This window comes from Atopomonas hussainii, assembly GCF_900109735.1.
Lineage (GTDB): Bacteria > Pseudomonadota > Gammaproteobacteria > Pseudomonadales > Pseudomonadaceae > Atopomonas > Atopomonas hussainii.
Genome location: NZ_FOAS01000012.1, coordinates 1 through 56838 on the forward strand (window position 1 = coordinate 1; position 56838 = coordinate 56838).

Annotated in this window: 51 protein-coding genes and 2 tRNA genes (1 of these 53 only partly in view); 29 read left to right on the top strand and 24 right to left on the bottom strand. The window is 60.1% G+C overall.

The features are described 5' to 3' along the window. On the top strand, positions 1–223 hold a 223-nt coding region (locus tag BMX80_RS12400), incomplete at its 5' end, for a transposase (protein ID WP_139214120.1). 122 nt (positions 224–345) lie between these two features. Here the strand turns inward: BMX80_RS12400 and BMX80_RS12405 are convergent. Next, positions 346–705 carry a hypothetical protein gene (locus BMX80_RS12405; protein WP_139214122.1) on the bottom strand — a complete coding sequence of 120 codons (360 nt, stop codon included), beginning with the start codon at positions 703–705 and terminating at the stop codon, positions 346–348. A gap of 65 nt (positions 706–770) precedes the next feature. Further along, positions 771–1196, bottom strand: coding sequence for a MerR family transcriptional regulator (locus BMX80_RS12410; RefSeq protein WP_074868971.1), 426 nt, complete (start codon positions 1194–1196; stop codon positions 771–773). A gap of 143 nt (positions 1197–1339) precedes the next feature. On the opposite strand from BMX80_RS12410, the gene BMX80_RS12415 reads away from it, so the two are divergent. The 11 genes from BMX80_RS12415 (at position 1340) to BMX80_RS12465 (ending at position 14312) form a co-directional block, all read left to right on the top strand. Further along, the gene (locus BMX80_RS12415; RefSeq protein ID WP_074868973.1) at positions 1340–1849 is read left to right on the top strand and encodes a (2Fe-2S)-binding protein; all 510 of its coding nucleotides are present in this window, start codon (positions 1340–1342) and stop codon (positions 1847–1849) included. Further along, positions 1846–4047 carry a xanthine dehydrogenase family protein molybdopterin-binding subunit gene (locus tag BMX80_RS12420; RefSeq protein WP_074868976.1) on the top strand — a complete coding sequence of 734 codons (2202 nt, stop codon included), beginning with the start codon at positions 1846–1848 and terminating at the stop codon, positions 4045–4047. The genes BMX80_RS12415 and BMX80_RS12420 overlap by 4 nt, the downstream gene beginning before the upstream one ends. A gap of 2 nt (positions 4048–4049) precedes the next feature. After that, positions 4050–5054, top strand: a complete 1005-nt coding sequence (locus BMX80_RS12425) for an XdhC family protein (RefSeq protein ID WP_074868979.1) — start codon at positions 4050–4052, stop codon at positions 5052–5054. After that, positions 5054–5656, top strand: a complete 603-nt coding sequence (locus BMX80_RS12430) for a nucleotidyltransferase family protein (protein WP_074868980.1) — start codon at positions 5054–5056, stop codon at positions 5654–5656. The genes BMX80_RS12425 and BMX80_RS12430 overlap by 1 nt, the downstream gene beginning before the upstream one ends. 153 nt (positions 5657–5809) lie before the next feature. After that, positions 5810–8143 (top strand): M48 family metallopeptidase, encoded by a 2334-nt coding sequence (locus BMX80_RS12435; protein WP_083394325.1) that lies wholly within the window; start codon positions 5810–5812, stop codon positions 8141–8143. A gap of 449 nt (positions 8144–8592) precedes the next feature. After that, positions 8593–10602 carry an FAD-dependent oxidoreductase gene (locus BMX80_RS12440; protein WP_074868987.1) on the top strand — a complete coding sequence of 670 codons (2010 nt, stop codon included), beginning with the start codon at positions 8593–8595 and terminating at the stop codon, positions 10600–10602. Positions 10603–10611: 9 nt separating this feature from the next. Then, positions 10612–11985 (top strand): cytochrome c3 family protein, encoded by a 1374-nt coding sequence (locus BMX80_RS12445; RefSeq protein ID WP_074868990.1) that lies wholly within the window; start codon positions 10612–10614, stop codon positions 11983–11985. A 30-nt stretch (positions 11986–12015) separates the two neighbouring features. Then, the gene (locus BMX80_RS12450) at positions 12016–12585 is read left to right on the top strand and encodes a Tll0287-like domain-containing protein (RefSeq protein WP_074868993.1); all 570 of its coding nucleotides are present in this window, start codon (positions 12016–12018) and stop codon (positions 12583–12585) included. A gap of 10 nt (positions 12586–12595) precedes the next feature. Then, positions 12596–12934: a c-type cytochrome gene (locus tag BMX80_RS12455; RefSeq protein WP_074868996.1), complete on the top strand. Its 339-nt coding sequence runs from the start codon at positions 12596–12598 to the stop codon at positions 12932–12934. Between the two features lie 34 nt (positions 12935–12968). Next, positions 12969–13334, top strand: a complete 366-nt coding sequence (locus BMX80_RS12460) for a group I truncated hemoglobin (RefSeq protein ID WP_074868997.1) — start codon at positions 12969–12971, stop codon at positions 13332–13334. Positions 13335–13337: 3 nt separating this feature from the next. Further along, the gene (locus BMX80_RS12465; RefSeq protein ID WP_074869000.1) at positions 13338–14312 is read left to right on the top strand and encodes an FAD-binding oxidoreductase; all 975 of its coding nucleotides are present in this window, start codon (positions 13338–13340) and stop codon (positions 14310–14312) included. Here the strand turns inward: BMX80_RS12465 and BMX80_RS12470 are convergent. Continuing rightward, positions 14309–15121 (bottom strand): penicillin-binding transpeptidase domain-containing protein, encoded by an 813-nt coding sequence (locus BMX80_RS12470; protein ID WP_074869003.1) that lies wholly within the window; start codon positions 15119–15121, stop codon positions 14309–14311. The genes BMX80_RS12465 and BMX80_RS12470 overlap by 4 nt on opposite strands. A gap of 102 nt (positions 15122–15223) precedes the next feature. Between BMX80_RS12470 and BMX80_RS12475 the strand changes: the two genes are divergently transcribed. The 6 genes from BMX80_RS12475 (at position 15224) to BMX80_RS12500 (ending at position 22472) form a co-directional block, all read left to right on the top strand. Next, entirely contained in the window at positions 15224–16537 is a 1314-nt protein-coding gene (locus tag BMX80_RS12475) for a DEAD/DEAH box helicase (protein ID WP_074869006.1), read from the top strand. Positions 16538–16613: 76 nt separating this feature from the next. Next, a complete protein-coding gene (locus BMX80_RS12480; RefSeq protein ID WP_074869009.1) occupies positions 16614–17261 on the top strand; it encodes a ParA family protein in 648 nt (215 codons plus the stop codon). A gap of 171 nt (positions 17262–17432) precedes the next feature. Then, positions 17433–20546, top strand: a complete 3114-nt coding sequence (gene pulA / locus BMX80_RS12485) for a pullulanase-type alpha-1,6-glucosidase (RefSeq protein ID WP_074869012.1) — start codon at positions 17433–17435, stop codon at positions 20544–20546. Positions 20547–20761: 215 nt separating this feature from the next. Further along, entirely contained in the window at positions 20762–21433 is a 672-nt protein-coding gene (locus BMX80_RS12490) for a CsgG/HfaB family protein (RefSeq protein WP_071872984.1), read from the top strand. Positions 21434–21453: 20 nt separating this feature from the next. Then, a complete protein-coding gene (locus BMX80_RS12495; RefSeq protein ID WP_074869016.1) occupies positions 21454–21801 on the top strand; it encodes a DUF4810 domain-containing protein in 348 nt (115 codons plus the stop codon). Positions 21802–21806: 5 nt separating this feature from the next. Beyond that, a complete protein-coding gene (locus tag BMX80_RS12500) occupies positions 21807–22472 on the top strand; it encodes a DUF799 domain-containing protein (RefSeq protein WP_071872982.1) in 666 nt (221 codons plus the stop codon). A gap of 77 nt (positions 22473–22549) precedes the next feature. Here BMX80_RS12500 and rlmB read toward each other — a convergent pair whose 3' ends face one another. Further along, positions 22550–23296, bottom strand: a complete 747-nt coding sequence (gene rlmB / locus BMX80_RS12505) for a 23S rRNA (guanosine(2251)-2'-O)-methyltransferase RlmB (RefSeq protein ID WP_071872981.1) — start codon at positions 23294–23296, stop codon at positions 22550–22552. Positions 23297–23298: 2 nt separating this feature from the next. Then, positions 23299–25926, bottom strand: a complete 2628-nt coding sequence (gene rnr, locus BMX80_RS12510; RefSeq protein ID WP_074869261.1) for a ribonuclease R — start codon at positions 25924–25926, stop codon at positions 23299–23301. Between the two features lie 181 nt (positions 25927–26107). Between rnr and BMX80_RS12515 the strand changes: the two genes are divergently transcribed. After that, positions 26108–26194 (top strand) — tRNA-Leu (locus tag BMX80_RS12515). Between the two features lie 82 nt (positions 26195–26276). Further along, a tRNA-Leu gene (locus BMX80_RS12520) sits at positions 26277–26363 on the top strand. Between the two features lie 133 nt (positions 26364–26496). Here BMX80_RS12520 and BMX80_RS12525 read toward each other — a convergent pair. From BMX80_RS12525 to BMX80_RS12580, 12 genes are all read right to left on the bottom strand, one after another. Next, the gene (locus BMX80_RS12525; RefSeq protein WP_071872980.1) at positions 26497–27789 is read right to left on the bottom strand and encodes an adenylosuccinate synthase; all 1293 of its coding nucleotides are present in this window, start codon (positions 27787–27789) and stop codon (positions 26497–26499) included. A gap of 46 nt (positions 27790–27835) precedes the next feature. After that, complete coding sequence (locus tag BMX80_RS12530; protein ID WP_074869019.1) at positions 27836–29023, bottom strand: ATP phosphoribosyltransferase regulatory subunit; 1188 nt, start codon at positions 29021–29023, stop codon at positions 27836–27838. A gap of 25 nt (positions 29024–29048) precedes the next feature. Continuing rightward, complete coding sequence (locus BMX80_RS12535) at positions 29049–29237, bottom strand: DUF2065 domain-containing protein (protein WP_074869021.1); 189 nt, start codon at positions 29235–29237, stop codon at positions 29049–29051. A gap of 115 nt (positions 29238–29352) precedes the next feature. Next, the gene (hflC, locus tag BMX80_RS12540) at positions 29353–30222 is read right to left on the bottom strand and encodes a protease modulator HflC (protein ID WP_074869025.1); all 870 of its coding nucleotides are present in this window, start codon (positions 30220–30222) and stop codon (positions 29353–29355) included. After that, on the bottom strand, positions 30222–31418 hold the full coding sequence (gene hflK, locus BMX80_RS12545) for an FtsH protease activity modulator HflK (RefSeq protein ID WP_074869029.1): 1197 nt from the start codon (positions 31416–31418) through the stop codon (positions 30222–30224). Before hflK ends, hflC begins: the two co-directional genes overlap by 1 nt. A 95-nt stretch (positions 31419–31513) precedes the next feature. Continuing rightward, entirely contained in the window at positions 31514–32812 is a 1299-nt protein-coding gene (gene hflX, locus BMX80_RS12550) for a ribosome rescue GTPase HflX (protein WP_074869032.1), read from the bottom strand. A gap of 14 nt (positions 32813–32826) precedes the next feature. Next, entirely contained in the window at positions 32827–33075 is a 249-nt protein-coding gene (gene hfq, locus BMX80_RS12555) for an RNA chaperone Hfq (RefSeq protein ID WP_071872974.1), read from the bottom strand. 104 nt (positions 33076–33179) lie between these two features. After that, positions 33180–34124, bottom strand: a complete 945-nt coding sequence (gene miaA / locus BMX80_RS12560) for a tRNA (adenosine(37)-N6)-dimethylallyltransferase MiaA (protein WP_074869034.1) — start codon at positions 34122–34124, stop codon at positions 33180–33182. Positions 34125–34126: 2 nt separating this feature from the next. Beyond that, positions 34127–36013: a DNA mismatch repair endonuclease MutL gene (mutL, locus tag BMX80_RS12565; protein ID WP_074869039.1), complete on the bottom strand. Its 1887-nt coding sequence runs from the start codon at positions 36011–36013 to the stop codon at positions 34127–34129. A gap of 1 nt (position 36014) precedes the next feature. After that, entirely contained in the window at positions 36015–37448 is a 1434-nt protein-coding gene (locus tag BMX80_RS12570; RefSeq protein WP_074869041.1) for an N-acetylmuramoyl-L-alanine amidase, read from the bottom strand. 25 nt (positions 37449–37473) lie between these two features. Beyond that, positions 37474–37944, bottom strand: coding sequence for a tRNA (adenosine(37)-N6)-threonylcarbamoyltransferase complex ATPase subunit type 1 TsaE (gene tsaE / locus BMX80_RS12575; RefSeq protein WP_074869044.1), 471 nt, complete (start codon positions 37942–37944; stop codon positions 37474–37476). Beyond that, positions 37932–39425, bottom strand: a complete 1494-nt coding sequence (locus BMX80_RS12580) for a bifunctional ADP-dependent NAD(P)H-hydrate dehydratase/NAD(P)H-hydrate epimerase (RefSeq protein ID WP_074869047.1) — start codon at positions 39423–39425, stop codon at positions 37932–37934. Before BMX80_RS12580 ends, tsaE begins: the two co-directional genes overlap by 13 nt. A 60-nt stretch (positions 39426–39485) precedes the next feature. On the opposite strand from BMX80_RS12580, the gene queG reads away from it, so the two are divergent. Next, entirely contained in the window at positions 39486–40559 is a 1074-nt protein-coding gene (queG, locus tag BMX80_RS12585; RefSeq protein ID WP_074869050.1) for a tRNA epoxyqueuosine(34) reductase QueG, read from the top strand. A 141-nt stretch (positions 40560–40700) separates the two neighbouring features. On the opposite strand, the gene orn is transcribed toward queG, so the two are convergent. Next, positions 40701–41243, bottom strand: a complete 543-nt coding sequence (gene orn, locus BMX80_RS12590; protein WP_071872967.1) for an oligoribonuclease — start codon at positions 41241–41243, stop codon at positions 40701–40703. 136 nt (positions 41244–41379) lie between these two features. On the opposite strand from orn, the gene rsgA reads away from it, so the two are divergent. Beyond that, positions 41380–42399, top strand: coding sequence for a small ribosomal subunit biogenesis GTPase RsgA (gene rsgA, locus BMX80_RS12595; protein WP_074869053.1), 1020 nt, complete (start codon positions 41380–41382; stop codon positions 42397–42399). Here the strand turns inward: rsgA and motB are convergent. Together motB and motA are read right to left on the bottom strand one after the other, a co-directional pair. After that, positions 42393–43424, bottom strand: a complete 1032-nt coding sequence (motB, locus tag BMX80_RS12600; protein ID WP_083394323.1) for a flagellar motor protein MotB — start codon at positions 43422–43424, stop codon at positions 42393–42395. The genes rsgA and motB overlap by 7 nt on opposite strands. A gap of 10 nt (positions 43425–43434) precedes the next feature. Further along, a complete protein-coding gene (gene motA, locus BMX80_RS12605) occupies positions 43435–44286 on the bottom strand; it encodes a flagellar motor stator protein MotA (RefSeq protein ID WP_074869055.1) in 852 nt (283 codons plus the stop codon). Between the two features lie 112 nt (positions 44287–44398). Between motA and BMX80_RS12610 the strand changes: the two genes are divergently transcribed. From BMX80_RS12610 to asd, 3 genes are all read left to right on the top strand, one after another. Further along, positions 44399–46009: an HDOD domain-containing protein gene (locus BMX80_RS12610; protein WP_074869057.1), complete on the top strand. Its 1611-nt coding sequence runs from the start codon at positions 44399–44401 to the stop codon at positions 46007–46009. A 100-nt stretch (positions 46010–46109) separates the two neighbouring features. Next, a complete protein-coding gene (locus BMX80_RS12615) occupies positions 46110–46925 on the top strand; it encodes a rhodanese-like domain-containing protein (protein ID WP_074869059.1) in 816 nt (271 codons plus the stop codon). 7 nt (positions 46926–46932) lie between these two features. Then, positions 46933–47799 carry an archaetidylserine decarboxylase gene (asd, locus tag BMX80_RS12620; RefSeq protein WP_074869061.1) on the top strand — a complete coding sequence of 289 codons (867 nt, stop codon included), beginning with the start codon at positions 46933–46935 and terminating at the stop codon, positions 47797–47799. Between the two features lie 65 nt (positions 47800–47864). On the opposite strand, the gene BMX80_RS12625 is transcribed toward asd, so the two are convergent. Both BMX80_RS12625 and epmA read right to left on the bottom strand, forming a co-directional pair. Next, entirely contained in the window at positions 47865–48713 is an 849-nt protein-coding gene (locus BMX80_RS12625; protein ID WP_074869064.1) for a hypothetical protein, read from the bottom strand. Positions 48714–48860: 147 nt separating this feature from the next. Then, a complete protein-coding gene (gene epmA / locus BMX80_RS12630) occupies positions 48861–49817 on the bottom strand; it encodes an EF-P lysine aminoacylase EpmA (RefSeq protein ID WP_074869066.1) in 957 nt (318 codons plus the stop codon). 54 nt (positions 49818–49871) lie between these two features. On the opposite strand from epmA, the gene BMX80_RS12635 reads away from it, so the two are divergent. After that, positions 49872–50192 (top strand): DUF2834 domain-containing protein, encoded by a 321-nt coding sequence (locus BMX80_RS12635; protein WP_074869069.1) that lies wholly within the window; start codon positions 49872–49874, stop codon positions 50190–50192. A 43-nt stretch (positions 50193–50235) separates the two neighbouring features. On the opposite strand, the gene efp is transcribed toward BMX80_RS12635, so the two are convergent. Further along, entirely contained in the window at positions 50236–50802 is a 567-nt protein-coding gene (gene efp / locus BMX80_RS12640) for an elongation factor P (RefSeq protein ID WP_074869072.1), read from the bottom strand. 137 nt (positions 50803–50939) lie between these two features. Between efp and epmB the strand changes: the two genes are divergently transcribed. The 3 genes from epmB (at position 50940) to BMX80_RS12655 (ending at position 56035) form a co-directional block, all read left to right on the top strand. Continuing rightward, on the top strand, positions 50940–51950 hold the full coding sequence (gene epmB / locus BMX80_RS12645; protein ID WP_074869075.1) for an EF-P beta-lysylation protein EpmB: 1011 nt from the start codon (positions 50940–50942) through the stop codon (positions 51948–51950). A 161-nt stretch (positions 51951–52111) separates the two neighbouring features. Beyond that, positions 52112–53899, top strand: a complete 1788-nt coding sequence (locus tag BMX80_RS12650; protein WP_074869077.1) for a hypothetical protein — start codon at positions 52112–52114, stop codon at positions 53897–53899. Positions 53900–53956: 57 nt separating this feature from the next. Further along, a complete protein-coding gene (locus BMX80_RS12655) occupies positions 53957–56035 on the top strand; it encodes an EAL domain-containing response regulator (RefSeq protein WP_074869079.1) in 2079 nt (692 codons plus the stop codon). Between the two features lie 270 nt (positions 56036–56305). Here BMX80_RS12655 and serB read toward each other — a convergent pair whose 3' ends face one another. Beyond that, positions 56306–56838, bottom strand: the 3' end of a protein-coding gene (serB, locus tag BMX80_RS12660; RefSeq protein ID WP_074869081.1) for a phosphoserine phosphatase SerB. Its footprint extends 679 nt past the window's final position; 533 of the gene's 1212 nt are visible here — the last part of the coding sequence; its start codon lies off the right edge, out of view; its stop codon occupies positions 56306–56308.

Consider the following 56838-nt stretch of genomic DNA (forward strand, 5'->3'; position numbering starts at 1 on the left):
AGAAGGCCAGTTGCAAGAGCAAATAGAACGCCTGAAAGCCAAAGTGCGCGCCAAAGTCGAGCATCCCTTTCACGTGGTTAAAAATCTGTTTCATTACCGCAAAACGCGCTATCGCGGTCTGACGAAAAACACGGCGCAGCTGTTCAGCCTGTTTGGCTTCGCGAATTTGCTGCTATCCAAGCGACATTTGATGCGTGCTCACGGGATAAATCCGTCTTGCTGACGGGAAATGGCCTCTACGGAGGCTGCGCTAACGCCAAAAGGCGCTAGTCATGCGGGGAATCGAGCTGGTTTTCTGATTTTGCGCTGCGAATCGGCACTGGTGCTGGTGTGAGGCTTAATAAATCAGCGTTTCCCTAAAGAATCACTTTCCTCATAATCATCTGGCTTATTGTAGTCATACTCAACATTGAATCTCCCGTCAGGATAAAGAGTAAAGAAAACTCCCCAAATACGACTCCCATCTTTTTCAAGGAGATCATCACGGAGATAAATAGCAGCATCCAGCCCCTCCCAGAGAGCGCTAGGATTTCTTTCAAATCCGCCTTTCTCTTCCCTTCCCCCATTATATATAAACCATTGAGAACCAGACGCCATCTTTTGAAAGATTTGCATATGACAACCAGCACACTCCCACTGCCGCCCATCAATAAAACCTAAAACATATGCAGCCAACCGACAATAAGCCTCTTCAACCGTATTCATCACACCATCACTGCTCAAACCAAAAAGGAACTAGCCCACAACAAAAAAGGGGACCGATTTATTCCCTAACCCCCAACCACCCCTTCTTCCCGCCCCACCTGCTCATGCAGCGCCAAACAATTCGCCACTTCCACCAGCTCGCCACGCTTTAACCGTTCGATTTTATTCAGCAGATAACGCTCGACCTCTTGCGCTTGCCGCACGCGGTCGCGCACATCACTTAAGCGATCTTCGAGCATGGCCAGTTGTTCGGGCAGGCCGAGGCCGCCGGCGTAGTAGCGGCGCGTTTGTTCGGCGATTTCGTTAAGGGTGAAGCCGATGTATTTGGCCAAGCGGATCAGCTCAATGCGCTCTAGGTTGTCGCGACTGAAGTCTTTATAGCGGCGGCTGCCGGCTTGGCGTTCGGTACTGAGCAGCAGACCCAATTGGTCGTAATGCCGGATGGTGTCTTTGGTGGTGCCAGTGGCTTTGGCCAGTTCACTGATTAGCATGCGGGCTCCATTGTGCCGAACGGGGCTTGACTGTTGGGTTAACCCAACAGGTTAGAGTGGCCTAGACTGGAGTAATTATTCTAATTGCGCCAGCCCCAGTCGCCGTTACCGGGGCTAGGCCAACAACCTAAGAGGCACAGGCCGTGATTAGCTTTCAACTCAATGGGCAGCGCGTAGACGCCGATGTGCCCGCCGATATGCCGCTGCTGTGGGTGGTGCGCGACCATTTCAAGCTCAAGGGCAGCAAATTTGGCTGCGGCATGGGCCTGTGCGGCGCGTGCAGCATGTTGGTGGACGGGCAATCGACGCGCACCTGCATTTTGCCGGTGGCGGCGGTGGCTAATCGCGCGGTGACCACCATTGAAGGGCTTGCCGATAAAGACAGCCAGCAGCTATCTACCCTGCAACAGGCATGGGTGGCGCACAGCGTGCCGCAGTGCGGTTATTGCCAATCGGGCCAGCTGATTAGCGCCACGGCGCTGTTAAACAGCAACCCCGCCCCTTCGGATGCGGATATCGACAACGCCATGCAGGGCAATCTGTGCCGCTGCGGCACGTATCCGCGCATTAAGCAGGCGATTAAAGCCGCCGCAGAGCAAACAGCCGCCGCCGTGCATACCTTCGACCCACGCCAAGCGGAGGCCAAAGCATGAGCCAGACTAACCAAGCGCGCCGCCTGTTTTTAAAGCAGCTCGGCATTGTGGGCGGCGGTTTAATTGTTGGCCTGCCGCTGTCGGCCTCGGTCAACGCCAACAGCACCACCAATGCCGCCTTGCAGCCCAATGCGTTTATTCACTTAAGCCAAAGCGGTGAGGTGAGTTTTTATCTGCCGCGCAGCGAGATGGGCCAAGGCACTTACCACGGCCTAACCACCCTGATTGGCGAGGAGCTGGACATCGACCCAGCGCGCATTCGCGTGCATCACGCCACCGCCGACACGGCGTTTAACAACCCCGAGTACGACCAGCAAATCACCGGCGGCAGCACCAGCATGAAGGGCAGCTACCTGCCGCTGCGCCAAGCCGCCGCCGATGCCCGTGCGCTGCTGTTATTAGCCGCCGTGCAGCAGCTGGGCGTGCCGCGCGAGCAACTGCGCACCGACAACGGCTATGTGCTGCATGGCGAGCAGAAAACGCCCTACGCCGAGCTGGTCGCCGTGGCTGCGCAGCTAGAAACACCCCAAGATGTCGCCCTGAAAGAGCCCAGCGAATTTAAATACATCGGCAAGCAGCGCCCGCGTTTGGATGGCCACGCTAAAGCCACCGGCACCGCCGAGTTTGGTTTAGATATCGACTTCCCCGGCTTGCAGCGTGCCGTGCTGGTGCGCTGCCCGGTGGCTGGCGGCACAGTGAACAGAGTGGACGACAGCGCCGCGCGCGGTATGCCTGGCGTCACCCATGTGGTGAGCATTCATAACGGCGTGGCCGTGGTGGCCGAGCACTACTATCAAGCCAAACTGGCCGCCGCCAAGTTGGTGATCGACTGGCAGCTGCCGGAGAAACTCAGCCAGTTTTCTTCCGCTGAAGGCCAAGCGCAGTTCGCCCAAGCATTGGATGCGGACAAATCCCACGAAGCCTTTAAGCAAGGCGATGGCAGCAAGGCACTGAACCCCGCCAGCCGTGTGCTGCGCGCCGATTACTGGGCACCCTACCTTGCCCACGCCACCATGGAGCCAATGAACTGCACGGTAAAAATCGCCGACGGCGAGATGGACGTTTGGGTCGGCAGCCAATCGCCGGGCCTCGCGCAGGGCTTGGCGGCGTTTTATAGCGGCATCAGCAAGAGCAAAATCCGCATCCACAGCACCTTCTTAGGCGGCGGTTTTGGTCGCCGTACCGCGTCGGACTACGTTGGCGAAGCCGTGGCCATCGCCAAGGCCAGCGGCGTGCCAGTGCAACTGATCTGGAGCCGCGAAGACGACACCCGCCACGACCTTTACCGCCCTGCCGCCATGGCGCGCTTTGCCATCGGCCTAACCGACGACGGGCGCATCGACACCTGGCAGGTGCGCCGCGCCGGCCCCAACATCATGGCCTACACCGTGGACGAAGCGCTGGACGCCATGGCCCCGGGCTTTTTGCCCAACGGCATGGTCAATTGGATGAGCAAGGCCGGCTACGGCCTGTATGACGGCTGGAGCCTCGACCACTCCAGCGTCGAAGGCCTGTATGAAGACTACGACGCCAGCCACAAAGCCGTAGAGCACGTGACCGTCGACCCCGGCCTGCCGTGCGGTTTCTGGCGTAGCGTGGGGCACAGCTTTAGCGGCTTCTTTAAAGAGTCGATGATTGATGAAGTAGCCGTGGCCACCGAGCAAGACCCGGTCGCCTACCGTTTGCAGCACTTAAGCGGCAATCCGCGCTTAGCCAACGCGCTGAAAGTCGCCGCCGAAAAAGCCGGCTGGCCGAAGGCGGGCAACAGTGAGCGCCGCTTGGGCGTGGCGGCGCATAACTCCTTCGCCAGCTCAGTAGCGCAGGTGGCCGAGGTGTCGCTAGAGAACGGCGCCATCCGCGTACACAAGGTGGTCTGCGTGGTGGACTGCGGCCGCGTGGTGAACCCCGATGTAGTCAAAGCGCAGATGGAAAGCGGCATCCTCTTCGGCCTTACCGCAGCGCTGCACGGCGAAATCACCTTAAAAGACGGCGTGGTGCAGCAAAGTAATTTCCACGACTACCCCGTGCTGCGCATGCCGCAAACGCCGGAGATTGACGTGCACATCATCGATAGCAACGAGCCGCCCACCGGCGTTGGCGAACCCGGCACCCCGCCGATTGCCGCTGCGGTAGCCAACGCGCTGTTTGCCCTCACCGGCCAGCGCCTGCGCAGCCTGCCGCTGAAACTGGCGAGCTAACCATGCACGACTCGCAACTCACGGTACTGCAAGGCAGCCTGCGCTGCTTGCAGCAAGGCCATGCGATCACCCTGGTCAGCGTGGCGGCCACGTGGGGCACCTCGCCCCGCCAGGTCGGCTCGCTGCTGGCGGTGAGCAGCGACGGGCAATTCTTTGGCAGTGTCTCCGGCGGCTGCGTAGAAGAGGACCTGATCGAGCGCCTAGTGCAGCAACCGGTGCACGCGCCGCAGCTGATTCGCTATGGCGAAACCGCCACCGAGCGGCACCGCTTTGGCCTGCCGTGCGGCGGCGTGCTGCAGTTGGTGGCCGAGCCGTTGAATGACATCAGCGAAGTGCAAGCGCTGATCGGCGAACTAGAGCAGCGCCGCGCGGTGCTCAGGCAGACCTGCCTAACCAGCGGCGCCAGCGAGCGCCACGCCTATCGCGGCCAAGTGGCGCCTAAGCTGAGCAGCCAACACTGGTGCAACGTGTTTGGCCCGGTGTGGCACTTAGTGATTGTCGGCGCTGGCGAAACGGGGCGTTATCTGGCCGAGATGGCCGGCGCGCTGGGCTTTGCCGTAACAGTAAGCGACCCGCGCCCGGACTACCGCAGCAACTGGCCGCTCACCCATCTGCCGCTGACCGAAGGCTACCCGGATGATGTGATTGCCGGGCTGAACATCGACCCACGCACCGCGATTGTCACCGTGGCGCACGACCCGCGCGTGGACGACATGGCCCTGCTGCAAGCGCTAAAAAGCCCGGCATTTTATGTTGGCGCGCTGGGCAGTCACGCCAACAACCAAGCGCGCCGCCAACGCTTGCAAGAGCACTTAGGCTTTAGCGCCGCCGAAGTGGCGCGCTTGGCCGGCCCGGTGGGTTTACCGCTAGGCAGCAAGACCCCGGCCGAGATCGCGCTGGCGATCATGGCCGAGATTGTCGCGCTGAAAAACGGCATCGACTTACGCGCGCAGCTGGCCCCAGCCGAGCCAGCCGCGAGCCCTGTGTGCAGCCTGGCCGCCGGTTAATGACGCCCGATAACCCAGTGATCGGCCTGCTATTAGCCGCAGGGCAAGGCAGCCGTTTTGGCGGCGATAAACTGTTGCAGCCGCTGGCCGATGGCACGCCCATTGGCCTTCAGGCCGCGCGCCAGCTGGCTGCGCAGGTGGATGAACTGCTCTGCGTAGTGCGCCCGAATGATCACGCCCTTCAGGCGCTGTTGAGCGCAGAAGGCTTCACTGTGCTGCCGAACCCCGAGCACTTAACCGGCCTTAGCAGCAGTCTAAAAGCTGGCGTAGCCGCACGGCCCAACGCGGCGTATTGGCTGGTCGGGCTGGGCGATATGCCGTTTATTCAGCCCGCCACCTACTCCTCTATACGTGCCGCGCTCAACCAGCAACTCAAGCAACCCACCCACACCCAGCGCCTGCTACGCACCCGCTTAAACCAGCACACCCACGGCCATCCCTGCGCCCTGCCGCAACGCTACCGCGCCGAGCTAATGGCCCTCAGCGGCGATAGCGGCGCGGCCAAACTGTTTAAACAGGCTAAGTCCTGCGACGTGCAACTGCTCGACACCGACGACAGCGGCGTGCTGCGGGATATCGACGTACCGGCCGACCTGCACTAAGCAACACTGCTCTACTACCGCGCAAGCTGCGCCGTATCACTCTTGCCTTAATGCCCGCTGCCGCGCCGACTGAGGCCAATTTACCTAAGGCGGAAAAGGCTTATAAAATTCGCCAGCGTTCAAGCACAACAAGACACAAACATGGAGGTTTTTGTGGACATATCCACTGTCTATCCCGCTGGCCCTGCGCAAGTACCCGACAATCTCACCCGCCCCAACGCAAGCTACAAACGCCACGTTTGGCTCGCCATGCTGGGCTTAACGTTTTTTATGCTGGCCTACTTCGCGCTCTTGGGCTGCTTTGCATGGATCACCTGGGCCAGCGCCAGCGCCTTGCACGAAGGCCGCGACGACGTGATTCGCAGCATCGTGATTCTGCCCTGTGCGGCCATTCTTACCCTATTTATGGCCAAGTCACTGTTTGCCGTTAAACGGGCTGGCAACACCGACGGGATGGAAGTGACCGAGCAAGAGCAACCCGCACTGTTCAGCCTTATTTATCGGCTTGCTGATGAAATCGGCGCACCACGCCCGCATCGCGTATTTCTGACCCCCGATGTCAACGCGGCCGTGTCTTACGACCTCTCGCTGCTTAACTTGTTCTTCCCCTCGAAAAAGAACCTCATCATCGGCCTTGGCCTAGTAAACGTGCTGTCGTTGGGCGAAATGAAAGCCGTGCTGGCCCACGAGTTTGGCCACTTTGCGCAGCGCTCCATGATGGTGGGTCGCTGGGTATATATCGCCCATCAAATCATCGGCCACATGGTTGCCACGCGTGACTGGCTAGATAAGTTGGTCAAGTTTATCGGCTCCATTGACCTGCGTATCGCGTGGTTTGGCTGGCTGCTAAGCATCGTTATTTGGTCGATTCGTGCCGTGGTTGACACGCTCTTTTCGCTGGTGGTGATGGCCGAGCGGGCACTTAGCCGCGAAATGGAATTTAACGCCGACCTAGTAGCGGTATCTGTGACCGGCTCAGACGCTTTGGTTAACGCCCTGCATAAACTGCAAGCCGCCGACCACGCTTGGCAAACCGCACTCAACGTGGCCGAGCGCGAAAGCCGCAATGGCCAACGCATTGCCGATTTGTTTAGTGCTCAGCGCGTTGCCATGGAAGCCATGCGCCATGTGCTCGACGACCAAAGCTACGGCGCCACGCCGCTAGCCCCCACAGACACTAACCCGGCCGAGCACCGCGTGTTTTCCGAGCAAAGCGCCCGTCCACCGCAAATGTGGGCAACTCACCCAGCCAACCGCGACCGTGAAGACAATGCCAAGCGCATTTATGTCGCCGCGCCGATTGAAGAACGCTCGGCGTGGACACTGTTCAACGAACCGGCGCAGGTTAGAAGCAGCATTTCGCAAAGCTTTTACAACGCCGAAAAGCGTGACGAGATGGAGGTCATTGCCGCCAAAGACGCGGTTATGAAGCGTTTCGCCTTTGCCTCATTGGCGCCTAAATACCTCGGCAACTACCTCGGTCGCGCCCCCTTACGTAATTTCAGCTCAATGGATGAATTGCTCAGCTGTGGCGAGATCGCTGCAACCCCGCAAGCCTCCATTGCGCAGCTCTACCCCTCATCGCTAAAAGACCTGCTCAAACAAGAACGCGACCTTGATATTGAAATCGCCACCCTCGAAGGGCTGCGCAGTGGCCAGTTAAAACCCTCTGGAGGCGTTATTCGCCATCGCGGAGAAGAGCTTAAAAAAGAGCAAATCCCTACCGCCATCAGCGAACTAAAAGTAGAGCGCAGCACGCTTGCCGAACAACTCAAGCAACATGACGCCAGCTGCCGCCGCGCCTATCTACAAGCGGCCGAACAACTCGACCAAGGCTGGTATAGCTACCTGCTCAGCTTAAACAAACTGCTGCATTGCACGAGCCACCTCGCGGCAGTGGCACATAACGAGCAAGCCTTGCTAACCAACACCTGGCTGGTGATTACCGCCGATAAGCAAATTGGCTTTTTCGAGAAGCGCCGCATGATTCGTGTGGCCAAACAGGTAGAAGCGGTACTCCGCGAAGTGGCCAGCACGCTACAAACGCTGCGCCCCACCGCCAGCACCCTAGAGAAGCTGGGCATTGATCGCTGGAAGGAACAAATTCCACAGTTCAATTTGCTCAATGTCAGCGAAAAGAATTGGGCCGATTGGTGCCCCGCAGCCAGCCAAGAGATCAGCAATATCGCTGGCTTACTCGACTACATCAGTGATGTCACGTTGGAAGAAATCATTGAAGCCGAGCAGACACTGCATCACGCCATTATCGATGCAGACGTGCTGCTTACCGACGCACCGGCAAGCGCCAGCACGCCAGAAGACTACTTAACGCTACTACCGGGCAACGAGCACGTTCTGCAACAGAAGCTCGACCTCTGGAACCGCTTTCAATTAGCCCAAGGGTTGCTGCCTACCTTGTCCCGTCTTCTGATTGCAGGCGGCATCGTTGGCGGCACTATTTTGTTTGGGCTGTTGTACAAGCCGTAATACAGCTGCGGCTAGACAACTGAGCTAATTTTGAGCCAGCCGTTCATACGGCAACGGCTGGCATCTTTTAGCTAGCAACCAGGCAGCTATTTAGCCGCCCATTGCGCCCCGATTTTGCGCACACAGGCTCATTTGCCTCGCTAAAAAGCCCCATCGCCGTTCATCCGCAGCGCTTTAAGCACCCGCCAAAAACACCGCAAAACGCCGATAACCTTCTGCTTTATAAGGCCTTTTAACAGGCTGGCACACAACCTGCTGAAACCACAGTGCTCGCTCACAGGCGCCATACAGCTCTGATCATGGATGTGACAGAGGCGGCGGCGACTGTGAGCGGGCGCGGGTCACAGCTCACGGACGAGCTGAAGCCTTTCTGGGGGAGCCTTGCTGCTAATCGCCAGAGGCGACGCAGCACTGCACCGAACCGATAGCCTTACGCAGGACGGAGCAGCATGCACGCAGTCAGCACCGATGCACTCGCACACAACGCCATGGCCAATAGCGCCAGCGCACCACCGGACGCTCTGGGCCGGGTGTTGGTGATTGGCGGCGGGCCGGTCGGCATGCGCTTTGTCGATGAGCTGCTTAAGCGCCGCCCGTTAGCGCAGGTCGAGGTGTTCAGCAACGAGCCGCATCGCCCGTATAACCGCGTACAGCTTTCCAACTTACTGGCTGGGCAGACTTCGCCCGAGGCACTGGACTTACCCCTGCCCGACCCCGCCCAGCACCCACACTTTCGCCTGCACTCAGCCACCATCATCGCCATCGACCCGCTGACCAAGCGCCTCGAAGACAGCTGCGGGGAGAAATACCGCTTTGACCATCTGGTGATCGCCACCGGCGCACGTGCTCACGTACCGAATATTCCCGGCGTGCAGCTGCCCGGCGTATTTACCTTTCGGCGCATGCACGACGCGCAGTTGCTCGCCTCGCGCACCACGCGCAGTCGGCATTTGGTGGTGGTCGGCGGTGGCGTATTGGGCATTGAAGCGGCCAAGGCGATGGCCCGCTTGCACACTAAGGTCACGCTGATTCAACAAGCGCCGCACCTGATGAATCGCCAGCTGGATGCCACCGCCGCGCACCTTCTGGAGCAACAACTGCGCGCCCAAGGGGTGGATATTCTGCTCCACGCTGGGGTGCGCGAAGTGCTTGGCGAGGCGCGTGTGACGGGCGTGCGCACCTTAGATGGCGCGCAGATCGCCTGTGACAGCGTGCTGCTGTGCACCGGCATCAAACCGAATATCGAGCTGGCGTATCAGGCGCGCCTGCGCGTTGGTACGGGGATCCGCGTGAATGATGCGCTGCAGACCTCGCACCCGGATATCTACGCGATTGGTGAGTGCTGCGAGCATCGCGGGCAAACCTACGGCTTAGCCGCGCCGGGCCTAGAGCAAGCGGCCGTGCTGGCCGAAAGCCTTGCCGGCGGCGGCGCGCGCTATCAGGGCTCGACCACCGTAAGCCGCCTGAAAGTGGTTAACGAGCAAGTGGTTAGCCTCGGCGAAGTGGTCGATTTGCCGTTTCGCCCGCGGCAAAGCCAGCTGCGTTTTCTGCGCCGCAAACAAAAAAGTTACCGCACCTTAGTGTTACTGCGCGGGCGCATTATCGGCGCCGCTGGGCTGGGCGAGTGGCCAGAATTTGCGCGCATCCAAGAAGCCTTCCAAACCCAGCGGCGTGTGTGGCCGTGGCAATGGCTGCTGTTTTTCCTCTGTGGCCGCTTATGGCTGCGCAGCGGCGCCGACGATGTGCGCCAGTGGCCCGCCAGTGCGGTGGTCTGCCAGTGCAATCAGGTCGCATTGCACACCCTGCGCCAAGCACAGCGGCAAGGCTGTAACGATGTCGCCAGCCTCAGTCAGAGCACTCGCGCCGGCACGGTATGCGGCTCATGTCGGCCACTCATGGCCCAGCTGGTGGGGCAAAGCGCCAGCGAGAAAACCTATGGTTGGCCGCTGCTGCTCGGCGCCAGCCTGCTCGGCTTGCTGGTCGCCGCGCTGCTGGTGTGGCTACCGGCGGCCAGCTTGGCCGACAGCGTGCAGCAACAAGGCTGGTTCGAAAAAATCTGGAACGACAAAGACTACAAGCAAGTCAGCGGCTTCAGCCTGCTCGGCGTGGTCGCCGTGGGCCTCTTGATGTCGCTGCGCAAGCGCCTGAGCTGGGCGTGGCTGGGCGGTTTTAAGCACTGGCGCATCGTACACGGGCTGCTCGGTGCTGGCGGCGCGGCGCTGTTGATGCTGCACACCGGCTTTCACTTAGGCGAGAACCTTAACCGCTGGCTGATGCTGTGCTTTCTCGCGGTGTTGGTGCTGGGCAGCGCCGCCGGCTTAGCCAGCGCCCTCAGCCACCGACTAAGCCCCGCGCTGGCGCGGCGCCTACAGCAGCAAGGTAACTGGCTGCATGTGCTGGTCGCGTGGCCGCTGCCGGTGCTGCTCGCGGTGCACATCCTCACTGTGTATTACTTCTAAGGGGACGGCATGAAGCAGTGGTTATGGGGCATTTGGGCGCTGATCACGCTGGGGCTGGGCGGCTATTACGGACACACCTTGCTGTTGGCCGAAAATAAAAGCGCCCTACTGATTGGCCAAGCCACCCACGGCCATTACCAGATTGAGCTGGCCTGTAGCAGCTGCCATACCAGTGCCTTTGGCGGTGGCGAGGTGCTGCAAAACGCTTGTGTGGATTGCCATGGCGACGAGCTAAAAGCCGCACACGATTCGCACCCACGGAAGAAATTCACCGACCCGCGCAACGCCGATCTGCTGCAAATCATCGACGCCCGTCAGTGCGTGAGCTGCCATAACGAGCATCAACGCGAGCAAACCCACGCCATGGGCGTCACCCTGCCGGATGACTACTGCTACCACTGTCATAAAGAAGTCGGGCAAAACCGCGCCAGCCATAAAGACTTGCCGTTCGACTCGTGCGCCAGCGCCGGTTGCCACAACTACCACGACAACCGCGCGCTGTATGAAGACTTCTTAGTCGCCAATGCCCAAGGTGACTGGCTGAAGGCACTCAACCAACTGGCCGAGCCCAACCGCAGCGCACGCAACGCGCAAAAACACTGGCCACCGCTGAGCAACCAAGCCAACGCGCAGGCCAGCGCCGAGCAACAAGCCCACGCGCAAATCACCGCCGACTGGGCGCTGAGCGCACACGCCCAAGCGCAAGTCAGCTGCGTGGGCTGCCATAACGACGGCCAAGGGCAGTGGCTGGCCAAGCCGGCGCTGGCGCAATGCCAAAGCTGCCACCAAGACGAAAGCGCCGAGTTCTTACAAAGCAAACACGGCATGCGCTTAGCCGCTGGGTTAACCCCCATGACCCCAGCACACAGCGACGCGCTGGCCTTTCACGAGCAAGCGCAGCACAGCGAGCAAAGCTGCAACAGCTGTCACCAGCCGCACCGCCAAGACACCCGCCACGCTGCCGCCAGTGCGTGCCTCGCCTGTCATAACGATGAACACAGCGCCAATTACTGGGCCTCGCCGCACGGCCAAATCACCCAGCAGGCACTGGATGGCCAACGCCCATGGAGCGAAGCTGTGACCTGCGCCACCTGCCACTTACCGCGCGTGGTCACCAACAAGCAAGGCGTGACCAGCAACGCCGCCGAGCTGGCCGAGGCCAACGCCAGCGGTAAAAACACCGCGCAGGTTGCCGTGCTGCACAACCAAAACATCACCCTGCGCCCTAACGAAAAAATGCTCCGCCCGGTGTGCATGAGCTGCCACAGCTTGCCCTTTGCCATTGACGCGCTGGCCGATGAAGCGCTGCTGAACAACAACTTCAGCGGCCCACCGGCCGTGCATGTGCCCTCGGTGGATTGGGCCGTCGAGCGCGCCAAGTAACCGTTTTCCTTCAACCAAGAGGTCGTCACCATGAAAAAAGCACTGCTTACCTTGGCTATCACTGCCAGCGTTGTGAGTCTGAGCGGTTGTAACGAGCCAGCCGCGCAAGGCATCGAACCGAAGATCTTCACCGACTCGCTGTTTGCGGTGATGAACGCCGACCGCACTAACTACACCAAGTTGGTGGTCAAGCGCTTAGGCCCCGATGGCGCCAACGTGATCAAGCCGCATGAAAACTGGCAGGACTTCGACAACGGCACCCTGCTGCCGGCGCAGATGTTCCGCGCAGGCTCCGAGGCGGTGGCCGAAGTGACCAGCGACTTCACTTACTCGCTGCAGTCCATCTGGCCGATCAATAGCCAGAACGCGCCGAAAACCCCGATGGAAAAAGAAGGCTTAGAGTTCATCGCCGCTAACCCCGGGCAGAACTTCTACGGTGAAGAAACCTTGGGCGATAAAAGCTACTTCACCGCCGTGTACCCGGATGTCGCCGTCTCCGACGCCTGCACCAGCTGCCACAACCAGCACAAAGACTCGCCGCGCACCGACTTTAAGCTCGGCGACATCATGGGCGGTGTGGTGATTCGCGTACCGCGTTAAGGAGGCCGCCATGCACAGCCTGTCACGCCTTACCTTAGCCGCTGCTTTACTCACCTTAGCCGGCTGCGAAAGCGCCGAAGAAGTCGCTCAGCGTGAGCGCCTCGCCGAGGGGCAAACGCTGTATGAGCAGAACTGCCGGGTGTGCCATGCCGCAGGCATCAACGGCGCACCGATTGTCGGCAACGCCAAGATGTGGGGCCCGCGCGCCCAACAAGGCGTCGATGTGCTGGTGCAACACGCCATCGAAGGCTACGGGCTGATGCCCGCCAAAGGCGGCAAAACCCACTTAAGCGACGCGCAGATTCGCTTAGTGGTGGAGTTTTATCTGGCGCAATTACCCAACGAATAGACCCACGTGATTAGTTGAATAAGAGGAAAACCTCATGAGTATTTTCGAAAAAATCGGCGGTGAAGCCGCCGTTAATGCGGCGGTGGATGTGTTCTACCGCAACGTGCTGATGGACGAACGCATCAGCCACTTCTTCGACAGCATCGACATGGCCTCGCAACACCAAAAGCAAAAGGCCTTTATGACCATGGCCTTTGGCGGCCCCAACCACTACACCGGCGCCGACATGCGCAAAGCCCATGCGCATATGAAGCTCACCGAAGAGCACTTTACTGCCGTGGCGGAAAACCTCATTGCCGCGCTCAAAGAGCTGAATGTGGCGCAGGAGCACATCGACGAGATCATCGCCGTGTGTCTGAGCGTAAAAGACGATGTGCTCAACGTGCCGCCGGCGGCCTAAGCGATGACCGCGATAGTCTTCGCCGGGCAAAGCTATGCTCTGGCAGACGGTGAATCCGTGCTCGACGCGCTGCTGCGCGCCGGGCACGCCATTCCCCACGGTTGCCGCGCCGGAGTGTGTCAGGCCTGCTTGCTGCAAAGCGACGAGGCCCCGCCAGCTAACACGCAGCGCGGTTTAAGCAGCGCGCAAAAAAGCCTTAACTACTTTTTAAGCTGCCAATGCCAGCCGCCTGCATCGCTTAGCGCGCAAGCGGTGGATCAAGCCGGGCAACGCGTTAGCGGCGTGGTGCGGGAAAAGTCATGGCTTAATCAACGTGTGCTGCGTTTACGCATCGAAGCGCCACTCGACTTTAAGGCTGGGCAATACGTCACCCTCTGGCAGTCCGCGCAACTGGCGCGCAGCTATTCGCTAGCCGGCAGCCCCAACCCACAAAACCTGCTGGAGCTGCACATTCGCCACTACCCCGACGGGGCGTTTTCTGCATGGGCGGCCGAGCAGCTTAAGGTTGGCGATGCACTCGACATCCAAGGCCCGCTGGGCCAGTGCGTGTACAGCGCGCCAGCCAACCAGGCGCTGCTCTTAATCGGCATGGGCACCGGCCTCGCGCCGCTGTGCGGCATAGTGCAAGACGCTCTAGCCCAAGGCCACAGCGCGCCAATCCAACTGATTGCTGCGGCACGCAACGGCGCCGACTTGTACTACCTCGACGAACTCAGCGCGTTAGCCGCCCAACACCCGCAACTGGGCATCACTTGGCTGGCGCAACACGCCAACCAAGCCACACCGCCAGCGGTAGCCATCGGCGATGTGTATACCCACGTTAAAACCCACTTCGCCAGCCTCAAGGGCTATCAGGTTTACCTGTGCGGTGCTGCCTCATTCGTCGCCAAAATGCGCAAGCAATGCTTTTTAAGCGGCGCCGGCATGGCAGATATCTTGGTCGATAGCTTTGTGCCGTTTGCCACGACGAAGACTTAACCCGCCGGCAGCAACCCTTTAGCGCGCAAAGCCTGCAAGACAATGCTCTGGCGCAGCGGCAAGTCGGCGGCGCTTTGCGTGTCGATATTCAGGGCAAACAGCCACGTCCCCTTGTCGCCCTGTAGATAGCCGACAAACCAACCCACGCTCGGTTTGCCGCGGGTAAACCAGCCGGTTTTGCCGTACAGCTGCCAGCCATCGCCTTGCTCGAGCAACATCAAGCGCACGAGGCTGGCGTAATCGGCAGGGCTAAACGGCGGCTGGCGCTGCACAACGCTACGCAGAAAACGCACCTGCTCCTGCGCACTGATGCGCAGCGAGCCATCCAGCCAGAACTGATCCACCACAAACGGCTGGCGCAACTGACCATAGCCGGTGGCTTGGATATAGCCGGGGTAAACCGCCGGGCCCAAGGCTCGCGCCAAGCGCTGATAGCACCACACGCAGCTCACCCGAAAGGCGCTATCCAACGTCTGATCGCGGTTCCACACGCTCATTTCATGCTCAGTGCCATCCCACGCGATGCGACTGTCGGGGCCGCTGATCAGTCGCTCATGCAGGGCAATCAAGCTATTGAGCACCTTAAAGGTGGACGCCGCTGGGTAGCGCTCTGCCGCCCGCTCAGGGTTGTGCACCCAGCGGGTAGCGCCGTCCAACGATTCGATCAGCAAAGTGCCCTGCACCTTAGCCGCATCAAACGGCTGCGCCAACGTGTGGCTGTCGGCCTGCGCGATGCTCGAGAGCAGCACGAACAGCAGGCTGATAGCCGCCGCCAGCCGGGTGTTATTACGCTTAATATGCAGGCCCATCGGCGCCCCCTAGGTTTCTTTGCCGCCGCTTAGCTTACCCTCGGCACCATGCTCACGGCATGCCGTACAATGGCGCTTTCTTTTTGTGCGGGCGTTTTTGCGATGTCGTTTTCTTCTTTAGGTTTGCTGGATGCCTTGGTCACTACCGCCGCTGAGCTGGGCTACAAGACCCCCACGGCCATCCAGCAAAAGGCCATCCCGATTGTCTTGCAGGGCCGCGACTTGCTCGCCGCCGCGCAAACCGGCACCGGCAAAACCGCCGCCTTTACCCTGCCGCTGCTGCACAAGCTGACTTGCGAAGGCCCCAAGGTGGGCGGCAATCAAGTGCGCTGTTTGATTCTGGTGCCCACCCGCGAGCTGGCCGAGCAAGTGCTCACCAGCGTGCAAAGTTACAGCCGCCAACTGCCGATCAGCAGTTATGCCGTGTATGGCGGCGTGAGCATCAACCCGCAAATGCTGCGCCTGCGCAAAGGCGTGGATGTGCTGGTGGCCACCCCCGGCCGCTTGGTGGATTTGCACCGACAAAACGCCGTGCGCTTCGAGCAACTACAACTGCTGGTGCTCGATGAAGCCGACCGCATGCTCGACTTAGGCTTCTCCCTAGAGCTGGCGGAAATTCTCGCCAGCCTGCCGCGTAAACGGCAGAGTTTGCTGTTCTCGGCGACCTTCTCGGACGAAATCCGCACGCTTGCCAACAAGCGCCTGAACAACCCGCTCACCGTGGAAGTCAGCCCGCGCAACACCGCCGCGCAGTCGGTTAAGCAGTGGCTGATTCCGGTGGATAAAAAGCGCAAGGGCGAGCTGCTGCTGCACCTGCTGCGCCAACGCCCGGCCGAGCAACTCTTGGTATTTGTGAAAACCCGCAAAGGCGCCGAGCAGGTGGGCCAGCAACTGCGCGAAGCGGGCATTGCGTGCGACACCATCCACGGCGACAAGCCACAACCGTCACGCATGAAGGCGCTACAGGCGTTTCGCGATGAAGAGCTGCAAGTGCTGGTCGCCACCGACGTGGCCGCGCGCGGGCTGGATATCCCCGACCTGCCCTTGGTGATCAACCACGACCTGCCCACCGTGGCCGAAGATTACATTCACCGTATCGGCCGCAGTGGCCGTGCTGGCAGCCAAGGCGAAGCGATCTCGCTGGTGTGCGCCGATGAAGTCGAGCAACTGGCGGCCATCGAGCGCTTACTCAAGCAAACCCTAACGCGCAAAGAAGACCCCGACTTCAGCCCTAGCCACCGCGTGCCACTCACCCACGATGGCATGGCGCAGAAGAAGCCGAAAAAGCCCAAGCAGAAAGCCTCCGACAAGATGATCAGCGGCAAAGTGCACTTAGGCACTTGGTTTGACGAGCCGCCAAAACCGGCGCGCGCGGTACGCGGCAAGCCCATTTTCGCCAAGAAAAAGCCCAAATAGCCGCCGGCAAGCCTGCACCAATGGGCTAACCTAAAGCCAAATGCAGGAGCCGCCCCAGCGGGGCAGGAAGCCCACGATGAAACGCATTCTGGTTGCCAATGCCAAGGGTGGCTGCGGCAAAACCACCTTGGCCACACAAATCGCCAGCCACTTTGCTGCGCAAGGCCAGCGCGTGTTGCTGGCCGATTACGACCCTCAGCGCTCGGCCAGCGATTGGCTGCAAAATCGCCCCGCCGGCTGCGCGCCGCTGACCATTCACCCCGCGTGGCAAGCACCGCTACCTAAAGAACCCTATGACGTGTTAGTCGGCGACATGCCCGCCGCCATCGCCCCGCAGGCGGTATGGCAAGTGTTGAAAGCCGGCGACAAGCTGCTGGTGCCCATCCTACCCTCACCCAGCGACATCAAAGCCAGCCTGCGCTTTTTAATGGCGCTGAACTTGGCTGATCTGGCCAAAGGCGGCATCGAGGTGGGCTTAGTGGCCAACCGCGTACGCGGCAATACCGAATACGCCCGCCGCCTGCACGAATTACTGGAAAAAATGCGCCTGCCGCTAGTAGCCAGCATTCGCGACACGCAAAACTACGTGCGCGCTATGGACCACGGCGTGAGCATCTTCGACCTACCCGCCTACCGCGTGCGCAACGACCTAGCCCAGTGGCATGCGCTGCTGGCTTGGTTAGACCCGAGCTATAACCCAGCGCCACAAGCCATCCAGGCCTAACAGGCCGCTCTACCGGTTACTGGCCATGCGCTACTAATCTGACCAATCGGTCATACGCCGTACCACTACGCCCTCTCCCCCCTCCCGCCAGAGGATGCCGCGCCGGCACAGGCGCTGCAGCATGCTCACGCTGCACCCTGACTTAACAACAAACATAAAAAGGAAAGTGCCATGACCCCGCTTACCCAGCCCCATCGGCTGTGCAAGTGGCTGGCGCTCGCTGCTGTGGGGCTGACCAGCCTCAGCGGGCACGCCGCCCTCATCGAACCCGGCCCTGACGAGGCCATCCTCTATTACCAACGCGACGACAACCAGTACGACGGCTGGGGCTTACACCTGTGGAATACCGGCAGCTGTAGCGGCAGTGCGGTGGCCACCGACTGGAGCCAGCCGCACCCGGCCAGCGGTGTGGATGCCGAACACGGCGCCTATTACCGTATTCCGCTGCTTAGCGATGCCAGCTGCCTGAACCTGATCATGCACAAGGGCAACGACAAAGACTTAGGCGGCAACGACTTGCAGTGGCGCTTTAGCAGCCTCGGTAAGCGGGTGTTTAGCGTTAGCGGCAGCAGCACCTTGTCGCCCGAGCCGATTGGCCCGGCGCCGCTGACCATCGACGGCGCGCGCGGCCATTGGCTAGATGCGCGCACCTTAGTGGTCTACGGGCCGCACAACGCCGAACAGCTGGAGCTACGTTACGCCAGCGATGCGAGCATTAACGTCGACGGCCAAGCGCGCAGCATCAGCGGTGGCGAGCGCTTAAGCCTTACGCCGAGCAGCTTGAGCGAACGCCTCGCCAAGCGCTTTCCGCACTTAGTCGGCCACAGCGTGTATCGCGTGGCAGGCAAGCCAGCGGCCATCCGCGCAGCGCTAAAAAGCCAGCTGTTAGTGGTGGGCTACCAGCAAGACGCGATCGAGTTTGTCAGCCAAGTGCAGACTCCCGGCGTGCTCGATCACCTGTACCGCTATCGCGGCAAGCTAGGCAGCCAAGTGGGTCATCACGGCGTGGTGTTCCGCCTGTGGGCGCCCACGGCGCAAAACGTGCGCTTGCATCTGTTTGATGCCAACAAGCAGCCGCTGGCCGACAGCCCCGTCACCCTGCGCGAATACCACGGCGTATGGCGCTATGTAGGCCCGCGCAGACTAGATCGCGCCTTCTACCAATACGAGGTCAGCGCCTATCACCCCAGCAGCGGGCAGATCGAAACCACCTTAGTGACCGACCCTTATGCCCTTAGCTTGGCGCAGAACAGTCGCTACGTCCAAGTGGTGGATTTGGACGACAGCGATCTAAAGCCCAGCGGCTGGGACAACGTAAAACGCCTGGCACAGAAAACCCCTGAGGCCAGCGTGATTTACGAAACCCATATCCGCGATTTCAGCGCCAGCGATGCCAGCGTCGCGGCCGAGCAGCGCGGCAAATACTTGGCCTTTACGCAAACGCAAAGCCACGGCATGCGTCACTTGCAAACATTGGCTGAGGCGGGCTTAACGCATATTCAGCTGCTACCGGCGTTCGACATTGCCACGGTGGATGAAAACCCCGCCCAGCAGGTCAATCTGGATGACAGCTTCAGCAAGCTCTGCGAGCTATCGCCGCAAGCTGCCGAAGATTGGGCCAGCTACTGCAACAGCGGCACCATTCGCCAAGCGCTGGAGCGCTTTGACCCCGCCGGCCCCGAGGCGCAAGCGCTGCACAGCGTGCTGCGCAACGTGGACGGCTTTAACTGGGGCTACGACCCCTACCACTACACAGTGCCCGAAGGCAGCTACGCCAGCGATGCCGACGGCGTAACGCGCATCCGCGAGTTCCGCCAGATGGTCATGGCGCTTAACCAGCAAGGCTTAAGCACGGTGATGGACGTGGTCTACAACCACACCCATGCCTCGGGCCTTGGCGAGCAGTCGGTGCTGGATAAAATCGTCCCCGGCTACTATCACCGCCGTCATCCGCTGACCGGTGCTGTGGAGCGCTCGACCTGCTGCGACAACACCGCCAGCGAACACGCGATGATGGAAAAGCTGATGATCGACTCGCTCAAGGTCTGGGCGCGCGATTACAAGGTGCGCGGCTTCCGTTTTGACCTAATGGGCCACCACATGCGCCGCAATCTCAAGCGCGCGCTGCGTGCGGTGCAGCAAGTCGACCGCGACACTTACTTCTATGGCGAAGGCTGGAACTTTGGCGAAGTGGCCAACGATGCGCGCGGCATCAACGCCACCCAGCTGAACATGGCCGGCACCGGCATCGGCACTTTTAACGATCGCCAACGCGATGCGGTACGTGGCGGCGGCCCGTTTGATGGCGGCGACAGCCTGCGACGCAATCAGGGCTTTGCCAACGGCCTGTTCGTCATCCCTAACGAGCACAACAGCGCCAGCGAAGCAGAAAAAGCCCAACTGCTGCGCACGCTCGACTGGCTGCGCATCGGCATTGCTGGTGGCCTGCGCGACTACCCACTGGTGACTGCCGATGGCAGCGTGAAAACCGGCAGGCAAATCGATTACAACGGCCAGCCGGCGGGTTATACCCAAGACCCGCAAGAAACCATCAACTATGTGTCCAAGCACGACAACCAAACCCTGTGGGACATCAACCAGTACAAGCTCGCCAGCAGCCTAACCCTGCCCGAGCGCGTGCGCTTACAAGTGCTTGGCCTCGCTGTGCCACTGTTGAGCCAAGGCATACCGTTTATCCATATGGGCTCAGACCTGCTGCGCTCTAAATCCATGGAGCGCGACAGTTATGACTCTGGCGATTGGTATAACGCGGTGGATTTCAGCTACCAGCAGAGCAACTGGAACAAGGGCCTGCCGCGTGCCGACAAAGACGGCGACAACTGGCCGCTGATTCGCCAGATCATCGCCGACCCGCAAGCCGCGCCGGACAGCGTAGCTATCGAGGCGGCGCGCCAACAGTTCTTAACCTTGCTGCGCATTCGCCACTCAAGCCCGCTGTTTAGCTTGGCCAATGCCCGCGAAGTACAGCGCCGCTTGGCCTTCCACAACACCGGCCCGGAGCAAATCCCCGGTGTGGTGGCTTTTAGCTTGGATGACAGCCGCGGCGCAGGGCGCAATCTCGACCGCCGCTACGAAGGCTTGATGGTGATTCTTAACGCCAGCAACGCACCAGTCGCCATCCCCGGCGCCCTGCCCGGCTTCCGCCTGCATCCACTGCAAACCAACAGCGACGCCATCACCCAGAGTGCTAACGTCAGCAACGGTGTGTTTAACGTGCCGCCGCTAACCGCTGCGGTGTTTGTACTGCCCGAGCAGCGCCGCTAACCGCTCAGCGGAGCCCGCCAAGGAAGGCTGGCTCCGTGATAGCGAAATCCGTACACTCGCCCGCGCAACACTTTGCGCATGTCTGGCTAGGCATACGCCGAACTGGTGTGCTGTGGATGTTTTAGTCATGGACCGACACCCTGCCTGCTCTCGCTGCTGGTGTGCGCCACCGAACTGAACCTCGCCGCACCGTTAACCCGCAAACGAGAGTTCATATGAAAGCAATCCTCGCCGGCTTCGGCCTTATTGGTGCTGCCCTGCTCAGCGGCTGTGCTACCGAAACCTCCCGCTCTTTGGCGGTTGAGCAAGTTCCCACCGCCAACATCAGTTACAGCGGCCCACGCAGCCCAATCGCGGTGGGTAAATTCGATAACCGTTCCAGCTACATGCGCGGCCTGTTCTCCGACGGTGTCGACCGCTTGGGCGGGCAAGCCAAAACCATTCTGGTCACCCACCTGCAGCAGTCCAACCGCTTCAACGTGCTGGATCGCGACAACATGGCGGAAATCCAGCAAGAGTCGCAGCTGGCGCAAAAAACTCAGCAACTGCGTGGCGCCAGCTATGTGGTCACCGGCGATGTCACCGAATTTGGCCGTAAAGAAGTGGGCGACCACCAGTTGTTCGGCATTCTGGGTCGCGGCAAGCAGCAAATCGCTTACGCCAAGGTCAACCTGAATATCGTCAACGTACTGACCTCCGAAGTGGTGTACTCCACCCAAGGCGCTGGCGAATACAGCCTGTCTAACCGTGAAGTGATCGGCTTTGGCGGCACCGCCAGCTACGACTCGACCCTCAACGGCAAGGTGCTCGACCTAGCGATTCGCGAGGCCGTCAACAAGCTTGTTAATGGCATCGACAGCGGCTCTTGGCGCCCGGCGCAGCAGTAATTCACAAGGACGTTTTACCTATGCAAAAAGCTCCCATTGCGCTGCTACTACTCAGCGCCAGCCTGACAGCGTGCGTCAACCAGCCCAAACCCCTCTATCACTGGGGCTCTTATCAGACGCAGGTTTACGAGCGCTTTGAACAGCAAAGCGACCCACAAGCGCAAATCGCCGCACTCGAAGAGAGCATCCAAGAAGCGCGTGCGATCGGCGCCGATGTACCGCCGGGGTTCCATGCCCATCTTGGCCTCTTGTATGCCGAAGTGGGCAAGGCCGATCAGGTTCGTCAGCAATTCGAAACCGAAAAGACCCTGTTTCCCGAATCGGCGACCTACATGGACTTTTTAATGCGCAATTTTGCTAAGAAGTGATCGCCATGCACATTGTTAAGAAAATCTCTGCATTAGCGTTACTGGGTTTAACCCTGGTCATCACTGGCTGTGCCAACCAACAGCCCGGCTACGACTACACGGCCTTCCGTGAAAGCAACCCGGCCTCGATTGTGGTGTTGCCGCCGGTGAACAAATCCCCCGATATCAAGGCCAGCTACAGCCTGTATTCGCAAGTATCGGTACCGCTGGGCGAAGCCGGCTATTACGTCTTGCCGGTGGCTTTGGTGGATGAAACCTTTAAGCAAAACGGCTTAATGAACCCCGACGAAATGCACGCCGCGCCGCCGGCCAAGCTACGGGAAATCTTCGGCGCCGATACCGCGCTGTATATCGAAATCACCGAATACGGCAGCAGCTACATGGTGATCAGCAGCGAAGTGGTCGTCACCGCCAACGCCAAGCTGGTCGACTTGCGCAGCGGTCAACTGCTCTGGGAAGGCAGCGCCAGTGCCAGCACCGCCGAGCAAAACAATAACAACCAAGGCGGCTTGGTCGGCATGTTGATCATTGCTGCGGTTAATCAGATTGTTAACACCATCACTGATCGTGGCCATGAGATCGCCGGCCTGACCAGCGCGCGACTGCTAACAAGCCAGCGCGCCAACGGCATTCTGCCGGGACCACGTGCGCGCCCCGTGACGCCCCAATAAGCTTGTGCAATAACAACAAAAAGGCCCGAGTGCTCAGCGCCTCGGGCCTTTTTATTGCTCACTTCAGTAACGCCGGCTTAGCTCGACGCTTTACGCTGCCTAACGGCCTCAAACAAGCACACGCCGGTAGCGACCGACACGTTCAGGCTGCTCACGCTGCCGGCCATTGGCAGGTTGGCCAGATAATCGCAGTGCTCGCGCGTTAGGCGGCGCATGCCTTTGCCTTCGGCGCCCATCACCAAGGCCAGCGGGCCTTTTAGATCATGCTGATAAATCGACTTTTCGGCCTCGCCGGCGGTGCCCACCAGCCAGATGCCTGCCTGCTTGAGCTGCTCGAGGGTGCGCGCCAAGTTGGTCACCGCGACTAGCGGAATCACCTCGGCGGCGCCGCAGGCCACCTTACGCACGGTGGCGTTCAGCGTGGCGGATTTATCTTTGGGGATGATCACCGCATGCACCCCGGCCGCATCGGCGGTGCGCAGGCAAGCGCCCAAGTTATGCGGGTCGGTGACGCCATCGAGAATCAGCAGCAGCGGCGGTTCTTCCAAGCGCTGCAATAACTCATCGAGCATCGCCTCGCCCCAGATCTGGCTGGGCGACACATAGGCCAGCACGCCTTGGTGCACCCCATCGACGCGCTCATCCAGCTCGCGGCGTTCGGCGTAGTCGATATCGATGCGGTGCTGCACAGCCAGCTCATAGAGGCTTTGCAGGCGGTCTTCCTGCCGGCCACTGGCCAAGACAATTTGCTTCACACGCTTGGGGTGATGACGCAACAAGGCTTCGACGGCGTGCACGCCAAAGACCATTTCCCACTGACTCATGCTTAACCTCGTGACTGCCCGCGCGCACTACCGGCGCGTGGGGTGGTTTTCTTTTTTGCCGGCTTCTTGGCGCTGCTCTTGGCCTTGGTCGGCTTAGCGGCTTGCGCAGGCTTGGCGGTTTTTTTCCCGCCCTTGCCCGGTTTGGCTTTGCGGCTGGTTTTTTTCTTCGCCGCGCCCTTATCGCCCTCGGCCTGACCGCCGCGCTTGGCTTCATCGAGCAACGCTTTACGCACCGCGCGGCTCTTTTGCACATCGCGTTCGGCCAATTGCCGCGCCGCTTCGGCGAGTAAATCCGGCGATACATCGGCCGTTTTACGCTTACGCGGGCCACGCGGCTTATCCGCTACCGGCTCTTTACCGGCACTGCGACGGCGCTTGGGCGATACGCTTAACGGCGCATCGGCCAGTTCGAAATCGAGCTTGCGTTCGTCCAAATCCACCCGAGCGACGATGATCTGAACCTCATCACCCAAGCGGAAACTGCGCCCACTGCGCTCACCGCTTAAACGGTGATGCACGGCGTCGAAGTGGTAGTAGTCGCCCGGCAACGCGGTGACGTGCACCAGGCCTTCGACATAAATCTCCGACAGCTCGACAAACAGGCCAAAACCCGTCACGCCGGTGACCACGCCAGCAAACTGCTCGCCGACTTTGTCTTGCATGTACTCGCACTTCAGCCAGCTGGTGACATCGCGCGTGGCCTCATCGGCGCGGCGCTCGGTCATCGAGCACTGCTCGCCCAGCTGCTCCAGCCCCGCTTCGTCATACGGGTAAATACGCGCTTTGGCCATGCTCGCAGCACCAGCGCGGCGCACGTGTTTGGTCTCGGTTTTGCTGCGCACAATGCTGCGAATCGCGCGGTGCACCAGCAAGTCCGGGTAACGGCGAATCGGCGAGGTGAAGTGCGCGTAGGCGGTGTAGTTCAGGCCAAAGTGCCCGTCGTTTTCCGCCGTGTAGCAGGCTTGACTCAGCGAGCGCAGCATCACGGTTTGAATCAGGTGGAAGTCCGGGCGGTCTTGGATGGTCTCCAACAGCGCTTGGTAGTCTTTCGGCGTCGGCTCGCCACGGCCTTTATTCAGCGTTAGGCCCAGCTCGGCCAAAAAGCCGCGCAGCTTCTCGAGCTTTTGCTCCGGCGGCCCAGCGTGCACGCGGAACAGCGCCGGCAAGCCGTGCTTCTCGAGGAACTTGGCTGCCGCCACGTTGGCGCACAGCATGCATTCTTCGATCAGTTTGTGCGCGTCGTTACGCTGGGTCGGGCGAATGTCGGCAATCTTGCGATCGGCACCAAACACGATACGCGTTTCGGTGGTTTCGAAGTCAATCGCACCGCGCTCGGCACGTGCAGCCAACAGCACGTGATACAGCGCATACAGCTGCTTTAAGTGCGGCATCAAGTGATTCATCTGCCCGCGCAACTGTTTGGCTTCGGTGCTGTTAGGCTTTTCCAACACTTGGCTGACTTTGTTGTAGGTCAGCCGCGCGTGGGAGTGAATCACCGCTTCATAGAAGGTGTAACCGGTGAGCTTGCCGGTGGCCGAGATGGTCATCTCCGCGACCATGGCCAGGCGATCAACCAAGGGATTCAGCGAGCACAGTCCGTTGGACAGCACTTCCGGCAGCATGGGGATCACGCGCTCGGGGAAATACACCGAGTTGCCGCGATTTTGCGCTTCGGTATCTAAAGCACTGCCGACTTTGACGTAGTGCGACACATCGGCAATGGCCACAAATAAGCGCCAACCGCCGGATTTTTTCGCCTCGCAGTACACCGCATCGTCGAAGTCGCGGGCGTCTTCACCGTCGATGGTGACAAACGGCAGCTGACGCAAATCGACGCGCTGCTCTTTGTCTTTCTCGGCGACCTCGGGGCTTAGCTTGCTGGCTTCTTTCTCGACATCTTTAGGCCACACGTGCGGAATGTCGTAGCTGCGTAGCGCCACTTCGATTTCCATGCCCGGCGCCATGTAGTCGCCGAGCACTTCGGTGATCACGCCTTGCGCTTGCAGGTGGTTTTTTGGCCACTGCTGAATTTCCACCTGCACGAACTGGCCATGCTTGGCGCCACCTTGGTTACCCGGCAGCACCAGCACTTCGTGAGTGATTTTCGGGTTATCCGGCACCACAAAGGCGACGCCGCTTTCAGCAAAGAAACGGCCGACAATCTGCGGGTGTGCACGCTCCAGCACTTCCACCACTACCCCCTCGCGGCGGCCACGACGGTCGAAGCCAGCCACCCGCGCCAACGCGCGGTCGCCATCAAACAGCTGACGCATTTGCGCAGGGCTTAAAAACAGGTCGTCGCTGCCGTCATCCGGCACTAAAAAGCCAAAGCCATCACGATGGCCCATCACTCGACCACGGATCAGGTCGAGCTTATCCACCGGCGCATAGGCACCACGGCGGGTGTAAATCAGCTGACCGTCACGCTCCATGGCGCGCAAGCGGCGGCGCAGGCCTTCGATCAGTTCTTCGTCATCATCAATGCCCAGCTCAGCGGCCAACTGTTCGCGGTTGGCCGGCGCGCCGCGCTTCTCTAGCCATTCGAGAATGTACTCGCGGCTCGGTACTGGACGTTCGTATTTTTCCGCCTCGGCGGCGGCGTTGGGATCTTCTGCCTGCCAATCATTCATCGGGCCGGCGTCTCCTTGGTTTTGCGTGGTTTTCTTCATCTGTGTATTGAAGCGCGAAACGCACCTTTCATACACCTTAGATCGGAAAATAAAATTTTTTTACCATCAGGGGTTTACAGTGTTTTTATCGGCCCGTATAGTTCGCGCCGTCAACGACGCAGGGTAACCTGCCAGATGACATGCCCAGGTGGTGGAATTGGTAGACACGCCAGCTTCAGGTGTTGGTGGCTTTACGGCCGTGGAAGTTCGAGTCTTCTCCTGGGCACCATTTTCGAAAGACCCCGCAAACGCGGGTTTTTTCATTCAGTCCCGAGTTGTTCATGGTGCGCTCGGTGCACTGTATCCAGTTTGCCCAGGTGGTGGAATTGGTAGACACGCCAGCTTCAGGTGTTGGTGGCTTTACGGCCGTGGAAGTTCGAGTCTTCTCCTGGGCACCATGCATAAAAACCCGCTTCGGCGGGTTTTTTCGTTTCTAGCACAAGGTCTTTCCCACCTTTGCTGCACCAATCGCCCCCACCAGAAACAACAAGGGCCACCCGCAGGCAGCCCTTGTGGCATCACGCTTTACGCTTACGCGTAGGGATGGCGCAGTACGATGGTCTCGCCGCGATCCGGGCCGGTCGAGATGATATCGATCGGCGCACCCACCAGCTCTTCGATACGCGCAATGTAGTTACGCGCCGCTTGCGGCAGGTCTTCTAGACGCTTGGCACCCACAGTGCTATCGGTCCAGCCGGGCATTTCTTCGTAGACCGGCACCAGGCCTTGGTAGCCATCGGCATCCAGCGGCGCGTCGAGCACATCAACGCCGTTACGCTGATAGCCAACACACAGGTAGACCTTCTCCAGGCCATCCAGCACGTCCAGCTTGGTCAGGCACAGACCGGAGATGCTGTTCACTTCGATGGCGCGACGCAGAATCACCGCATCGAACCAACCACAGCGACGGGCGCGCCCGGTGGTCGAGCCAAACTCGTGACCACGCTTAGCCAAGTACGCGCCGTTGTCATCAAACAGCTCGGTCGGGAACGGGCCAGAACCCACGCGGGTGGTGTACGCCTTGGTGATACCCAGAATGTAATCCAGATACAGCGGGCCGAAACCCGAACCGGTGGCGGTACCGCCAGCGGTGGTATTGGAACTGGTCACGAACGGATAGGTACCGTGGTCGATATCCAGCAGCGAACCCTGTGCACCTTCAAACATGATGTGCTTGCCGGCTTTGCGCTGCTCGTGCAGCACGGCAGTCACATCGACCACCAAAGGCGCCAGCTCTTCGGCGTAGGCCAAGCATTCATCCAGGGTCTTCTGGAAATCCACCGGCTCGCACTTGTAGTAATGCTGCAGCGCGAAGTTGTGGTAATCCAGCACTTCACCCAGCTTAGAGGCCAAACGCTCGCGATTGAACAAGTCAGCCACGCGCAGACCACGACGCGCCACTTTGTCTTCGTACGCAGGGCCAATGCCGCGCCCTGTGGTGCCGATTTTCGCATCGCCACGGGCACGCTCACGCGCCTGATCCAGCGCCACGTGATAAGGCAGAATCAGCGGACACGCCGGGCTAATGCGCAGGCGCTCGCGCACCGGTACGCCTTTTTCTTCCAGACCACGCATTTCGCGCAGCAGGGCATCGGGCGCCAGCACCACGCCATTACCGATCAGGCACTGCACGCCCTCACGCAGAATGCCCGACGGGATCAGGTGCAGGACGGTTTTCTCGCCGTCGATCACCAAGGTATGCCCCGCATTGTGGCCACCCTGATAACGCACAACGGCCGCTGCCTGATCGGTCAGCAGGTCAACAATCTTGCCCTTGCCCTCATCACCCCACTGGGTGCCCAGGACAACTACGTTCTTACCCATAAAAAAATCCCCGTTAAAGGAAGTTGCGGCCTACGCCGCGTAACTATCAGTTAGCCAGCGGCACGACTTGCCAGCGACCCGCTTGTTCAATCAGCTGGCGATCACAGCCCGCCGCACGCGCATCACCCAGGTTTTGCCCCGGCAATGCTTGAATCACTCGCGCCCCGTCAGCACGCAGGGCCATTACAGCCTGCCACAGTGCCTGGGCTTGTTCGGCCGGCGCCCACACAGCGCCCGCCTCGGCCACCTGCGGCAGCTGCCCCAAGTTGACCAGTGTTTTTAAGTCGGTAGAGAAGCCGGTAGCCGGACGGGCGCGACCAAAGTCGGCGCCGATATTGTCATAACGACCGCCTTGGGCAATCGCCTGACCACAACCGGGCACATAAGCGCCAAACACCATGCCGGTGTGGTAGTGGTAACCGCGTAGCTCGCCCAAATCGAAATACAGCGGCAAGCCGACGAAGCGCTCAGCCAACAGGCTCGCCACCTCACGCAGCGCCGCCAGCGCGCTCTGCACCGCGGCCGGCGCACCCGCCAACTGTTCGGTGGCTTTATCCAATACGTCGATGCCACCACACAAGCCCACCAAGGCTTGCAGCATAGCGGCCAACTTGGGCTCCACGCTCTGCGTGAGCGCCTTTACTGCATCGCCGTCTTTGCGCTGCAGGGCGTCAAACAGTTGCAGCTCTACTTCGCCGCTCAAACCCGCAGCCTGTACTAAGGCGCGGTAGATGCCGACATGCCCCAGCTCCAAGTGCACATTGGGCACCTGCATGGCTTGCAAGGTGGCGAGCATCAAGCCAATAACTTCTAGGTCGCTGGCACAGCTAGCATCGCCGTACAACTCGGCACCCAGCTGAATTGGGCTGCGCGAGGTGCTCAGCGCGCGCGGGCGGCTGTGCAGCACGCTACCGACATAACACAGGCGGCTCGGCCCTTCACGGCGCAACGTGTGCGCATCGATGCGGGTGACTTGCGGGGTGATATCCGCGCGCAAACCCATCAAGCGGCCCGACAGCGGGTCGGTCACTTTAAAGGTTTGCAGTTCCAAATCTTGCCCGGCGCCGGTGAGCAACGAGTCGAGAAATTCGATATGTGGGGTAATAACCAGCTCGTAACCCCAGCTGGTAAACAGGTCCAGCAACTGCCGGCGGGCATGTTCGATCTGTGCGGCCTCAGGCGGCAAAACCTCTTCAATGCCGTCTGGCAGCAGCCAGCGATCCACCCTGCTCATGCGTGCTCTCCTATCACTCTTACGCTTAATTTCGAACCCACTGCAGGCTGATCACGCCTAGCAGCATCATCACTAAACCGGCGATACGCAGTTGCCGGTCGGTTAATTGCGCCACACTCTGCACCATGCTGCGCCAGCCTTGTGGATTGAGAAACGGCATCACGCCTTCAATCACCAACACCAAACACAAGGCCACCCACAGTTCTTGCCACATAGGCTCGCAATCTCGCAGACGCAAAAAAGCCGGGAAATCCCGGCTGACTCATGATACCACTTTTTCGCCGCAGGTCACCCCGACAAACACCTTGTCGGGGCGAACGGCGCAGGGTTTACGGCTTGGCTTGATTCAAATAGCGGAAGAACTCGCTCTCGGGATCGAGCACCAGCACGTCGCCCTTGTCCGACAGCGACTGGCGATAGGCCTGCAAGCTGCGGTGGAAGGCATAGAACTCGGGGTTCTGGTTATAGGCTTCGGCGTAAATAGCCGCTGCTTTGGCATCACCCTTACCGCGGATTTCTTCCGCTTCACGGTAAGCCTCAGCGACGATCACGCGGCGCTGGCGGTCCGCATCGGCGCGAATACCCTCAGCCTGCTCACGACCTTTGGCGCGATGCTCGCGCGCCTCACGCTCACGCTCGGTAGCCATCCGTTCGAACACCGAACGGTTCACTTCACGCGGCAGGTCGATGGCTTTGACGCGCACATCCAGCACTTCAATGCCCAATTCACGGCGCGCGGCTTTATCCAGCAGGCCGGTAATATCGGCCATCAGCGCATCACGCTCACCAGACACCACTTCATGCAGGGTGCGCTTACCGAATTGGTCACGCAGACCGGCATCCAAACGGCGCGCCAAGCGCTCGTCAGCCACCAACTTGTTACCTGAGGTCGCGGTATAGAAGCGCTCTGGGTCTGCGATACGCCACTTGGCGTAGGCATCCACCATCACGGCTTTCTTTTCCAAGGTCAGGAAGCGCTGGGTTTGCGAATCTAAGGTCAGCAAACGGCCATCGAACTTGCGCACGTTGTTGACCATCGGGATCTTGAAGTGAATGCCCGGCTCAACGTTGGCATTTTCGATCTTACCGAAGCGCAGCAACACCGCGCGCTCGGTTTGCAGAACAATAAAGAAGCTGTTCCAACCAATCAGCGCCAACACGACACCGACGATCAGCACGCCTAGAGACTTGTTAGTCATTAGCGACTCTCCCGGCTACGTAGATTGCGGTTATTCAGATCAGTTTCGACACGCGTCGACACGCTGCGCGAGCTGTTATTGCCCGAGCCGTCGCTGACAGGGCTGCTGCTATTGCGGCGTTCAACCATTTTGTCCAGCGGCAGGTAGAGCAAGTTGTTCTGCCCTTCTTTGCCGGTGACCAGCACCTTACTGGTGTTGGCGAGCACTTCTTCGACGGTTTCCAGATACAAGCGCTGGCGGGTCACTTCCGGCGCACGCTGGTATTCGGTAAGCAGCTGGTTAAAGCGATCAGCCTCACCGGTGGCGCGCGCGACGAGTTCGTCACGATAGGCGCTGGCGTCTTCCAAAATGCGCTGCGCTTGACCGCGCGCTTCTGGCACTACGCCGTTGGCGTAGGTTTCCGCTTGGTTCTTCTCGCGCTGCTCGTCTTCACGGGCACGAATCACGTCATCGAAGGCATCTTGCACTTCGCGCGGCGCTTGCGCGTTCTGGATGTTCACCTGAGTCACGGTGATACCGCTGCCGTAGGTGTCGAGGAACTGCTGCAGACGCTGGGTGACTTCCACGGCCATTTGCTCACGACCTTCGGTCAGCACGCGGTCCATGGTGGTGGAGCCCACTACATGGCGCAGTGCGCTGTCGGTGGCGTGTTGCAAGCTGATCTCCGGCTGATCGATGTTCAGCACGAAGTTTTCCAGATTGCTGATGCGGTACTGCACGGTCAACGGTACTTCGACGATGTTCTCGTCCATGGTCAGCATGGTGCCTTGATTGCTGTAGGCACGCTCACGGGTGACGTTTTCCTGAAACTTAGCTTCGAACGGCGGGAAATACATGTGCAAGCCACCGGGGCCGACGGTGTCGCTGTATTTACCCAAGCGCAGAATCACTGCCTGCTCTTGCTCATCCAAGATGTACACGGCGTTATACAGCCAGGCACCGGCAATCACCGCTGCGGCCAAGAACAACACGCCCATGCCGCCGCCGGAGCTGTTCGAGCCACCGCCAGAGGATGACTTCTTGCCACCGCCGAAAATGCTATTGAGGCTGTCTTGCAACTTGCGGAAGGCTTCGTCCAAATCCGGTGGGCCTTGGTTATCGCCGCCGTTATTTCCGCCGTTATTGTTGCCGCCTTTGCGACCACCATTGCCCCAAGGGTCTTGGTTGTTCGAATTACCCGGCTCGTTCCAGGCCATAGTTTTCTCCGTTGTCTGGCACTTGCGACACGTTTTGTGTCGAAATGCTAACGATTCTTCCGGCAGGGTAGCAAACCCACCCATGCCGGACACGGTTACAAAGTGTGTCGAGCGACAAACTCATCCGGCTGCTCGCCTTCGCGACTGAGCAGACGATTTAAATCACTGCGCGCCAAATTGACGGCCAACAGTATTTCACCTTGCTCGCTGTAGTCTTCCGACTGCACCGCGCCTGCATCATGCAGCAGTGCGCGCAGGCGCGCAAAGCGCTGCGGCAAGCACAGAGTGCCGATAAAACGCTCTTCGCCGAGCAATTCACGCACCGCTTCGCCAATCAGCGCTAGGCCTTGGTCATTCTGCGCGGAAATCCACACTTGCACCGGACGCCCTTCGGCGTCGCGCTGTATGTGCGGCTCTACGGCATCCAGCAGGTCAATCTTGTTGTACACCTCAAGCATCGGCACTTGGTCGGCGCCAATCTCGCCCAGCACATGTTTGACTTGCTGCATTTGCTCGTCGCGCTCTTCGCTGTGCGCGTCGATCACATGCAAGAGCAAGTCAGCCTCGGCGGACTCTTCCAGCGTAGCGCGGAAGGCTTCGACCAGCTTGTGCGGTAGATGACGAATAAAACCTACAGTATCGGCCAGCACCAGCGGACCAAACTCCGGCACCTCTAAACGGCGCAAGGTGGGGTCAAGCGTGGCGAATAGCTGGTCGGCGGCGTATACGCCTGACTCAGTTAAGGTATTAAACAAGGTGGATTTACCGGCGTTGGTGTAACCCACCAACGACACCAGCGGCACTTCGGCGCGCTTACGCCCACGGCGGGCCTGCTCACGCTGCGAGCGAACTTTCTCCAGCTTTTGCTTGATCTGCCGCACGCGCACGCGCAACAGGCGACGGTCGGTTTCTAGCTGGGTTTCGCCGGGGCCGCGCAGGCCGATACCGCCCTTTTGCCGCTCGAGGTGCGTCCAGCCGCGCACTAAGCGCGTGCTGACGTGATCGAGCTGGGCCAGCTCAACCTGCAATTTACCTTCGTGAGTCCGCGCGCGCTGGGCAAAGATATCCAGAATCAGGCCGGTGCGATCAATCACCCGACACTGAAATTCACGCTCAAGGTTACGCTCTTGACTGGGCGACAGGGCGCTATTGAAGATCACCAGGTCGATCTCGTCGGCTTTAACCAGCGCGGCGATTTCTTCCACCTTGCCACTGCCGATCAGCAGCTTGGCGCTGGGCTTATGCCCGCGCACGGTGATGAAGTGGGCAACGTCAGCTCCGGCCGAGCGCGCCAAATCGAGGAATTCTTGCGGATCCTCGCGCGTCTCGGGGGCAGAGCCTTCCAGATGAACCAAGAGGGCGCGTTCGCCGCCCCCATGACGCTCGAAGAACAATCAAACCGCCTTAGTTATTCGCTAACTTCCTGCTCGCCATGCTCGCTACTGGGCAGACGCACCGGACGGCTGGGCACAACGGTAGAAATCGCGTGCTTGTAAACCATCTGGCTCACGGTGTTTTTCAGCAGGATGACGAACTGGTCAAAAGATTCGATCTGGCCTTGCAGCTTGATGCCGTTGACCAGATAGATGGAAACCGGCACGCGTTCCTTGCGCAGGGTGTTGAGGTAAGGGTCTTGTAGCGAATGCCCTTTTGACATGGTTGCACTCCTTTCGGATTCAATAACTTATTGTGATTAAAAAGCTCAATCTTAGTGGGCATAACCCCACCTCAGCTTAAGCATAGACGCCAAATTCGCGTGTCTCAGGCCAATATTTGGGCCTCTTGCAAACATTTCAAGGCGACGGCGAGATTGTTTGGCTTAAGACTATCCAGCCAGATCAAGTCAGACCAGCTGCGCAGCCAAGTAAATTGCCGCTTGGCCAGCTGCCGGGTGGCAATGATGCCCTTCTCCTGAAAGCCTGCATAGTCTAAATGACCTTCGAGGTAGTCCCAGGCTTGCCGATAACCCACCGCACGCATAGACGGCAGATCGGCGCTTAAGTCACCTCGCGCGCGCAGAGCTATGACCTCATCGACGAAGCCTTGTTCCAACATTTGCGCAAAACGTAGCGCAATGCGCTCGTGCAACACCGCACGCTCGGCCGGCGCGATGGCCAACTGCACCGTGCGATAAGGCCAGTGACTGCCAGCCGCGGCTTGCTCGGCGCGGTGCTGGCTCATGGTTTTGCCCGACACCTGCCACACCTCCAGCGCACGCAGTAAACGCTGCGGGTCGTTAGGGTGAATGCGCGCGGCGGATTCGCTATCGACCCGCGCTAACTCGTCGTGCAGCGCCTGCCAGCCCTCGGCAGCGGCGCGCGCTTCTAGTGCTGCGCGCACCTGGCTATCGGCACTGGGCATGCTCGCCATGCCCTCTAGCAAGGCTTTGTAATAGAGCATGGTGCCGCCGACCAAGAGCGGAATCCGTCCCTTGGCATGACTGGCTTGGATGGCCGCCTGCGCATCGGTGACGAAATCTGCCGCCGAATAGCTTTGCGCCGGATCGAGAATATCCACCAACTGGTGCGGATAGCGCGCCAAGGTGGCGGCATCGGGCTTGGCCGTGCCGATATCCATGCCGCGGTAGACCAGTGCCGAGTCGACGCTGATCAAATCCACCGGCAGCTGGCCAGCCAGCTCCAGCGCCAAAGCAGTTTTGCCCGAAGCCGTGGGGCCCATCAGGCAGATAACAGCAGGCTCGTGCATGTTTAACGGCCGCGCAGGAAGAGCTTATCCAGCTCATCCAAGGTCAGGCGCGTCCATGTCGGGCGGCCATGATTGCACTGGCCGCTGCGCTCAGTTTGCTCCATATCGCGCAGCAGGGCGTTCATTTCTGGCAGGCTCAAGCGGCGATTGGCGCGCACCGCGCCGTGGCAAGCCATAGTGGCCAGCAGCTCATTGAGGTGCGCTTGAATGCGATCGCTATTGCCGTACTCGAGCAAATCGCCGAGCACATCGCGCACTAAGCGCTCGGCCTCGGCTTGCTTGAGCAACACGGGAATCTGCCGAATCGCGAGGGTTTCCGGCCCCAGCGGTTGCAGCTCAAAGCCCAGCTTGGCAAACCACTCGGCGTGCTCGTGGGCGCAGTCCACTTCGCGAGTGCTGAGCGCCACGCTTTCCGGCACCAGCAGCGGCTGGCCCTTTAAGCCTTCGCTGGCCATCGCGGCTTTTAGGCGTTCGTAGGTGATGCGTTCGTGCGCCGCGTGCATATCCACCAGCACTAGGCCTTCGCTGTTTTCCGCGAGGATATAAATGCCTTTGAGCTGCGCGATGGCATAGCCCAAGGGCGGCACGGTGGCGTTTTCTTGCTCCGCTAGCGGCTGATGAAAGGCCTGATAGCCGGCACGCGCCTCGCCACTGAACGCCGGCCCGGTGTTTTGCGGGCGGAACTGCGCGCCCGCGGCATAGCCCGCTGTTTGCGGATTCACCTCAGCACTCGGCGCCACGAACACCGGCGCCTCTTGGCGCAGGCCGATTTCGCCTTGCGGGCCAAATTCACCGGCGGCTAAGCCACTGGCTTTCGGCGCTGCGCTGGGCAGCAAGCTATCGACACTGCTGGCCGCTGGCGGCATTTGCTGCTCGGGGCGCACATCGGCCAAAGCGCGGTGCAAGGTACCGTAGAGGAAGTCGTGCACCATGCGCGAATCACGAAAACGCACTTCGTGCTTGGTGGGGTGCACGTTGACGTCGACCGCGTGTGGGTCGACCTCCATAAACAAGACAAACACCGGATGGCGGCCGTTATACAGCACGTCGCGGTAGGCTTGGCGGATTGCATGGGCAACCAGTTTGTCGCGCACCATACGCCGGTTGACATAGAAGTACTGCAAGTCCGCTTGCGAGCGCGAAAAGGTCGGCAAGCCCACCCAGCCCCACAGCCGCAGGCCGTTGCGCTCGATATCAATCGGCAGCGCTTGCTCTAAAAAGCCCGCCGCACACACTTGGCCGACGCGCCGCGCCATGCTCGCTTCGTCGTGCGCAGCTTGCAGCGCCAGCACGCTTTTGCCGTTGTGACGCAGATTAAACGTGACATCGAAACGCGCCAGCGCCAGCCGTTTGATCACCTCTTGCAGATGATCGAACTCGGTTTTTTCTGCGCGCAAAAACTTGCGCCGCGCTGGGGTGTTGAAGAACAAGTCGCGCATCTCCACCGTGGTGCCCTTAGGGTGGGCAGCCGGCTGCACTTGCGCCTGCATGTCGCGGCCCTCGGCAAACACTTGCCAGGCCTTATCGGCATCGGCGGTGCGACTGGTCAGGGTTAAGCGAGATACCGAGCTGATCGACGCCAGCGCCTCGCCGCGGAAACCTAGGCTATCGACGCCTTCCAGGTCATCCAGACTCAAAATTTTGCTGGTGGCGTGGCGCGCCAACGACAGCGCCAAGTCTTGCTCGGCAATCCCGCAGCCATCGTCGCGCACGCGCAGCAGCTTGACGCCACCCTGCTCGACATCCACATCAATACGTGTAGCGCCGGCGTCGAGGCTATTTTCCAGCAGCTCTTTAGCCACCGAGGCCGGTCGCTCGACCACCTCACCGGCAGCAATTTGGTTAGCCAGCTGCGGCGACAGCAGCTGGATACGCGGTAACGCGGTCATCTCAATTCACCGGAATAGCTAGGGTCTGACCGACCTTGATCACATCGGTCGATAGATTATTGGCTTGACGCAAGCGGGTGAGCGGCACCTGATAACGGGTGGCAATCAACGCCAACGTATCGCCACGGCTGACGATATGCTGACGCGGCCCCTGCGGTAACTTACCGCTGTCTTTTTGCTGGGCGAGATAGGTGCCCACCGGCGGATGATTATGGAAGTACTCACGCAAGCCTGCGCTGACCGCTTTGGCCAACGCCTGCTGGTGCGCTTTAGTGGCCAAGCGCGCCGACTCGCCGGGGTTGGAGATAAACCCGGTTTCCACCAAGATCGACGGAATATCCGGCGATTTCAGCACCATAAAGCCCGCTTGTTCGACGCGCTGTTTGTGTAGGCGGGTGATGCGTCCCATGTTGTTGAGCACTTTCTGGCCGACATCGAGACTCGACGACATGCTGGCGTTCATCGACATATCCAGCAGCACGCCACGGAGCATTTTGTCGTGTTCGTCGAGATTGATCCCGCCGACACCGCCGATCAGGTCGGACTGGTTTTCTTTATCCGCCAACCAGCGCGCCGTTTCGGAAGTGGCTCCGCTGTTAGACAAGGCAAACACCGAAGCGCCGTAAGCCGATTTGCGCAGCGCCGCGTCAGCATGGATGGAGACGAACATATCTGCGCCTTTGGCGCGGGCGATCTCGGTGCGTCGGCGCAGGGCGATAAAGTAGTCGCCGGTGCGCGTTAGCTCGGCACGAAAGCCTTTGGTGGCGTTGATCTGGCGCTGCAGCTCTTTGGAAATTTCCAGCACCACATGTTTTTCACGCAGGCCATTGGGGCCAAGGGCGCCGGGGTCTTCCCCGCCGTGGCCGGCGTCGATGGCGATAATCACGTTGCGTGAGCCGCGCGAGGGCAGCGGCGTTAACTTGCCGGGCACTTTCGGCGCGCTGCTAGGCTGCGGTGCCGGCACGGGTGCCACGGTTGGCGCCGGCGTCACGTTCGGCGCGCTCACTTGGCTCACCGCGCCAGCCTGCATGTCATACAGGTCTACCACCAAACGGTGGCCGTACTGTTGATTCGGCGGCAGGGTAAAGCTCTTGGCGTTCACCGCCGCGCTTAAATCGAGCACCACGCGCAAATCGGTGGCGGTATGCATCGCCGCCCGCACGCTTTGAATGGGGGTGTCTTTTAGCTCCAGCTGATTGACCGCCGCCTTAAAGCTAGAGGCCGGCACGTCGATGACCACGCGCTCGGGCGCGCTGAGCGAGAACAGCGTGTGCTGCACCGGACCAGACAAGTCAAACACCAAGCGGGTGTTATCCGGCGCACGCCAAACGCGCACACTTTGAATATCAGCCGCCTGCAATGCAGGGGCCAGCGCGAGCAAACCCGCTAGCATCAAGCCGTACAAACCAGCATTACGCGGCCGTTTAGCGGTCATCCCCCACCCTCTGTTGCAGCAATTCTTATTGGTGACTAGCGCGTAGCGTGGCCAACCACTGCTCGGCCCGCTCACTGTGCGCCGTCAGTGTCGCCTGACGCGCCTGATTATCTAAAGCTATGGTAATGACCAGATCTGGCTTTGGCAAAACGCCCACACCCTTGCTCGGCCACTCGATTAAACACAGGCTGTTATCGCGCAAGTAATCGCGAAAACCTAAGAACTCCAGCTCTTCGGGATCAGCCAAGCGGTACAGATCGAAGTGATACACCGCACGCTCGCCCAGCTCATAAGGCTCAACCACGGTAAAGGTCGGGCTCTTGACCGCGCCGCTGTGGCCCAAGGCGCGAATCAAGCCGCGACTGAAGGTGGTTTTACCCGCGCCCAAATCGCCTTCTAAAAACACCACGCCACCGGCACCGATAGCCGCCGCCAACTGCTGGCCCAGCTGCACCGTGGCCGCTTCATCGGCCAGAAAAATGCTTATGTTCGACACGGCGCGTGTTCCTCCAACAATCTGCGCATCACCGCGATTAAGTCACTGGCCGCCAAACCACGCCCTTGTGCGCCCAGCTGCTCTCCAGCGCGAGCATGTAGCCAAACCGCCAGTTGCAAGGCCTCCAGTGCGGACAAGCCTTGCGCCCACAGCGCGGCGACCGCACCGCTAAGCACATCGCCCAAGCCCGGCCCGGCCATCGCCGGATGACCATGCACACAGCAACTGACCGCACTGCCCTGCTCCGCCAGCAAGCTGCCTACGCCCTTAAGCAGCACAGTCGCAGGGTAGCGCCCACACAAACGCGCTAACGCTTGCGGGCGGCCAGCCTGTACCGCGGCACTGCTGATAGCCAGCAAGCGCGCTGCCTCGCCGGGATGCGGCGTGATCAGCCATGGCGCTTGCGGGGCGCGCAGTGTACCGGCTGCGAGCAGATTTAGCGCGTCGGCATCCCACACTTGCGCAACATCGCTGGCCGCCACCGCGCTGGCCAAGCTGATGCCCCATGCCGACTGCCCTAAGCCGGGGCCCAGCACCACCACACTGGCGCGCGCCAGCAGTGGCTGTAAGTCAGCGGCTGAGCGCATGGCCTTTACCATTACCTCCGGCAGGCGAGCCAACAGCGGTGCCACATGCTCGGCACGGGTTGCCACGCTGACCATGCCAGCACCCAAGCGCAGTGCGGCTTCGGCGGCCAAGAGCACAGCGCCGCCCATGCCTAAGTCGCCACCGACAATCAGCACATGCCCCAGCTGGCCTTTATGGCAGGCCGCTGAGCGCGGCGGCAAACGTGGCACGGTGTCGCTGGTGAGCACCTGTGCCACGCTGGGCGCCGTTTGTGCAGTCTCGCCGGCTTGCAGATCGGCAAACACCAGCGTGCCGACATACTCAGGCCCAGCGCCGGTGAACAACCCCAGCTTTAAGCCGATAAAGGTGACCGTGATATCCGCCTGCACGGCTGCGCCGAGCACAGCGCCACTGTCGGCACATAGGCCTGAAGGAATATCCACCGCCAAACACGGATTGGTTTGCTGGTTTAGCCACTCGATAGCAGCACGATACGGCGCACGCACCTCGCCGCTAAGGCCGGTGCCGAGCAAGGCATCTACCAGCACACCGTTGGCTTCTGCCTGTTGATCGAACGCCTGCATGGCCACGCCGGCGGCCTGCGCCGCCTGCACGGCGAGCTGTGCATCGCCACGCAGGCCGGCTGGCTCACTCAACCAATACAGCTGCACCTGCCAGCCCGCTTGCTGCGCAAGCAGAGCAATCAGGTAGCCGTCACCGGCGTTATTGCCGCTGCCGGCCAGCACAGTGAGCGCGCCCACCTCGCCAAACTGCTTGCGCAGGGCGCGCCAGCAGGCCGCAGCGGCGCGCTGCATAAGCGCAAAACCGGGCGTTCCGGCGGCGATAATCTGTGCATCCAGCGCGCGCACTTGCTCGGCGCTGTGCAGGCGATGTGGCCAATCTGCATCGAACATAAGGGCAAACTCCCCAAGCAATGGCAAAATTATACCCCTGACCTTTTATTACCTGCTGCCATGCCTGACGCCTCCATCGACTTTCATGCCCTCGCCCAACAGATCAAAGACTGGGGCCGCGAGCTGGGTTTCCAGCAAGTGGGCATCGCTGGCATTGAGTTAGGCGAGCACGAGGCACACCTGCAAACCTGGCTCGACGCGGGTTATCACGGCGAAATGGACTACATGGCCAGCCACGGCAGCAAGCGCAGCCACCCCGAAGAGTTAGTGCCCGGCACCCTGCGCGTGGTGTCGCTGCGCATGGATTACCTGCCCGCCGACACCGCCATGACGCAGGTGTTAAGCCAACCCGAGCACGCCTATATCTCGCGCTACGCCTTGGGCCGCGATTATCACAAGCTGATCCGCAAGCGCATCAGCCAGCTGGCGCAGCAGATTCAACAACACATCGGCGACTTCGGTTATCGCGCCTTTGTCGATAGCGCCCCCGTGCTAGAGCGTGCCCTAGCCGATCAAGCGGGGCTTGGTTGGATTGGCAAAAACACCATGCTGATCAACCGCCAAGCGGGCAGCTTCTTCTTTCTCGGCGAGCTGTACACCGACCTGCCACTGCCGGTGGATACGCCCTACGGCAAAAACCATTGCGGCAGCTGCACCGCCTGTTTGGACAAATGCCCCACCGATGCCTTTGTTAGCGCCAATGTGTTGGATGCCACGCGGTGTATTTCCTACCTGACCATCGAGCTTAAAGGCAGCATTCCCGAAGACCTGCGCCCCTTGATGGGCAACCGCGTGTTCGGCTGTGATGACTGCCAGCTGGTGTGTCCGTGGAACCGCTTTGCCCGCCCCACCGGCCAAGGCGACTTTCAACCGCGCCACGACTTAGATAAAGCCCAGCTAGCGGGACTGTTTCTGTGGGATGAAGCAACCTTTTTAACCCGCACCGAAGGCTCGCCGATTCGCCGCGCCGGCTACGAGCGCTGGCTACGCAACCTAGCCGTAGGGCTGGGCAATGCGCCAAGCAGCCCCGAGGTTATCGCCGCGCTTAAAGCCCGCGTCGACTACCCGTCTGAACTGGTGCAGGAGCATGTGCGCTGGGCCTTGGCACAACATGCTCGGAAGGCCCTGCCTTAGTGGCTGCGCGACCCAATCACTGCGTTGCGCGGTGCTCGCAAGCTCGCCTACCCGAACGGCATGTCTTGCCTGCTGCGCGCCGTGCGCCTTGTGCTTGAGCCGCTCGCCGACTAAGGCAGCACCTTCGTCAAGGCAACCCTATTAGTACTTAATAAAGTGCTCACGGTAGTGGCGCAGCTCGGCCACTGAGTCGCGGATATCGTCCAACGCCAAATGGCTGCTTTGCTTCTTCACCCCGTCTTTCACGTGCGGCGCCCAGCGAGCGGCCAGCTCTTTCAGGGTGGAAACATCCAAATTGCGATAGTGGAAGAAACGCTCCAGCGTTGGCATGTAGCGGTACAAGAAACGACGGTCTTGGCAGATGCTGTTGCCGCACATGGGTGAAGTGCGCGCCGGTACCCACTGCTCTAAAAAGGCGATGGTTTGTGCGGCGGCTTCGTCCTCGCTGACGGTGCTTTGCCGCACGCGCTCAGTCAGGCCCGACTGGCCATGTTGGCGGGTGTTCCAGTCATCCATACCGGCCAGCACTTCATCGCTCTGATGCACGGCCAGCATCGGGCCTTCGGCAAGAATATTTAAATCGGCGTCGGTGACTAAGGTGGCGATTTCGATGATGCGGTCGTTGTCCGGGTCCAGACCGGTCATTTCTAGGTCGATCCAGATCAGGTTCTTGGCGTTTTGCATAAGCGTGCTCCAGCGGGTAATGCTCGCATTCTAGCAGCCGTCGGGCGCGCCGATGGTGGCCTAACTGCAACGACGGCTGACCGCACCGGCACTAACCGCTACACTCGCGCATTATTCTCACCAGCCGAACTCCATCATGGCCAAACGCCAACTCAACCGCCGCCAAGAGTGGCGTATCCAAAAAATTCAGGACGAGCGTGCCGCCCGCGCCGCCAAGCGCGCCGAGCGCGCTGAAGAAGACTTAGAAGGCGGCGACTTAGGCCCCGAGCAAACCGGCCTTGTGATTGCCCACTTTGGCGTGACGGTTGAAGTCGAAGGCGACGACGGCGCTCGCGTGCGCTGTAACTTGCGCGCTAACTTGCCGGCGCTGGTGACCGGCGACCGCGTGGTATGGCGCGCCGGCAAACAAAACAACGGGGTGATCGTCGCCCAGCTGCCACGCAGCTCGGAGCTATGCCGCCCCAACGCGCACGGGCAGTTAAAACCCGTGGCGGCCAACGTGGATCAGCTGCTGGTGGTGATTGCCCCGCGCCCTGAGCCGCATGCCAACTTGATCGACCGCTATTTAGTCGCCGCCGAGCACGCCGGCATTCCGCCGCTGTTATTGCTCAACAAGGCCGACCTGATTGACGACAGCAATGCCACCAAGCTGGACGCGCTGCTAACGATTTACCGCGAACTGGGCTACCCGGTGCTAGAAGTCTCGGCGCACAACGGCTTGGCTATGGAGCAGCTGTATGCCGCGCTGGATGGGCATATCAGCGTGTTCGTCGGCCAGTCGGGGGTGGGCAAATCGTCACTGGTGAATAAGTTACTGCCCGGTGAAGACACCCGCGTGGGCGACCTCTCGCAAGCCACCGGCAAAGGCACGCACACCACCACCACGGCGCGTTTGTTTCACTTCCCCAGTGGCGGCGACTTGATCGACTCGCCGGGTATTCGCGAGTTCGCCTTGGCGCACATCGAGCGCGCCGATGTCGAAGCGGGTTTTATCGAGTTCCGTGATTTGCTCGGCTGCTGCCGCTTTCGCGACTGCAAGCACGAGCGCGAGCCGGGTTGCGCCTTACTGCAAGCGCTGGAAAACGGCGCAGTCAGCCAGCAGCGCATGGACAGCTACCGGCATATTCTGTCTAGCCTGCCAGAAAAAACTTACTGAGCCGGGCGCGGCGCCTGCAAAGCGCCGCCTTCACCAAACGCATCGGCCGGCGCCGCTTGCCCCGGCGCGGCAAAGCCTTGCGGCAAGCTGGCATCGCCATCCAGCACATCAAATGGCACGGTTTCCCCCTCACCCACGGCTGGCGGCTTGCCCGCCTGCTCGGGGGGAATCTGCGGCACATGCTGCTCACCTTCGATCTCGGCCTGCGCGCGCTTGGTCAGCACTAAGATATCGATACGCCGGTTGATGGGGTTCAGCTCATCCGTTGCATCAAACAGCGATGACGAGGCGTAACCCGCCACGCGCGCCACTTGGGTATCGGGATAACCACCAAACTCCAACGCACGCCGTGCCGCGTTAGCGCGCTCGGCCGACAGCTCCCAGTTGCTGTAGTCCTTACGCCCGACATACGGCCGCGCATCGGTATGCCCGCCGATACTGACCTTGTTCGGCACTTGGCGAATGGTGTCGGCCAAGGCCAAAAGGATTTCCTCAAAGTAAGGCGACAGCTGAGCACTGCCGGATTCAAACATCGGCCGATTCTCGGCATCGGTGATCTGAATGCGCAGGCCGTCGGGGGTAATCTCAAACAGAATCTGTTCGCTAAAGCGCTTTAACTCAGGACTTTCATCGACTTTCTGCTGCAACTCTTGCATCAACAGCGAGAGGCGCTCTTGCTCGATACGGTCGGCCAGCGTTTCGACTTGGTTCTTGTCGAGAGTGATGCTTTGTCGATCACTGCTGCTTTGATCTTTATTCAGTGTGCGGTCCGGCGACACCTGCGGCGAGCCGCCCAAGTCGATCACATAGGGGCTGGCACTTTCACTAAAGCCGATGGGATCTTGAAAGTAGCCCGACACGGCTTTGAGCTGCTCCGGCGTGGCGCTGGACAGCAGCCACAACACCAGAAAGAACGCCATCATGGCCGTGGCAAAGTCAGCGAAAGCAATCTTCCACGCACCACCGTGATGCCCGCCGACAACCTTTTTAACCCGCTTGATGATGATCGGTTGCGCGTTATCCACGGCTTAGCCCTCAGCGGCCACGCACGGCGCTATCGACATCACTGAAAGAAGGCCGATGCGCTGGCAACAGCACTTTGCGGCCAAATTCCACCGCCAACGATGGCGGCATGCCAGAGGCCGACGCCACCAGCGCAGCCTTGATACAGGCGTAGACGTTCAACTCTTCCAGCGCGTCGTGTTCAAGGCTGGTGGCCAGCGGACCAAAAAAGCCATAGGCGGCGAGAATACCCAAGAAGGTACCCACCAAGGCCGCTGCCACGTGCTGACCAATCGCCGCTTGGTCGCCCGAGCCGAGCATGCCCATGGTGATCACAATACCCAGCACGGCGGCGACAATACCGAAGCCCGGCAAGCCGTCGGCAATCCGCGTAACGGCATGCGCCGGGTGGTCGAGGTCGTGTTTGAGGCTTTCTAATTCTTGATCGAACAGCCCCTCCAGCTCATGCGGAGCCATGTTGCCCGAGGACATCAAGCGCAGGTAGTCGCAGACAAAGGCCAGCATGCGCTCGTCTTTGAGCAGCACCGGATACTTAGTAAAAATCGGGCTGGACAGCGGTTCTTCGATATCCGCTTCGATGGCCATCATGCCTTCGCGACGGCTCTTGTTCAGCACCTCGTAGAGCATGCTGAGCACTTGCAGGTAATAGTCGTGGGCAAACCGTGTGCCAAACATGCTGAGGGACTTTTTCAGCACGTGCATAAAGGTGTAACCGGGGTTGGCTTGCAGGAAAGCACCTAACGCCGCACCGCCGATGATCAACACCTCCAGCGGTTGCACGATGGCCATAAACTCGCCATGCGCCAGTAGATAGCCGCCTAACACGCCGGCGAACACGACAATAATGCCGATAATTTTAACCATGCACCCTAGCCTTACGTAGAAGCAGTTGCTCGAAGCGAGACAATGCCTTCTTTTTATCGGAAGCTTTGCGCCAGACTATAGTCCCTTTAGATGAATTGCCACACGGACCACCATGGCCAACCAACGCGAGCTGCCAAAAACTGTCAAAGGCTGGGTTGATCTGCTCGATCGCGCACCCATCCCCGTCACCCCGGAAGAGCTCAAAGCCGCCCGTGAGATTGTCGCCAATGACCGTTTAAGCCTGCGCGATATTGCCGAACGTTTGCAGCAGTTCCCGCCCATGGTGCTGCAAGTGATGCGCGCCGCCAATCGTGGCCGGCAAGTGGATAACCGCGCCGAAAGCCTAGAGGTAGCCATCAACCGTTTGGGCCTTGGCAAGGTCGAGCAGCTGGTTAAAGCCGTGCCGAGCAAACCCCATGAGCAGCTGCCACGCGGCCTGCGCCAAAGTCTGCTCATCTCGCAGCATGCCAGCACCCAAGCCAACGGGCTGTTTGCCCAGCGACTGGCGCGGCTATGGACAGAAATCCACTGGGGCAGCTTGCTGTTTCTCGCCCCGGTCTGGGCTTTGTGCAGCGTGGCGCCCAACCTGTTTGAGCAGTGGGAAAAACGCGCCCTCACCCATGGCGAAGACGAAGGCAAACTCGAGAAAGCCCTGCTCGGCGTGCGCCTTAGCGAAATTGCCGCGCAGCTCAGTGAACGCTGGGGGCTGCCCGAGTGGATCGCTCGGGGTTACGAACTACTCGGCCGCGACAAGCGCATGCTGGTGCGCGCGCTGCACATTGCCCACCACTGCGAAACCCCACAGCAACAGCTACAGCAACTGGATGCCCAGCAAGAGCTGGCCATCTGGCTAACCCAGCCGGCCAACACTGTGCTGCTGGCCAACGCATTGGCCGTAGCGGCGCACAATCGCTGGGGCAGCCCACACACCCTGCGCTGGCAACAGCTGACCGCCCTGTACCTGCGCGAGCCCTTAGGCCAAGTGCAAAACAGCATCCACCAACTGGCCGCCAAGAGCGCCCGTCAGCTACCCGCCAGTGCGCTTTGGCACCCGGCGCAGGCGCTTCTCTGGCCGTGGGATGCGGTGCGCTTTACTCCCGAGCCAGAGCAGCCAGAAGCCGCCGCCGAGCCCGCCAGCAAGGCCCCGCCCGCCCCCGCCAAAGCTGATGCTGCACAAGAACAAGCGCAAAAAGCCGCAGCGCGCGCTGAGCTGGCCAAGCAACTGCCGCAGTGGAAGGCCTTGGTGACTCAACTGCAAGCCGCACCCTCGCCGTTTAACAGCGTGCTGCAGCTCACCCAATGCGCGCGTGAAGCCGCCGTGACCTGTGGCATGCAGCGCGTGTTACTGCTGCTACCCAACCGCGAGCGCAGTTTCTTGGTCGCCCAGCAATCGCATGGTTTTACCGAACCGGTGAGCAACTTAAAGCTGGATATCCCCAACAGCCCGCTGCTGCGCAAACTGATGGCCGAGCCGGCCATGCTGCACATCGACTCCGCCAACTACGCCCGCTACGGCGCGCATATCCCCGGGGTACTCAAGCCGTTGTTCGACGGCCAGCACCTGCTGCTGCGCTCGCTCAGCCAAGGGGAAAAGGTGGTCATGCTGCTGATCGCCGATGCTGGCGGCAACGCCATCGACGAGCTGCAAGTACAAACCTTTACCCGCACCGCGCAAGCGCTGGAAAAAGGCCTGCAGATTTATGCCAAGCGCGGGCGCGCATAACCACGCCAGCGGTAACAACCGCATTCCGCCGGCGCGTCGTAAAGTCGCATGATCGATGCGGCTTGGTTAAACTCGGCAAGTCTTTTTGTTAGGAATCGCCATGAGCGCCTTTGCCGATTTACCGCTTGTACTCGAGCCCGCGCAGCTGGCTGAGCGCTTGGATGCGCCAGAACTGATTCTGGTCGATCTGTGCCAAAACAGTCGCTACCCCGAAGGCCATCTGCCCGGCGCGCGACATATCGACCCCAAGCGCACCACCCTCGGCACACCGCCCGCACCGGGCTTGCTGCCTGAGTTAGCGCAGCTAGAAGCCATCTTCAGCGAACTGGGCCACAACCCCAACGCCGTGTACGTGGTGTATGACGACGAAGGCGGCGGCTGGGCCGGACGCTTTATTTGGCTGCTGGATGTTATCGGCCATCACCACTACCACTACTTAAACGGCGGCCTGCATGCGTGGGCTGGCGAAGGCTTGCCGCTCAGCCGTGAAATCCCTGCGGCGCACACCCGAGCGGTACGCCTCACCCTGCACGAGGCGCCGACCATCAGCCGTGAAGCGCTGCAAGAAAGCCTCGGCGCCGCCGATTTATGCATTTGGGATGCGCGCTCCCCCGGCGAATACTCAGGCGACAAAGTGCTCGCCGCCAAAGGCGGGCATATCCCCGGCGCGATCAATTTTGAGTGGACCGCCGGCATGGATAAAACCCGTGGCCTGCGCATTCGTAGCGACATTGCCGAGGTACTCAACGGCCTTGGCATCACTGCCGACAAGCAGATTGTCACCCACTGCCAAACCCATCACCGCTCGGGCTTTACCTACTTAGTGGCCAAAGCCTTGGGTTACCCGCGCGTGCGCGCCTACGCCGGCTCATGGTCGGAGTGGGGCAACCATCCTGATACTCCTGTAGAGCTTTGAGACAACCATGTCGATTAAGAAAAACCTGTTTATCACCGCGCAGTATTTGCTGCCGCATCACCTGCTCTCGCGCCTGATTGGCTTTGCTGCCGAATGCCGTGCGCCGTGGTTTAAAGACCGCCTCATCGGTTGGTTTGCCAAGCAGTACCAAGTCAACATGAGCGAGGCCGAGGTCGAAGACCTCACCGCTTACGAGCACTTCAACGCCTTCTTCACCCGCGCGTTAAAAGACGGCGCGCGCCCGCTGGATAGCACCGAGGGCAGCATCCTTTGCCCTGCCGACGGCGCCATCAGCCAACTGGGCAAAATCGAGCATGGCCGCGTGTTTCAAGCCAAAGGCCATAGCTTTAGCGTGACTGAGTTGCTTGGCGGCGACAGCGCGCGCGCCGAGCCGTTTATGGGCGGCGAATTCGCCACGGTGTACTTGTCGCCCAAGGATTACCACCGCGTGCACATGCCGCTGACCGGCACCCTGCGCGAGATGGTTTACGTACCGGGCCGTTTGTTCTCGGTGAATCAAACCACCGCGGAAAACGTGCCGGAGCTATTCGCCCGTAACGAGCGCGTGGTGTGCACCTTCGACACCGAACGCGGCCCGATGGCCGTGGTGCTGGTCGGTGCGATGATCGTGGCCTCGATCGAAACCGTATTCGCCGGCCTCGTCACCCCGCCTAAGCGCGCGCTAAAAACCGTGCGTTACGATGAAAGCAGCCGCCAACCCATCGTGCTGGAGCGCGGTGCGGAGCTGGGCCGCTTTAAGCTGGGCTCCACCGCCATCGTGCTGTTCGGCCCGGAGCAAGTGCAGTGGGCCGCCGAGTTGGGCGAAACCAGCCCCGTGCGTATGGGCCAGCAGCTGGCACTGCCGCGCCAGTAAGTTTGCGTTAAGCAAAAAAAAGCCGCGCCCTGCACAACGCAGACGCGGCTTTTTTGTGCCTGTTACTAAGCCTTCGCTAACTGCCCGCGCGCCTCAACCTGCGGCGTTGGCAACCACAACAGCTGACGATAAAACCAACGCGCCACGCCCCACTGCGGCAGCCCCAAAAACAGCAGCCAGGCCACGCCAAACACAGCGCCAAGCGCCCAGCCAAACGCATGCACCGCTGCGCTAATCACAATCGCCGAGCCCAGCACTAAACCAAACACCAGCGCCAGCAAGGTCGCTATCGTCGCCATGCCACTGGGCACACCATCGCGCACCGGCAACTGCGCCACGCTCAGCTCACGCCCTGCATTCAGCCAATCGACCATCCACTTAAACAGCACCGGCAACAGCACGCAGCCCATGGTGTATAAGGTTAGAGCTACCGGCGAGACCAACCACTGCAGCGCCAAGCCCCAATGCCACTGAGCAAACACCTGATGATCGGCGGATAAGAAGCGCTGGTAGCCAGTGCCATCCCAGCCATGCACCAGAATGAACAGCATGCCGAAGTAAGCCAGCAGCAAGTGCCAAAAGGCTTGATAGGTTTTACCGCGCTGAATCAGCGCCCGGCACAGATAAAAACCCAGCATGCCTTGGGTGATATTGGTCACGGCAAAGCCGACACCGAGCCACGTGGGTAAATCGGTCAATTGCCGCGCCACTTGCATGGTTTCCCAGTCAGGAAATTGCCACAACAAAATCATCCCCGAGGGGCCAAACAGCAGCGCCAAATACAACAGCGTGCGACTGAAATACGGGTTATCCAACAGCTTCTGCGCACGCGGCGCCACTGCCAACTGCCGCGCCGCCGCCAAGGCAAAACCGGCACCTAAGCCGTACGACCAAAACACATCCACCTGCACCATTTCTTATTCTCCCTATCTGCTGAGGTTGCACCGCTAGCGCGGCTGGCAGGTATTGTGCGCAGCAGCATAAGGCGCCGCGAAGGTCGCCTAGGGCCGACTTTGGGGGGAGATTAAAAAGCCGATTGGCCGGATATGACTACTCAGCTTTTAGCTGCACTCTAGCGGGAACGCCAGCACCTGGGCGATATCGTCTAAGCCTTCCACCAACATGTGCAGCCGATCAAAACCCAGCGCCACGCCGGCGCAGTCAGGCATGCCGTGTTCCAGAGCGGCCACTAAACGCGTGTCGGCTGGGCGAGGAGTTTGCCCGAGGGCTTGCTGCTCGGCTTGGTCGGCAGCAAAGCGCGCCGCTTGTTCGGCGGCATCGGTGAGTTCCCAGTAGCCATTGGCCAGCTCAACACCTTGCACAAACAGCTCAAAGCGCGCTGCCACCGGCCGGCCTTGCGCATCTGCCACCACGCGCGCCAAAGCGGCTTGGCTGGCGGGAAAGTCATACACGAAGGTGGGCGTGCTTAAGCGCGGCTCCAGCACATGGCTGAACAGCAGCTGTAACCAGCCAGCGCGAGATAGCTCGCCGACGAAGTCGATATGCTGCCGCGCACAAGCGGCCAACGCTTGGCTATCGGCGCTAAACACATCCAACCCCAGCTCGCACTGAAACAACTCGGCATAGCTCACGCGCGCAAAGGCTTGTGCGGGCAGCAAGGGCGCGACCAGTGCTTGCACCTCATCCATTAATTGCTGATCGGTAAAGCCGACGCGATACCACTCCAGCATGCTGAACTCGGGGTTATGCCGCCGCCCACGTTCGCCATTGCGGAACACTTTGCACAGCTGCCAAATACAACCGCTGCCGGCGGCCAGCAGGCGTTTCATCGGGTATTCCGGTGAGGTGTGCAGGTACAGCGCCTGTGCCTTGCCGCCGCCCTCGGGGCGATATTGCGTAGCGAAGGGCGTGAGCAGCGGATCCGACACGGGCACCGCTGAAAGCATCGGCGTTTCCACTTCCAGCACCTCACGCGCGGCAAAAAACGCGCGGGTGTAGTACAAAAGCTCTGCGCGACGCTTGAGCTGCGCCAGTGTAGCGCTGGGTTGCCAAGTCATTAGTCCTGCTCCTTTAATGCCGAGGCAACTCGCCACTTCGCCAAGGATGCGTCCATGAAAAAAGCCCTCTTACCGCTACTGGTGCTCATTGCTTTCAGCGCCTACACCGCCTTCGTCATGCTGCAGGCGGAGCAATCATTGCTCGACTTTGGCCTGCAATTGCTTTCCCAACTAGACACCGCGCAGGTGGTGATTGACCTGTACATCTTGGCCGCACTGGCCTGCGTATGGATGGTGCAAGACAACCGCGCACGCGGTAAGCCTTGGCAGGCGATCGCCCCGTATATTCTGCTGACCTTAGTGTTTGTCTCGATCGGCCCGCTGCTGTATCTGGTGGTGCGTGCTTTGCAACCGAGCACGCCGGCCGCGTCTTAGCAGCCTGTGCGCGGCCTCGCCTGTCGCAAGGCCGCGCACATACTCAGGCGCGACTGACGTATTCGCTGGTGCGGGTATCGACTTTCAGCACGTCGCCAATCTCGATAAACAGCGGCACCTTCACTGTGGCGCCGGTGCTTAAGATGGCCGGCTTGTTGCCGCCGGTAGCGGTGTCACCGCGAATGCCGGGGTCGGTTTCGGTGACTTCTAACTCAACGAAATTCGGCGGCACCACGGAGATCGGCGCACCGTTAAACAGGGTGACGTTGTACACCACCTGCTCTTTCATCCAGATATTGCAGTCGCCCACGGCTTTGGCATCGGCGGCAAACTGCTCGAAGCTGCCATCGGTCACCATGAAGTGCCAGAACTCACCGTCGCTGTAGAGGTACTCCATGTCACGATCCATGACATCGGCGCCTTCCAGCGACTCGCCCGACTTAAAGGTGCGTTCCCACACGCGGCCGGTCATCAGGTTGCGCACCTTTACGCGGTTAAAGGCTTGGCCTTTGCCGGGTTTGACGAACTCGTTCTCGAGAATGGCGCACGGGTCGCCCTCGAGCATCACTTTCAGTCCAGATTTAAATTCGTTGGTAGAATAATTCGGCATGCTTGCTCACTGTTGTCAGGGCAGCGCCGAACACTTTAGCGCCGCCTAAAAACCATGGGTTAAGCCTCAGAGACCACCCGCTCAAGGCACTGGGGTGAGCCCATGCCGGACACGCTCCCAATGCACTAAGACAGCGCATGATACCCCTATCCGCCACTGTGATCGAACCAAGCCCCTGGCAGCAACAGCTCAGCCAAGCCATCAGCGACCCCGCTGAACTGCTGCATTACCTTGAGCTAGACAGCCACTGGCTGGGCCCCGCCAAAGCCGCTGCCGAGCTTTTCCCGCTGCGCGTACCACAAGCGTTTGTGCGCCGTATGCAGCGCGGCAATCCGCATGACCCACTGCTGCGCCAAGTGCTGCCACTGGGCGAAGAATTACAAACACACGCAGGCTTTAGCCACGACCCACTGGCCGAGTTAGCCAGCAACCCCAGCGCCGGGGTGATTCACAAATACCATGGCCGCGCGCTGCTGATTGCCGCCGGCGCCTGTGCGGTGAATTGCCGCTATTGCTTTCGCCGCCACTTTCCCTATGCCGATAACCGCTTAAGCCAAGATGACTGGCAAAAAGCGCTGGATTACCTGAGCGCCCACCCCGACATTCACGAGGTCATCCTCTCCGGCGGCGATCCGCTGGTGAACAGCGATGCGCGCCTCGACAGCCTGATCAGCGCGTTGGAAGCCCTGCCGCAGCTAACCACTCTGCGCATCCACAGTCGCTTGCCGATTGTGCTACCGGCACGCATTACCGAGGCGCTGTGTACGCGCTTGCAGCAAAGCCGCCTGCGTGTGGTGATGGTGATTCATTGCAATCATGCGCAAGAAATCGACGCTGAAGTGGTGAGCGCGCTTAATCGGCTGCGCCATGCTGAGGTCACCCTGCTTAACCAAGGCGTGCTGCTGCGCGGAGTGAACGACAACGCGGCGGCGCTGGCTGAGCTATCCCACGCCCTGCACCGCGCCCATGTGCTGCCGTACTACTTATTCCAGCTGGATAAAGTGCAAGGCGCCGCGCACTTCATAGTCAGCGACGCCCACGCCCAAGCCCTGATGCAACAGCTACAAGCCCAGTTACCCGGCTACCTGCTGCCGCGCTTAAGCCGCGAAGAACCCAACCAACCCAGCAAAACTTTGCTGCGCTTTTAATGTCGATTTGATACTTAACAAGCAGTTACAGCACAGTCCTTGCAGTAGCCTTAAGATGGCTGCAGCATCAGTCGCCAGCTGCTAGAGTCAAAACTTGGGCAGGCGCGTTCGCTAACGCGCTATCGGAGTGCCCAAGCGCTCTGGGGGAAATAACAGGATTCATGGAAAGCACTAAACCAGCCACGCTGCTTCGCACGCCCACGCCTCGGCAACCGGCTTTGACCTTTGCCGATGCCACGCCGCGTGCCCTGCGCCGCTGGTTAGATCAGCTGCCCAAAGCCAATCTGGGCGAAACCGCGCGCCTGTTGTTCCAAGCCCTGCAAGAAATCAACGACCTCATTTGCCCGCCGCAGGCACGTCTCGACCTGCAAGAGCTGCTGCGTGTAGAAGTCGCTTACGTGTGCACGCAGCTAGAGCGGCACTTTCTCAACCGTAACGTGGTGCTCGATGAGCGCGCGCGCAAGGTGGCCAATCTGTGCCAAGCGCTGCAACATCATTTAGCCAACGGCTACAAACTGCTGGCCGATCAAGCCGCCAAGGCCAGCGGCAACGAAGCCGACCGCCTATTGGCGATTGCTTGCAACCGCGCCCTCGCCTGCTTGGGCGAACTGCACCTGCGTGCCTGCCAGCTGTATTGCCCGGTTCCCGAAGGCTTGTGGCTGGACGTGCACCAGCTGTTTATTCTCGGCGCGACCCGCAAACTCGACACCCTGCCAGTGGCAGACCCGCTGCTGGATGAGCTCAAACCCAGCCTCACCCAACGCTACCTGAGCATCTGTTTACTGGCCTGCGCGCGCCCCAATCAAATGCGCCAAAGCGGCATGGAGCGCATCTATCACGCCCTGCTGGATTGGTCGCGGCTAGCGCGCTTAAGCCGCCAAGGCGCCGAGCAGTGCCTGCTGCTGATTTTGCCGCGCTTAGATGCCCCGCCGCGCTATCGCGCCCTGTGGCGCGAATTGCCGCAAACCTTGCGCCTCGGTATAGACCCCAGCGCACTGGCCGATGCACTGCGCGAATATTTACTGCTCAGTGACGAACAGCGCGCCGGCTTCCGCATCAGCGTGCCAGCCCAATTGGGCGACGATTTGCTGCAACACCTGCACAGCGCTTGGGGCGCTGTTGCCGAGCGCTCATTCCAGCGCAAACCCGTGCAAGGCCAGCAGCTCGAACTGTGTATCGGCATGTCGGCGGTGCACTACTACTTAGGCGACGAGCGCAGCTTTGACGACATCCTACAACACAGCCAAACCTGCGCCGACTTTCAATCCGTGAACGACTTGGATGTCTGGGCCAATGCCTTCGATGCCGCCCCAGACGATGCTTGGAAGCCCGGACAAAGCGATCAGATCGAATACCAACCCAAAGCCGGCAGCAGCAGTTTTACTGCCGAGCAGAGCGCGCCCGAGCAACCTTCATACACGCTCAACATCATCAACCAAAGCCCCGGTGGCTATGGCCTGCAATGGCATGGCGCGGTGCCCGACCAACTGCAAGCCGGCGAGCTGATTGCCGCCAAACAGCCCAATCAAGCGCTGTGGAACATGGCCGTGGTGCGCTGGATTCGCCAAGTGCGCGGCGGCGCCACGCAGATGGGCATCGAAATGCTCGCCCCCAAAGCCAAGCCGTGCGGCGCGCAACTGCTGCGCAAAACCGAGCAGCACAGCCAATTTTTACGCGCCCTGATGATCCCGGAAGTGCGCGCCATCTCGCGCCCCGCCACACTGATCACGCCACGCCTGCCCTTCCAAGAAGGCCACAAGGTGCTGGTGCGCCGCGAAGGCGAAGAGTTCCGCATTCAGCTAGGCAAACGTCTCACCGCCAGCGGCAGTTTTAACCAGTTTGAATACCGCCGGTTAGATTTAGCCACTGGCACACCACCGCCCAGCGGCAGCGTGCAAGGCTCTGGCAAAGGGGATGGTGACTTTGACTCACTGTGGAACACTCTGTAGATTCAAGCCGCCTTTTGCGGCTTAATCGCCTCACTTTTACTGCAAGAACGACGCTCAATGGCCCTGGATAAGAAAAAGACGATTCGCCTGCTGATTCTGGAAGACTCGCAAAACGAGGCGGAACGTTTGGTCAGCCTATTCCGTAACGCTGGCCGAGCCACGCGAGTACACCGCCTGACCGGCCCGGAAGATCTTGAGCAACAGTTACAGCAAGGCTGGGACTTACTCGTTGCCGCGCCCGAGAGCGAAAACCTCGATCCGCAAGAAGCCCTCGCCGCGTTGCGCAAAGCGGACAAAGACATCCCGTTTATTCAGTTGCTGCCCGATAACGAGCCCGACAGCGTTACCGAAGCGCTGATAAACGGCGCGGCCGATGCACTGCCGCAAGGCGAAGACGAGCGCCTGATTCTGATCGCCAACCGCGAGCTAAAAAACCTCGAAGAGCGCCGTGGCCGCCGCATCGCGGAAATTTCTCTGCGTGAAGCGGAAAAACGCTGCCAGTTGCTGCTCGACAGCTCAGTCGACGCCATCGCCTACATTCACGACGGCATGCACATTTACGTCAACCGCTCGTACATGCAGCTGTTTGGTTATGAAGACCCTGATGATCTGGCCGCCGAACCAGTAATCAACCTGATTGCCGGTGCCGACCAAGGCCGCTTTAAAGACTTCTTAAAGCAGCACAAAGGCGAGAGCGACAACGCCGAACTCAAGCTCACCGGCGCTAGCGCCGATGGCAGTCAATTCAAAGCCAGCATGAGCTTCTCGCCCGCCACCTACGACGGCGAGCCCTGCGTACAACTACTGATTCGCACCGAAAACGACAACGCCGAGCTGGAAGAAAAGCTCCGCGAAGTGGCCAGCCAAGACTTGGTCACTGGCCTGTTCAACCGTAACCACTTCTTAGAGCAAACCCAGCTACACGCCGAGCGCGTGGTGCAACAGCAAAGCCAAGCCTGTATCGGCTACTTACTGGTGAGCAACTACGCCGAGATCTTGGCTGACATCGGCATCGGCAAGCTCGACCTGTTGCTGGCCGACATCGCCGGCATGCTGCGCCAACAATTTGGTGAGCCCAGCCTGCTGGCACGTTTTGGCGATGACGTGTTTACCGTGCTGACCCCTGAGGTCACCCCTAAGCAGCGCAGCGAGCATTACCAAGCGCTGCTGAAGCAAGTTACCGAGCACTTGTTTGAAGTGGACGGCCGCACCGTACAGGTCAAGCTGTGCATTGGTCTGGCCGGCTTAAGCGAGGCCACGCACAAAGCCAACGTGGTGATCGAGCGCGCGCACCGCTGCGCCGAAGAAGCCCTGCAAGCCGGTAACGGCGAGATCAAGCTGTACGACCCCTCGGCGGAACTCGCCGCTGCCGCCAGCCGTGGTGACTTAGTCGCCAGCATCAAGCAAGCACTGGAGCAAAACAGCTTTAAGCTGATGTTCCAGCCGGTGATTAGCCTGCGTGGCGATCCGCACGAACATTATGAAGTGCTGCTACGCCTAAAAAGCGGCGACGGCAAAGAACTGGACACCACCGAAGTTATCGCCGCGGCGAAAACCGCTGGGATGGCAGAAAAGGTCGATCGCTGGGTCATCCTCAACAGCATCAAGCTGTTGGCCGAACACCGCAGCAAAGGGCATGACACGCGTCTGTTCATCAACTTAAGCGGCCCCAGTCTGCAAGACGCAGGCTTGCTGCCGTGGTTAGGCAAAGCCCTGAAAGCCGCACGCTTGCCGACCGATGCGCTGACCTTCCAGTTCAATGAAACCGATGCGATTGCCTACTTAAAAGCCGCCAAAGGCTTGACCGAAGGCTTGGCCGAGTTGCATTGCCGCGTGGCTGTCAGCCAATTTGGCTGCGCCGCCAACCCGTTCAACACCCTCAAGCACTTGAAGGTGGATTTGATCAAGGTGGACGGCTCTTACGTGCAGGACTTGTCCGGCGCGGAAAGCCAGCAAGCGCTGAAAGACTTGATCACCGCCATCCATAATCAGGCCAAGCTGACCATAGTGCCCTACGTGGAAAGCGCCAGTGCCTTGGCCACCTTGTGGCAAGCCGGCGTTAATTACATTCAGGGCCACTACCTGCAAGGCCCAACAGCGGCGATGAACTACGACTTTAGCGGCGGCGACGAATAAGCCGCCCCCAAGTAAAAAGCCCGGCACACTCAGGCTGTGTGAAAACGTCGCGAGCGCAGGCTAGGCAAGGCAAAAACAGGCGAAAAAGCGCAGTTTACGTGTGGTAAATACTCCGCACATCCTGTGCTCCGCCCTGCGGGTCAGCTAAAGCTGTTCAAACCCGCTCCTGCGGATTTGTGAGCATTTTGAGCCTGTTTTTAACGCCGCATAGCCAAGTGCAGTAGTTTCCACACAGTCTGACATTGGCCGGGCTTTTTTATCACATGACGCTTACTCGCCTTCGCGATCGCGATAGCCGAGCAAGTACAGCACGCCATCTAAGCCCAGCGTAGAAATCGCCTGCTTAGCGGACTGTTTCACCAACGGCTTAGCGCGAAACGCCACGCCAAGGCCAGCAATCGACAACATCGGCAAGTCATTAGCACCATCACCCACGGCAATCGCCTGCTCCAAGCTAATCCCTTCACGCTGGGCCAGCTCGCGCAGCAAGTCGGCTTTACGCTGACCATCGACAATCGGCTCCAGCACTTCACCGGTGACTTGGCCGTCGACAATCGGCAGCTCATTGGCAAACACATAGTCAAAGCCCAACTTGGCCTGCAGATGCTTGGCAAAATAAGTAAAACCGCCGGACAAAATCGCCGTTTTGTAACCGAGGCGCTTTAACTCGCGCAGCAAGGTTTCCGCGCCTTCGGTGAGCGGCAGGCGTGCGGCGATCTCCGCCAGCACATCCTCCGACAAGCCTTTGAGCAGGCCGACGCGCTCTTTAAAGCTGGCGCGAAAATCCAGCTCGCCACGCATGG

What these genes read in the sequence shown, in the direction of transcription:
- BMX80_RS12405 (WP_139214122.1), bottom strand. Translation starts at nt 705, where the DNA reads ATGAATACGGTTGAAGAGGCTTATTGTCGGTTGGCTGCATATGTTTTA.
- BMX80_RS12410 (WP_074868971.1), bottom strand. Translation starts at nt 1,196, where the DNA reads ATGCTAATCAGTGAACTGGCCAAAGCCACTGGCACCACCAAAGACACC.
- BMX80_RS12420 (WP_074868976.1), top strand. Translation starts at nt 1,846, where the DNA reads ATGAGCCAGACTAACCAAGCGCGCCGCCTGTTTTTAAAGCAGCTCGGC.
- BMX80_RS12425 (WP_074868979.1), top strand. Translation starts at nt 4,050, where the DNA reads ATGCACGACTCGCAACTCACGGTACTGCAAGGCAGCCTGCGCTGCTTG.
- BMX80_RS12430 (WP_074868980.1), top strand. Translation starts at nt 5,054, where the DNA reads ATGACGCCCGATAACCCAGTGATCGGCCTGCTATTAGCCGCAGGGCAA.
- BMX80_RS12440 (WP_074868987.1), top strand. Translation starts at nt 8,593, where the DNA reads ATGCACGCAGTCAGCACCGATGCACTCGCACACAACGCCATGGCCAAT.
- BMX80_RS12445 (WP_074868990.1), top strand. Translation starts at nt 10,612, where the DNA reads ATGAAGCAGTGGTTATGGGGCATTTGGGCGCTGATCACGCTGGGGCTG.
- BMX80_RS12450 (WP_074868993.1), top strand. Translation starts at nt 12,016, where the DNA reads ATGAAAAAAGCACTGCTTACCTTGGCTATCACTGCCAGCGTTGTGAGT.
- BMX80_RS12455 (WP_074868996.1), top strand. Translation starts at nt 12,596, where the DNA reads ATGCACAGCCTGTCACGCCTTACCTTAGCCGCTGCTTTACTCACCTTA.
- BMX80_RS12460 (WP_074868997.1), top strand. Translation starts at nt 12,969, where the DNA reads ATGAGTATTTTCGAAAAAATCGGCGGTGAAGCCGCCGTTAATGCGGCG.
- BMX80_RS12465 (WP_074869000.1), top strand. Translation starts at nt 13,338, where the DNA reads ATGACCGCGATAGTCTTCGCCGGGCAAAGCTATGCTCTGGCAGACGGT.
- BMX80_RS12470 (WP_074869003.1), bottom strand. Translation starts at nt 15,121, where the DNA reads ATGGGCCTGCATATTAAGCGTAATAACACCCGGCTGGCGGCGGCTATC.
- BMX80_RS12475 (WP_074869006.1), top strand. Translation starts at nt 15,224, where the DNA reads ATGTCGTTTTCTTCTTTAGGTTTGCTGGATGCCTTGGTCACTACCGCC.
- BMX80_RS12480 (WP_074869009.1), top strand. Translation starts at nt 16,614, where the DNA reads ATGAAACGCATTCTGGTTGCCAATGCCAAGGGTGGCTGCGGCAAAACC.
- pulA (WP_074869012.1), top strand. Translation starts at nt 17,433, where the DNA reads ATGACCCCGCTTACCCAGCCCCATCGGCTGTGCAAGTGGCTGGCGCTC.
- BMX80_RS12490 (WP_071872984.1), top strand. Translation starts at nt 20,762, where the DNA reads ATGAAAGCAATCCTCGCCGGCTTCGGCCTTATTGGTGCTGCCCTGCTC.
- BMX80_RS12495 (WP_074869016.1), top strand. Translation starts at nt 21,454, where the DNA reads ATGCAAAAAGCTCCCATTGCGCTGCTACTACTCAGCGCCAGCCTGACA.
- BMX80_RS12500 (WP_071872982.1), top strand. Translation starts at nt 21,807, where the DNA reads ATGCACATTGTTAAGAAAATCTCTGCATTAGCGTTACTGGGTTTAACC.
- rlmB (WP_071872981.1), bottom strand. Translation starts at nt 23,296, where the DNA reads ATGAGTCAGTGGGAAATGGTCTTTGGCGTGCACGCCGTCGAAGCCTTG.
- rnr (WP_074869261.1), bottom strand. Translation starts at nt 25,926, where the DNA reads ATGAATGATTGGCAGGCAGAAGATCCCAACGCCGCCGCCGAGGCGGAA.
- BMX80_RS12525 (WP_071872980.1), bottom strand. Translation starts at nt 27,789, where the DNA reads ATGGGTAAGAACGTAGTTGTCCTGGGCACCCAGTGGGGTGATGAGGGC.
- BMX80_RS12530 (WP_074869019.1), bottom strand. Translation starts at nt 29,023, where the DNA reads ATGAGCAGGGTGGATCGCTGGCTGCTGCCAGACGGCATTGAAGAGGTT.
- BMX80_RS12535 (WP_074869021.1), bottom strand. Translation starts at nt 29,237, where the DNA reads ATGTGGCAAGAACTGTGGGTGGCCTTGTGTTTGGTGTTGGTGATTGAA.
- hflC (WP_074869025.1), bottom strand. Translation starts at nt 30,222, where the DNA reads ATGACTAACAAGTCTCTAGGCGTGCTGATCGTCGGTGTCGTGTTGGCG.
- hflK (WP_074869029.1), bottom strand. Translation starts at nt 31,418, where the DNA reads ATGGCCTGGAACGAGCCGGGTAATTCGAACAACCAAGACCCTTGGGGC.
- hfq (WP_071872974.1), bottom strand. Translation starts at nt 33,075, where the DNA reads ATGTCAAAAGGGCATTCGCTACAAGACCCTTACCTCAACACCCTGCGC.
- miaA (WP_074869034.1), bottom strand. Translation starts at nt 34,124, where the DNA reads ATGCACGAGCCTGCTGTTATCTGCCTGATGGGCCCCACGGCTTCGGGC.
- mutL (WP_074869039.1), bottom strand. Translation starts at nt 36,013, where the DNA reads ATGACCGCGTTACCGCGTATCCAGCTGCTGTCGCCGCAGCTGGCTAAC.
- BMX80_RS12570 (WP_074869041.1), bottom strand. Translation starts at nt 37,448, where the DNA reads ATGACCGCTAAACGGCCGCGTAATGCTGGTTTGTACGGCTTGATGCTA.
- BMX80_RS12580 (WP_074869047.1), bottom strand. Translation starts at nt 39,425, where the DNA reads ATGTTCGATGCAGATTGGCCACATCGCCTGCACAGCGCCGAGCAAGTG.
- queG (WP_074869050.1), top strand. Translation starts at nt 39,486, where the DNA reads ATGCCTGACGCCTCCATCGACTTTCATGCCCTCGCCCAACAGATCAAA.
- orn (WP_071872967.1), bottom strand. Translation starts at nt 41,243, where the DNA reads ATGCAAAACGCCAAGAACCTGATCTGGATCGACCTAGAAATGACCGGT.
- rsgA (WP_074869053.1), top strand. Translation starts at nt 41,380, where the DNA reads ATGGCCAAACGCCAACTCAACCGCCGCCAAGAGTGGCGTATCCAAAAA.
- motA (WP_074869055.1), bottom strand. Translation starts at nt 44,286, where the DNA reads ATGGTTAAAATTATCGGCATTATTGTCGTGTTCGCCGGCGTGTTAGGC.
- BMX80_RS12610 (WP_074869057.1), top strand. Translation starts at nt 44,399, where the DNA reads ATGGCCAACCAACGCGAGCTGCCAAAAACTGTCAAAGGCTGGGTTGAT.
- BMX80_RS12615 (WP_074869059.1), top strand. Translation starts at nt 46,110, where the DNA reads ATGAGCGCCTTTGCCGATTTACCGCTTGTACTCGAGCCCGCGCAGCTG.
- asd (WP_074869061.1), top strand. Translation starts at nt 46,933, where the DNA reads ATGTCGATTAAGAAAAACCTGTTTATCACCGCGCAGTATTTGCTGCCG.
- BMX80_RS12625 (WP_074869064.1), bottom strand. Translation starts at nt 48,713, where the DNA reads ATGGTGCAGGTGGATGTGTTTTGGTCGTACGGCTTAGGTGCCGGTTTT.
- epmA (WP_074869066.1), bottom strand. Translation starts at nt 49,817, where the DNA reads ATGACTTGGCAACCCAGCGCTACACTGGCGCAGCTCAAGCGTCGCGCA.
- BMX80_RS12635 (WP_074869069.1), top strand. Translation starts at nt 49,872, where the DNA reads ATGAAAAAAGCCCTCTTACCGCTACTGGTGCTCATTGCTTTCAGCGCC.
- efp (WP_074869072.1), bottom strand. Translation starts at nt 50,802, where the DNA reads ATGCCGAATTATTCTACCAACGAATTTAAATCTGGACTGAAAGTGATG.
- epmB (WP_074869075.1), top strand. Translation starts at nt 50,940, where the DNA reads ATGATACCCCTATCCGCCACTGTGATCGAACCAAGCCCCTGGCAGCAA.
- BMX80_RS12650 (WP_074869077.1), top strand. Translation starts at nt 52,112, where the DNA reads ATGGAAAGCACTAAACCAGCCACGCTGCTTCGCACGCCCACGCCTCGG.
- BMX80_RS12655 (WP_074869079.1), top strand. Translation starts at nt 53,957, where the DNA reads ATGGCCCTGGATAAGAAAAAGACGATTCGCCTGCTGATTCTGGAAGAC.